Annotated in this window: 47 protein-coding genes (2 of these 47 only partly in view); 22 read left to right on the top strand and 25 right to left on the bottom strand. The window is 72.5% G+C overall.

What is annotated here, in order from left to right:
* A protein-coding gene (locus HHL10_RS16645) for a zinc-dependent alcohol dehydrogenase family protein (RefSeq protein WP_169161519.1) crosses the window boundary here: on the bottom strand, window positions 1–930 show its 5' portion. It extends 60 nt beyond the left edge of the window; the window shows 930 of its 990 coding nt (coding positions 1–930); its start codon is at window positions 928–930; its stop codon lies beyond the left edge, outside the window.
* Between the two features lie 299 nt (window positions 931–1,229).
* Here HHL10_RS16645 and HHL10_RS16640 point away from each other — a divergent pair, with 299 nt between their 5' ends.
* From HHL10_RS16640 to HHL10_RS16600, 9 genes are all read left to right on the top strand, one after another.
* Entirely contained in the window at window positions 1,230–1,535 is a 306-nt protein-coding gene (locus HHL10_RS16640; protein WP_169161518.1) for a hypothetical protein, read from the top strand.
* 98 nt (window positions 1,536–1,633) lie between these two features.
* Window positions 1,634–2,377 (top strand): ABC transporter ATP-binding protein, encoded by a 744-nt coding sequence (locus tag HHL10_RS16635; protein ID WP_375138958.1) that lies wholly within the window; start codon window positions 1,634–1,636, stop codon window positions 2,375–2,377.
* Entirely contained in the window at window positions 2,374–4,746 is a 2,373-nt protein-coding gene (locus HHL10_RS16630; RefSeq protein ID WP_169161516.1) for an ABC transporter permease, read from the top strand. The genes HHL10_RS16635 and HHL10_RS16630 overlap by 4 nt, the downstream gene beginning before the upstream one ends.
* A 3-nt stretch (window positions 4,747–4,749) precedes the next feature.
* The gene (locus tag HHL10_RS16625; protein ID WP_169161515.1) at window positions 4,750–5,958 is read left to right on the top strand and encodes an efflux RND transporter periplasmic adaptor subunit; all 1,209 of its coding nucleotides are present in this window, start codon (window positions 4,750–4,752) and stop codon (window positions 5,956–5,958) included.
* A 242-nt stretch (window positions 5,959–6,200) separates the two neighbouring features.
* On the top strand, window positions 6,201–6,662 hold the full coding sequence (locus HHL10_RS16620; protein ID WP_169161514.1) for a c-type cytochrome: 462 nt from the start codon (window positions 6,201–6,203) through the stop codon (window positions 6,660–6,662).
* A gap of 336 nt (window positions 6,663–6,998) precedes the next feature.
* Window positions 6,999–8,186, top strand: a complete 1,188-nt coding sequence (locus HHL10_RS16615; protein WP_169161513.1) for an acyltransferase family protein — start codon at window positions 6,999–7,001, stop codon at window positions 8,184–8,186.
* Window positions 8,187–8,381: 195 nt separating this feature from the next.
* Window positions 8,382–9,437 (top strand): 6-phosphofructokinase, encoded by a 1,056-nt coding sequence (locus HHL10_RS16610; RefSeq protein ID WP_169161567.1) that lies wholly within the window; start codon window positions 8,382–8,384, stop codon window positions 9,435–9,437.
* 104 nt (window positions 9,438–9,541) lie between these two features.
* Complete coding sequence (locus tag HHL10_RS16605; protein WP_169161512.1) at window positions 9,542–10,360, top strand: ABC transporter substrate-binding protein; 819 nt, start codon at window positions 9,542–9,544, stop codon at window positions 10,358–10,360.
* 20 nt (window positions 10,361–10,380) lie between these two features.
* Window positions 10,381–12,636, top strand: coding sequence for a diguanylate cyclase (locus HHL10_RS16600; RefSeq protein ID WP_169161511.1), 2,256 nt, complete (start codon window positions 10,381–10,383; stop codon window positions 12,634–12,636).
* A gap of 60 nt (window positions 12,637–12,696) precedes the next feature.
* Here the strand turns inward: HHL10_RS16600 and HHL10_RS16595 are convergent, their stop codons facing one another.
* The 5 genes from HHL10_RS16595 to HHL10_RS16575 form a co-directional block, all read right to left on the bottom strand.
* Window positions 12,697–14,895: a hybrid sensor histidine kinase/response regulator gene (locus tag HHL10_RS16595; RefSeq protein WP_169161510.1), complete on the bottom strand. Its 2,199-nt coding sequence runs from the start codon at window positions 14,893–14,895 to the stop codon at window positions 12,697–12,699.
* A gap of 116 nt (window positions 14,896–15,011) precedes the next feature.
* The gene (locus HHL10_RS16590; RefSeq protein WP_169161509.1) at window positions 15,012–15,710 is read right to left on the bottom strand and encodes a PEP-CTERM sorting domain-containing protein; all 699 of its coding nucleotides are present in this window, start codon (window positions 15,708–15,710) and stop codon (window positions 15,012–15,014) included.
* 234 nt (window positions 15,711–15,944) lie between these two features.
* On the bottom strand, window positions 15,945–16,868 hold the full coding sequence (locus HHL10_RS16585; RefSeq protein WP_169161508.1) for an SDR family NAD(P)-dependent oxidoreductase: 924 nt from the start codon (window positions 16,866–16,868) through the stop codon (window positions 15,945–15,947).
* Window positions 16,869–16,973: 105 nt separating this feature from the next.
* Window positions 16,974–18,239, bottom strand: a complete 1,266-nt coding sequence (locus tag HHL10_RS16580) for a zinc-binding metallopeptidase family protein (protein WP_169161507.1) — start codon at window positions 18,237–18,239, stop codon at window positions 16,974–16,976.
* A 117-nt stretch (window positions 18,240–18,356) separates the two neighbouring features.
* Complete coding sequence (locus HHL10_RS16575) at window positions 18,357–18,851, bottom strand: nucleoside deaminase (RefSeq protein ID WP_169161506.1); 495 nt, start codon at window positions 18,849–18,851, stop codon at window positions 18,357–18,359.
* Window positions 18,852–19,087: 236 nt separating this feature from the next.
* On the opposite strand from HHL10_RS16575, the gene HHL10_RS16570 reads away from it, so the two are divergent.
* Together HHL10_RS16570 and HHL10_RS16565 are read left to right on the top strand one after the other, a co-directional pair.
* Complete coding sequence (locus tag HHL10_RS16570) at window positions 19,088–20,215, top strand: PEP-CTERM sorting domain-containing protein (protein WP_169161505.1); 1,128 nt, start codon at window positions 19,088–19,090, stop codon at window positions 20,213–20,215.
* Between the two features lie 46 nt (window positions 20,216–20,261).
* Window positions 20,262–21,803, top strand: coding sequence for a bifunctional aminoglycoside phosphotransferase/ATP-binding protein (locus HHL10_RS16565; RefSeq protein WP_169161504.1), 1,542 nt, complete (start codon window positions 20,262–20,264; stop codon window positions 21,801–21,803).
* Window positions 21,804–21,822: 19 nt separating this feature from the next.
* Here the strand turns inward: HHL10_RS16565 and HHL10_RS16560 are convergent, their stop codons facing one another.
* From HHL10_RS16560 to HHL10_RS16535, 6 genes are all read right to left on the bottom strand, one after another.
* Window positions 21,823–22,086, bottom strand: coding sequence for a hypothetical protein (locus tag HHL10_RS16560; RefSeq protein WP_169161503.1), 264 nt, complete (start codon window positions 22,084–22,086; stop codon window positions 21,823–21,825).
* A gap of 181 nt (window positions 22,087–22,267) precedes the next feature.
* A complete protein-coding gene (locus HHL10_RS16555; RefSeq protein WP_169161502.1) occupies window positions 22,268–25,891 on the bottom strand; it encodes a hypothetical protein in 3,624 nt (1,207 codons plus the stop codon).
* Window positions 25,892–25,992: 101 nt separating this feature from the next.
* On the bottom strand, window positions 25,993–26,673 hold the full coding sequence (locus tag HHL10_RS16550) for a PEP-CTERM sorting domain-containing protein (RefSeq protein ID WP_169161501.1): 681 nt from the start codon (window positions 26,671–26,673) through the stop codon (window positions 25,993–25,995).
* A gap of 297 nt (window positions 26,674–26,970) precedes the next feature.
* Window positions 26,971–28,548, bottom strand: coding sequence for an ArnT family glycosyltransferase (locus HHL10_RS16545; protein WP_169161500.1), 1,578 nt, complete (start codon window positions 28,546–28,548; stop codon window positions 26,971–26,973).
* Window positions 28,545–28,877 carry a lipid-A-disaccharide synthase N-terminal domain-containing protein gene (locus tag HHL10_RS16540; RefSeq protein ID WP_169161499.1) on the bottom strand — a complete coding sequence of 111 codons (333 nt, stop codon included), beginning with the start codon at window positions 28,875–28,877 and terminating at the stop codon, window positions 28,545–28,547. The genes HHL10_RS16545 and HHL10_RS16540 overlap by 4 nt, the downstream gene beginning before the upstream one ends.
* Entirely contained in the window at window positions 28,874–29,641 is a 768-nt protein-coding gene (locus HHL10_RS16535) for a glycosyltransferase family 2 protein (protein ID WP_169161498.1), read from the bottom strand. Before HHL10_RS16535 ends, HHL10_RS16540 begins: the two co-directional genes overlap by 4 nt.
* Before the next feature lie 296 nt (window positions 29,642–29,937).
* Here HHL10_RS16535 and HHL10_RS16530 point away from each other — a divergent pair, with 296 nt between their 5' ends.
* Complete coding sequence (locus tag HHL10_RS16530; RefSeq protein ID WP_169161497.1) at window positions 29,938–30,333, top strand: ChaB family protein; 396 nt, start codon at window positions 29,938–29,940, stop codon at window positions 30,331–30,333.
* 224 nt (window positions 30,334–30,557) lie between these two features.
* Here the strand turns inward: HHL10_RS16530 and HHL10_RS16525 are convergent, their stop codons facing one another.
* The 3 genes from HHL10_RS16525 to HHL10_RS16515 form a co-directional block, all read right to left on the bottom strand.
* On the bottom strand, window positions 30,558–32,306 hold the full coding sequence (locus HHL10_RS16525; RefSeq protein WP_169161496.1) for a PEP-CTERM sorting domain-containing protein: 1,749 nt from the start codon (window positions 32,304–32,306) through the stop codon (window positions 30,558–30,560).
* Window positions 32,307–32,576: 270 nt separating this feature from the next.
* Window positions 32,577–33,674, bottom strand: coding sequence for a hypothetical protein (locus tag HHL10_RS16520; protein WP_169161495.1), 1,098 nt, complete (start codon window positions 33,672–33,674; stop codon window positions 32,577–32,579).
* A 167-nt stretch (window positions 33,675–33,841) separates the two neighbouring features.
* Entirely contained in the window at window positions 33,842–34,234 is a 393-nt protein-coding gene (locus tag HHL10_RS16515; RefSeq protein WP_235971548.1) for an FxDxF family PEP-CTERM protein, read from the bottom strand.
* Between HHL10_RS16515 and HHL10_RS30590 the strand changes: the two genes are divergently transcribed.
* Window positions 34,170–34,442 (top strand): hypothetical protein, encoded by a 273-nt coding sequence (locus HHL10_RS30590; protein ID WP_235971569.1) that lies wholly within the window; start codon window positions 34,170–34,172, stop codon window positions 34,440–34,442. The genes HHL10_RS16515 and HHL10_RS30590 overlap by 65 nt on opposite strands.
* Before the next feature lie 443 nt (window positions 34,443–34,885).
* Here HHL10_RS30590 and HHL10_RS16510 read toward each other — a convergent pair whose 3' ends face one another.
* Window positions 34,886–35,440: a dihydrofolate reductase family protein gene (locus HHL10_RS16510; RefSeq protein WP_169161493.1), complete on the bottom strand. Its 555-nt coding sequence runs from the start codon at window positions 35,438–35,440 to the stop codon at window positions 34,886–34,888.
* A 253-nt stretch (window positions 35,441–35,693) separates the two neighbouring features.
* On the opposite strand from HHL10_RS16510, the gene HHL10_RS16505 reads away from it, so the two are divergent.
* From HHL10_RS16505 to HHL10_RS16495, 3 genes are all read left to right on the top strand, one after another.
* Complete coding sequence (locus HHL10_RS16505) at window positions 35,694–36,170, top strand: (2Fe-2S)-binding protein (RefSeq protein ID WP_169161492.1); 477 nt, start codon at window positions 35,694–35,696, stop codon at window positions 36,168–36,170.
* A gap of 1 nt (window position 36,171) precedes the next feature.
* Window positions 36,172–38,451 (top strand): xanthine dehydrogenase family protein molybdopterin-binding subunit, encoded by a 2,280-nt coding sequence (locus HHL10_RS16500; RefSeq protein ID WP_169161491.1) that lies wholly within the window; start codon window positions 36,172–36,174, stop codon window positions 38,449–38,451.
* Window positions 38,452–39,095: 644 nt separating this feature from the next.
* Window positions 39,096–39,515, top strand: a complete 420-nt coding sequence (locus tag HHL10_RS16495) for a fucose-binding lectin (protein ID WP_169161490.1) — start codon at window positions 39,096–39,098, stop codon at window positions 39,513–39,515.
* Window positions 39,516–39,657: 142 nt separating this feature from the next.
* Here the strand turns inward: HHL10_RS16495 and HHL10_RS16490 are convergent, their stop codons facing one another.
* The 6 genes from HHL10_RS16490 to HHL10_RS16465 form a co-directional block, all read right to left on the bottom strand.
* Window positions 39,658–41,424, bottom strand: coding sequence for a PQQ-binding-like beta-propeller repeat protein (locus HHL10_RS16490; protein ID WP_169161489.1), 1,767 nt, complete (start codon window positions 41,422–41,424; stop codon window positions 39,658–39,660).
* 70 nt (window positions 41,425–41,494) lie between these two features.
* Window positions 41,495–41,824, bottom strand: a complete 330-nt coding sequence (locus HHL10_RS16485; RefSeq protein WP_169161488.1) for a hypothetical protein — start codon at window positions 41,822–41,824, stop codon at window positions 41,495–41,497.
* Window positions 41,825–42,190: 366 nt separating this feature from the next.
* On the bottom strand, window positions 42,191–42,550 hold the full coding sequence (locus tag HHL10_RS16480) for a hypothetical protein (RefSeq protein ID WP_169161487.1): 360 nt from the start codon (window positions 42,548–42,550) through the stop codon (window positions 42,191–42,193).
* Window positions 42,551–42,567: 17 nt separating this feature from the next.
* A complete protein-coding gene (locus tag HHL10_RS16475) occupies window positions 42,568–45,084 on the bottom strand; it encodes a cbb3-type cytochrome c oxidase subunit I (RefSeq protein ID WP_169161486.1) in 2,517 nt (838 codons plus the stop codon).
* 12 nt (window positions 45,085–45,096) lie between these two features.
* Window positions 45,097–46,044: a cytochrome c oxidase subunit II gene (locus HHL10_RS16470; RefSeq protein ID WP_310734613.1), complete on the bottom strand. Its 948-nt coding sequence runs from the start codon at window positions 46,042–46,044 to the stop codon at window positions 45,097–45,099.
* Window positions 46,041–46,442 (bottom strand): c-type cytochrome, encoded by a 402-nt coding sequence (locus HHL10_RS16465; RefSeq protein WP_310734612.1) that lies wholly within the window; start codon window positions 46,440–46,442, stop codon window positions 46,041–46,043. Before HHL10_RS16465 ends, HHL10_RS16470 begins: the two co-directional genes overlap by 4 nt.
* Before the next feature lie 217 nt (window positions 46,443–46,659).
* Between HHL10_RS16465 and HHL10_RS16460 the strand changes: the two genes are divergently transcribed.
* The 6 genes from HHL10_RS16460 (at window position 46,660) to HHL10_RS16435 (ending at window position 53,605) form a co-directional block, all read left to right on the top strand.
* Window positions 46,660–46,890, top strand: coding sequence for a DUF6429 family protein (locus tag HHL10_RS16460; protein WP_169161484.1), 231 nt, complete (start codon window positions 46,660–46,662; stop codon window positions 46,888–46,890).
* Between the two features lie 207 nt (window positions 46,891–47,097).
* A complete protein-coding gene (locus tag HHL10_RS16455; RefSeq protein ID WP_169161483.1) occupies window positions 47,098–47,724 on the top strand; it encodes a phosphatase PAP2 family protein in 627 nt (208 codons plus the stop codon).
* 60 nt (window positions 47,725–47,784) lie between these two features.
* Entirely contained in the window at window positions 47,785–48,783 is a 999-nt protein-coding gene (locus HHL10_RS16450; protein ID WP_169161482.1) for an SGNH/GDSL hydrolase family protein, read from the top strand.
* Between the two features lies 1 nt (window position 48,784).
* On the top strand, window positions 48,785–50,191 hold the full coding sequence (locus tag HHL10_RS16445) for an MBOAT family O-acyltransferase (RefSeq protein WP_169161481.1): 1,407 nt from the start codon (window positions 48,785–48,787) through the stop codon (window positions 50,189–50,191).
* Between the two features lie 59 nt (window positions 50,192–50,250).
* On the top strand, window positions 50,251–51,138 hold the full coding sequence (locus HHL10_RS16440; RefSeq protein ID WP_169161480.1) for a c-type cytochrome: 888 nt from the start codon (window positions 50,251–50,253) through the stop codon (window positions 51,136–51,138).
* Window positions 51,139–51,259: 121 nt separating this feature from the next.
* Window positions 51,260–53,605, top strand: coding sequence for a PAS domain-containing protein (locus HHL10_RS16435; RefSeq protein ID WP_169161479.1), 2,346 nt, complete (start codon window positions 51,260–51,262; stop codon window positions 53,603–53,605).
* A gap of 38 nt (window positions 53,606–53,643) precedes the next feature.
* Here the strand turns inward: HHL10_RS16435 and HHL10_RS16430 are convergent, their stop codons facing one another.
* The 3 genes from HHL10_RS16430 to HHL10_RS16420 all read right to left on the bottom strand — a co-directional run.
* Window positions 53,644–55,266 (bottom strand): alpha-amylase family protein, encoded by a 1,623-nt coding sequence (locus tag HHL10_RS16430; RefSeq protein ID WP_169161478.1) that lies wholly within the window; start codon window positions 55,264–55,266, stop codon window positions 53,644–53,646.
* 79 nt (window positions 55,267–55,345) lie between these two features.
* A complete protein-coding gene (locus HHL10_RS16425; RefSeq protein WP_205833074.1) occupies window positions 55,346–55,945 on the bottom strand; it encodes a histidine phosphatase family protein in 600 nt (199 codons plus the stop codon).
* 182 nt (window positions 55,946–56,127) lie between these two features.
* Window positions 56,128–56,621: the end of a DUF4082 domain-containing protein gene (locus tag HHL10_RS16420; protein ID WP_169161477.1), read on the bottom strand. It continues 4,798 nt past the right edge of the window; the window shows 494 of its 5,292 coding nt (coding positions 4,799–5,292); its start codon lies off the right edge, out of view; its stop codon occupies window positions 56,128–56,130.

Genomic DNA, 56,621 nt, shown 5'->3' with positions numbered 1-56,621 from the left:
GTTGGCCTGCTCCAGCGGGTAGGTGGTGGCTTGCACGTCCAGCGGCATGTCCGCCGCCAGGCGCAGGAACTCGTGCCCGTCCTGGCGCGTGAGGTTGGCCACCGACACCACCTGGCGCTCTTCCCACAGCAGCCGGTAGGGGAAGGCGGGGATGTCGCTCATGTGGATGCCGCCGCACACCACGCGGCCGCCCTTGCGCACCGCCTGCAGCGCGCGCGGCACCAGCTCGCCCACGGGCGCGAACAGGATCGCCGCGTCCAGCGCGCGCGGCGGCGCCTCGCCGGAGCCGCCGGCCCAGGCCGCGCCCAGCCGGCGCGCGAAGGCCTGCGCCTCGGTGTCGCCCGCGCGCGTGAAGGCGAAGACCTCGCGCCCCTGCCGCACCGCCACCTGCGTGATCAGGTGCGCCGCCGCGCCGAAGCCGTACAGCCCCAGCGTGCGCGCCGCGTCGCCGGCCGCGCGCAGCGAGCGCCAGCCGATGAGTCCCGCGCACAGCAGCGGCGCCACGTGCACCGGGTCCAGGCGCTGGCCCTGCAGCGGCAGGCAGAAGGCGGCCTCGGCGATCACGTGGCTGGCGAAGCCGCCGTCGCGGGTGTGGCCGGTGAACAGCGGCGCGTCACACAGGTTCTCGTGCCCCTCGACGCAGTAGGCGCAATGGCCGCACGTGTGGCCCAGCCACGGCACGCCCACCCGCTCGCCGGGCTGCAGCCCGTGCACGCCGGGCCCCAGCGCCTCCACCACGCCCACGATCTCGTGGCCCGGCACGATGGGAAAGCGCGTGCCGGGCAGCTCGCCGTCCACCACGTGCAGGTCGGTGCGGCACACCGCGCAGGCCAGCACCCGCAGCCGCACCTCGCCCGGGCCCGGCATGGGGTCGGCCCGCTCCTGCAGCACCAGCGGCAGGCCGGGCCGCTGCAACACCATCGCTCGCATCGGCAACTCCTTGAACCCAGCCCATTCTGGGCAGCGCAGCGCGGCATGGTCTTGAGCGGTGTCAAGCACTGCAAGCCCGGCGCGACCCATCCCGACCCGAAAGTTGCCGCTGCAACGGCAGCCGGCCGCTGCACGCGCCGGGCGGCCGTGTGGCCCGGGGTTGATCTGGATCACCGCGGAATGCGGGTGGCTCGTCAATCCTGGGGATGCGCAAGCCATCCCTCGGCCCCACAACGACAGCCTGCGCCGCAGCCCTGCGACGGCAAGGCCGCATGGCCATCAATTCCATGGAGGTGTGCATGAATGGAATCCGGTCCCGGTCGGCCCCGACGGCCCTGAAGTGGCTGGCCGCCGCGCTGCTGGCCGCGGCGGCCGTGTCGGCCCAGGCGGGCGGTGACGGCGTGGCGGCCACGCCCGCCGACAGCGCGCTGGCGGCGCCGCTGGACGCACCCGAGGCCACGCTCCAGGCCGCGCCGCCGCGCGATGGCGCCGCGCGCCGGGCCGGTGCGGCCGATACCGACCCCTTGCCCGAACCCAACGCGCTGCACCTGCTGGCGCTGCTGGCGGCCGGGCTGGTGGCCGCCTACCGGCGCAAGCTGCGCTGAGCACGGCGGCGCCGGACCGCAGTGGCCCGGCGCGCTTGATGCCCGTCAACCGATGCGCCGCTGCCGCGCGCCAAGATGGCCGCGTGCCTGCATCCCCCATCTCTTCCGAGCCGCGGGATCGCGGCCTTGAGGGCACCGAGCTGCCCGTGTTCCATGCCCGCGGCCTGAGCAAGACCTACGGCAGCGGCGCGGTCGAGGTGCGCGCGCTGCGCGAGGTCGATCTCGACATCCGCCGCGGCGAGTTCATCGTGCTGCTGGGCCCCTCGGGCAGCGGCAAGTCCACGCTGCTCAACATCCTGGGCGGCCTAGACGTGCCCAGCGCCGGCGAGCTGCGCTTCGGCGCACTGGACCTGGCCCATGCCGACGAAGGGCAGCTCACCGACTTCCGGCGCCGCCACGTCGGCTTCGTGTTCCAGTTCTACAACCTCATTCCCAGCCTGACGGTGCGCGAGAACGTGGCGCTGGTCACCGACATCGCCACCAACCCCATGCCCATCGACGAGGCGGTGGACCGCGTCGGCCTGACGCCGCGGCGCGACCACTTCCCGGCGCAGCTCTCCGGCGGCGAACAGCAGCGCGTGGCCATCGCGCGCGCCATCGCCAAGCGCCCCGACGTGCTGTTGTGCGACGAGCCCACCGGCGCGCTGGACGTGCACACCGGCAAGCTGGTGCTGGAGGTCATCGGCGGCGTGCACCGCGACACCGGCACCACCACCCTCGTCATCACGCACAACGCCGCCATCGCCGCCATGGCCGACCGCGTCTTCTACATGGGCGACGGGCGGCTGCAGCGCGTGGAGGTCAACACGCGCAAGACCCCGGCGTCGGAGCTGGTGTGGTGAAGGCCCTCAACGTCAAGCTGCTGCGCGACCTGCGCCGCATGTGGAGCCAGGCGCTGACCATCGCGCTGGTGGTGGCCAGCGGCGTGGGCGGCTTTCTCACCAGCCTCTCGGCCGTGGACTCGCTGGCCTGGGCGCGCGACAGCTACTACGCCGAGGGCCGCTTCGCCGACGTGTTCGCGGTGCTCAAGCGCGCGCCCGACGCGCTGGAGGAGAGCCTGCGCGCGCTGCCCGGCGTGGCCGAGGTGCAGACCGGCGTCGAGGCCATGGTGCGGGTGGAGATCCCGGGGCTGCCCGACCCGGTCATCGGCCAGCTCGTCGGGCTGGAGCTGCGCGCGCCGCAGCGCCTCAACCGCGTCAGCGTCAGCGCTGGCCAGCCGCTGCAGCCCGACGGCGGCGGCCAGCGCGACGGCGCCATCCCCGCGCTGGTGTCGGAGGGCTTCGCCAAGGCACGCCAGCTGAAATTCGGCGACACGCTGGGCGTGCTGGTCAACGGGCGCCAGCGCCAGCTGCGCATCGTCGGCACCGCGCTGTCGCCGGAGTTCATCTTCGCCGGGCTGTGGGGCATGCCGGACCAGCGCGGCTACGGCGTGTTCTGGATCGACCGCGAGGTGCTGGAAGCGGCCTACGACCTGCGCGGCGCCTTCAACCGCGTGACGGTGCGGCTGGCGCCGGGCGCATCCGAGCCCACCGTGATCGCCGCGCTGCAGCAGCGGCTGGCGCCCTATGGCGGGCGCGACGTGGTCGGCCGCGCCAACCAGAGCTCGCACGTGATGCTGGACGACGAGATCAAGTCCCAGCGCGTGTTCGGCACCGTGCTGCCGGCCATCTTCCTGGGCGTGGCGGCCTTCCTGCTCAACGTCGTGGTGTCGCGCCTGGTGAGCACGCAGCGCGAGCAGATCGCCGCGCTCAAGGCGCTGGGCTACCCCAACGTCGCCATCGCGCTGCACTACCTCAAGCTGGTGCTGCTGATCGTGGCGCTGGGGCTGCTGCTGGGCCTGCTGCTGGGCGAGCGGCTGGGGGCGATGTTCACCGCGCTGTACGCCGAGTTCTACCGCTTCCCGCGCTTCGAGCACCGCGTCGCGCCGGGGCTGATGGCCTTGAGCGCGGCCATCACCGCCGCCACCGCGGTGCTGGGCACGCTGGGGGCGATCCTGGCCACGGTGCGGCTGGCGCCGGCCGAGGCCATGCGCCCGCCTGCGCCCGGGCGCTACCGGCGCACGCTGCTGGAGCGGCTGGGCGTGCGGCGCCTGGCGCCGGCGCTGCGCATGGTGCTGCGCAACATGGAGCGGCGGCCGCTGCGCACGGCGCTGTCCGTGGGCGGCATCGCCGCGGCGGTGGCCATCACCATCCTGGGCAACTTCCTGCGCGACGCCATCGAGGAGGTGGTGGACACGCAGTTCACCCTGTCGCTGCGCGGTGACGTGTCGGTGTGGCTCAACGACCCGGTGGACGACGCCGCACGGCTGGAGCTGGCGCGGCTGCCGGGCGTGCTGGGCGTGGAGTCCACGCGCTTCGTGCCGGTGGACTTCAGCCACGGCCAGCGCCGCGAGCGCGGGCTGATCCGCGGCTACGCGCCGCGCGCCGAGCTCTACCGCGTCATCGACGTGCACCGGCGCCAGGTGCTGCTGGACCAGCGCGGCCTGGTGCTCACCGACCGCCTGGCCGACAAGCTGGGCGTGCGCCCCGGCGACACGGTGCGCGCCGAGGTGCTGGTGGGCCGGCCGCGCACGCTGGAGCTGACGGTGGCGGGCACGGTGTCCGAGATGATGGGCCTCAACGCCTACATCGACCGCCGCGAGCTCAACCGGCTGCTGGGCGAGGGCGACCTCAGCGGCGGCTTCGTGCTGTCGGTGCAGCGCGGCAGCGAGGCCGCGCTGCTGGAGGCCACCAAGCGCATCCCGCGCATCGCCGGCGCCTTCAGCAAGGCCACCATGCTGCGCAACATGGAGGAGATCAGCGCCCGCAACGTGCGCATCATGAGCACGTTGCTGACCACCTTCGCCGTGGTGATCGCGGTGGGCGTGGTCTACAACAACGCGCGCATCGCGCTGGCCGAGCGCGGCTGGGAGCTGGCCAGCCTGCGCGTGCTGGGCTTCACGCGCGCGGAGGTGTCGGCGCTGCTGCTGGGCGAGCTGGCCCTGGCCATCGCCGTGGCGATCCCGCTGGGGATGCTGCTGGGCTACGGGTTGACGCATGGCGTGGCCGAGGCGCTCAAGAGCGACCATTTCTACTTCCCGCCGGTGATCCGCGCGCGGACCTACGCCTGGGCGGCCCTCGCGGTGGTGGCCGCGGGCCTGGGCAGCGCACTGGTGGTGCGCCGGCGCATCGACCGGCTGGACATGGTGGCGGTGCTCAAGACAAGGGACTGACCGATGAAACGCAAGACATGGGCCTTCACCCTCGCCGGCGTGGCCGTGGCGCTGCTGGCGCTGGCCTGGGCCTTCGCGCCGCGGCCCACGCCGGTGGAGACGGCCCAGGTCACGCAGGGCCGCTTCGAGGCCAGCATCGAGGAGGAAGCCAAGACGCGGGTGCGCGACCGCTACGTCGTCAGCGCGCCGCTGGCCGGCGAGCTGCAGCGCATCGCCCTGCGCGAGGGCGACGCGGTGCGCCCCGGCGACGCGCTGGCGCTGCTCACGCCGGTGCTGCCCGTGCTGCAGGACGAGCGCACGCTGCGCGAGCAGCAGGCGCGGGTGGAGATGGCACAGGCGGCCCTGGAGCGCGCCGGCGCGCGCATCGCCCGGGCCCAGGTCGGCCTGCAGCAGGCGCGCAACGAGCTGGAGCGCAGCGAGGCGCTGGCGCGGCAGGGCTTTATTTCGCCGGCCAAGCTCGATGGCGACCGGCTGGCGCTGCGCGCGGCGCAGCAGGACCTGGAGACCGCGCAGCAGGACCGCCATGTCGCCGGGCACGAGGTGGAGCAGGCGCGCGCCGCGCTGACCGCGGTGCAGCGCGGGCCCGCGGCCGGCGGCGGGCGCACCTTCGTGCTGCGCGCCCCGGTGGCTGGGCGCGTGCTGCGCGTGGCGCAGCCCAGCGAGGCCACGGTCGCGGCCGGCACGCCGCTGCTGGAACTGGGCGACACCGCGCGGCTGGAAGTGGTGGCGGAACTGCTCACCACCGACGCTCTCAAGGCCGCGCCGGGCAGCCGGGTGCTGATCGAGCGCTGGGGCGGCGCCGGCATGCTCGAAGGCCGGGTGCGGCTGGTGGAGCCGGCCGCCTTCACCAAGGTGTCGGCCCTGGGCGTGGAGGAACAGCGCGTGCGCGTGCTCATCGACCTCACCAGCGACCCGGCGCAGTGGCAGGCCCTGGGCGACGGCTACCGGGTGGGCGTGCGCGTCATCACGCAGGCGGTGGACGGCGCGGTGCAGGTGCCCGTGGGCGCGGTGTTTCCGGTGGAGGACGAGGGCGTGATGGCGGTGTACCGCCTCGACGGCCGCCGGGCCCGGCTGCAGCCGGTGGAGATCGCGGCGCGCAACGGCGCGCAGGCCTGGGTCAGGAGCGGGCTCAAGCCGGGACAGGAGGTCGTCATCTACCCCTCCAGCGCGGTGAAGGACGGTGGCAAGGTGCAGCCGCGCAAGGTGTCCTGAGCAACGGCGGCCGGGGATTGGTCGGTAAGGCTGGATAAACGTCGTGCCGTGTGAGGAAATTGTCCAGCTCCGCTGAACAATCCCGCCCCGGCCCGGCCCGGCCCGGCCCGGCCCGGCCCGGGTTGGCCCGGGGCTCCCGTTGCTTGATCCTGCGCAAGCCGCGCGGCGCCGCCGGCGTTACGTTCCCATCGCCGCCTGCCAGCGGCCGGCGGCCGTTGCGGCTGCCAGTGAGAGGAGACGCCATGACCACGCTTTCTTCGACGCGCTGCCGCACCCTGGCCGCGCTGGTGCTGGTGAGCGGGGCGCTCGGCGGCTGCGCCCAGCGCGGTACCCCGGCCGCGGCGCCGCCCGAGGCCGCGACGGCCGACACCGCCTGGGGCCGCCAGCTGTTCCAGACGCATTGCGCGCGCTGCCATGGCGAGGATGCGCGCGGCACGGCGCGCGCGCCGGACCTGCTGCCGCGCGTGGCCGGCATGAGCGAGGCGCGCTTTACCGAGGCGGTGCTGCGCCGCTACTCCTGGACCATCGCCGCCACCGACGCCGCCAGCCCCGACGCCGCGCGCCAGGCGCTGCTGGGCGGGGTGCTGCAGCCGCGTCCCGACCCCAGCACGATGCCGGCCTGGGAGCATGACCTCACGGTGCGCTCGGGCGTCGGCCAGCTCTATCGCTACCTGGACGCCGAGGCCCGGCGCGCGCAGCGCTGAAGCTCGTGCAGCCTTGCACGCGCGCCCCGGCGGCCCCGCGAACCGGGACGCCCTCCGGCCGCGCCGTGCCCCGTTGCGGGCGTTGCGCCGCGAGCGAAACCCTGATCCCAGGGATGCGCGGCGCGCCGGCGCGATTTCCTTCTTCTCCTAGACTGGTCCGGCCTATTTCACCGTTCCGGTAATCAGGCCCGGGCGATGAATGCGGCTGCTGGCGGGCCGTGAAATCGAGACCGGATGCTCATGGCCACGAATCAACCGACTCGTGCGCCGCCCCTGAATTGCACTGGTGCAGCCGGGCGGGCCGGGCATAACTACCGCGGCACAGGAGGGGAATCCATGGGAGCGAACAAGAGCGGCGCGCTGCACCTCGACTTTCTGGACGGCATCCGCGGCTTGGCCGCGCTGTACGTGGTGCTGCACCACGTCTGGCTGGGGGCTTACGGCAGGTTCACCGCCTCGCCGCTGTGCAGCATCTGCCTGGACGCGCCCTGGTGGACGCAATGGCTGCGCTGGGGGCACCTGGCGGTGGTGGTCTTCATCGTGGTCAGTGGTTTTTCTCTCGGGCTGGCGCCACTGAAAAATGATTTTCGATTTCCCGGTGGATTCAAGGACTATATTCACCGGCGCGCCGTGAGAATCGTGCCGCCATATTGGGTGGCATTATTATTTTCCTGCTTGGTCGCCATTTATTTCACGGGTTCCTATACCGGCGTGGTGGTCGATGCCCGGGCGGTGCTGGCGCACCTGTTCCTGGTCAACAACGTCGTTGACAGCGCCAAGCCCAACGGCGTGTTCTGGTCCATTGCCGTCGAGTGGCAGATCTACTTCCTGTTCCCGCTGCTGCTGCTGGCCTGCCGCTGGCTGAGCCTGCGCGCCATGCTCATCGGCACGGTGGCGCTGGTGCTGCTGACCTTCACCGTGGCCATCCAGCACGAGCGCATCGCCGCGCTGCTGGGCCTGCCGGCGGGCTCGCTGGCGGTGCTGGCCAAGCTGTTGTACTTCCGCCCGCATTTCCTGGCGCTGTTCGCCTTCGGCGTGGCCGCGGCCCATGTGCACGTGGGCCGCGCCGAGGGGCCGCGGCTGCCTTGGGGCCCGCTGGGCACGCTGCTGACCACCGTGACGCTGGCGCTGCTGTGGCTGGTGCCCACGGCGTCCTTCGAGCGGGAGTTCATCTGGATCGACCTGCTCACCGGGATGTCCACCGCCGCCGTCCTGGCCGGCTTCGCCCAGCGCCGCAGCACCGTGGCGCGGCTGCTCGGCAGCCGGCTGCCCGGCTGGCTGGGCCAGTCCTCCTACAGCCTGTACCTGATCCACGCGCCCATCCTCGAAATCATCCTGCTCGGCGTGCTGCTGCCGCTGGGCCTGGGTGCCAACGCGCTGTTCCTGCTGGCGCTGCTGGTGATCGTGCCGGTGTGCGTGCTGGCCGCCCGCGGTTTCTGGCGGGTGTTCGAGCTGCCCTTCATGCGGCACCGTACCCTGCATGGCCTGCGCAGCGCCTTCCTGCGCTGGCGCGCCGCGGCCTGAGCGCCGACCTGCGCTTGCTCCTGTGTGTTCAGCCGCCGTTCACCGGCGGCTTTTTTTCGCCCGTACCTCTGGCGGCCCGCGCCGCCGCGCCGGGCTGAGCATCGTCAGCGTCCGGGCCATGCGCCGGTGATAGGCTCGTCGCGGTCAAGCCCGCGGCTGCGGGTTGGTACGGGATTCAACGAAAGGTCGATGGTCATGCGAGTGGGAGTGCTCACCGGCGGGGGCGACGGGCCCGGGCTCAATGCGGTGATCCGCGCGGTCACCAAGTCGCTCATCCGCCATTGCAATGCGCAGGTGGTGGGCATCGAGGAGGGCTTCGCCGGCCTGATGGACGGGCGTGTGCGGCAGCTGGACTGGCGCGCCGTGAGCGGTCTGATCCACCTGGGCGGCACGGTGCTGGGCACCAGCAACCGCCGCAACCCGCTGCTGGAGGGCGAGGAGGGCGCGCAGCGCGTGATCGAGAGCGCGCGGGCGCTGGGGCTGGATGCCGTGGTGGCCGTGGGCGGCGACGGCACCATGGCCATCGCCCAGGCGCTGTGGCAGCGCGGGCTGGCCATGGTGGGCGTGCCCAAGACCATCGACAACGACATCGTCGGCTGCGAGCGCAGCTTCGGCTTCGACACCGCCGTGGCCATCGCCACCGAGGCGCTGGAGCGGCTGCAGACCACCGGCCAGGCGCATGGCCGCGTGATGCTCCTGGAGACCATGGGCCGCGACGCGGGCTGGATCGCGCTGGAGTCGGGCATCGCCGCCGCGGCCGACGTGATCCTGCTGCCCGAGATCCCCTACGACATCGAGGCCGTCGCCGCGGTGTGCCGCGAGCGCGAGTCGCGCCAGCGCTTCACCGTGATCAGCGTGGCCGAGGGCGCCCGCGCGCGCGGCGGCGACGTGGTGGTGCAGGAGCGCATCGAGGGCCGCGACGAGCCGGTGCGGCTGGGCGGCGTCGCGCATGTGCTGGCCGCGCAGCTGCAGTCGCGCATCAGCTCCGAGGTGCGGGCCACGGTGCTGGGCCATGTGCAGCGCGGCGGCGCGCCCACCGCCTTCGACCGCGTGCTGGCCACGCGCTACGGCAACGAGGTAGCGCAGCTGGTGTGCCGCGGCGAGTTCGGCCGCATGGTGACGCTGCAGGGCGGCGAGCTCACCAGCGTGGCGCTGGACGCGGTGGCGCAGGGGCGGCGCAGCATCCCGCCGGAGCACCCGCTGCTCGATTGCGCGCGCCAGATCGGCGTGAGCCTGGGCGAGCCGGCTTGAGCAGCGCCAGCCCGGAGCCGGCAAAAAAGCCGGCCCGCACCCTCAATAACGCGCCGGGACTGCCGAAGGAAGGGATATCCCTGACTGAAAGTGCCCGAGGCCGGATGTCGCCCGCCATTTCCCGCATCTCCGCTGCCTGCCTGCTGGCGCTGGGTTCGCTGTTCCACGGCGTGGCCCCGGCTGCGCCGGCCACGGCGGCAGGCCACCTGGAGCGCGTGCGCCAGGCCGGCGAGGTGCGCGTGTGCATCTGGCCCGACTACTACGGCATCTCCTACCGCCATCCGGTGACGCAGCAGCTCAGCGGCATCGACGTGGACCTGGCACAGGAGCTGGGCAAGGACCTGGGCGTGAAGGTGCAGTTCGTGGACAGCAGCTTCGCGAGGCTGTTCGACGACGTGCTGGGCGAGCGCTGCGACGTGGCGATGTTCGCCATCGGCGTCACGCCCGCGCGCCAGGAGAAGCTGCGCTTCACCGCGCCGCACCTGGCCAGCGACATCTACGCCGTCACCACGCGCAGCAACCGGCGCATTCGCGCCTGGGACGACATCGACCGCCCCGGCGTGATCGTGGCCGTGGCCAAGGGCACGCTGCACGAGCCGGTGATGCGCGAGAAGCTGCGCCAGGCGCAGCTGGCGGTGCTGGACACGCCGCACGCGCGCGAGCAGGAAGTCGAATCCGGCCGCGCCGACGTGTTCATGACCGACTTTCCCTACAGCCGCCGCATGCTCGCCGGCACCGACTGGGCGCGGCTGGTGGCGCCGTCCGCCACCTACCACGTCACGCCCTATGCCTGGGCCGTGGCGCCGGGTGACGAGCGCTGGCTCCAGCAGCTCGACGCCTTCGTGGCGCGCATCAAGCGCGACGGCCGGCTGCTGGCCGCCGCGCGCCGCCACGGGCTGGACCCCATCGTCATCACCCGCTGAAGTTCGGCCGGGGCCTGGCCATGCGCGTGAAGTGGAGCCGGCTGGCGGACGTGTCGATCGTCGCGGCCATCGTGCTGGTGGCCCTGGCGGCGCTGGGCGCCCTGGTCTACCACCGCCAGCGCCTGGAGCAGGACCAGCTGGCGGCGCACCGGCAGATGGCGGTGCAGGAGGCGCGCCACAACGGCCACCTCTTCGGCCAGACGCTCAATACCGTGGAGCTCTCGCTGCGCGGGCTGCTGCAGGCGGAGGCCCAGGGCATGGCGGCCCCCGCGCGCGAGCAGCGCCTGCGGGAGCTGCTGCACAACGCGCCGCACCTGCGCTCGCTGTCGCTGGTGGACGCGGGCGGCACCGTGGTGGCGAGCTCCAACCCGGCCAACCTCGGCGCGCGAGTGGACTTGCACGCCTTCCTGCCCGAGGCGGAAGCCGTCGAGCCGGTGCTGCGCCTGGGGGCGGCGCGGGCCGGGCGCGACCTGGCGGACGGCCGGGCGCCGGCCGGTGACGGGGCGGCCGGCGACCCGGGCTTCGTGCCCGTGGCGCTGGGCGACGGCCGGGGGCGGTTGAGCGCGCTGGCCACGCTCAACATGGACTTCTTCCTCAACCGCCTGATGTCGCGCGATGCCGAGCCGCCCTGCGTGGTGGACCTGCTGCGCTACGACGGCGCGCCGCTGCTGAGCACGCGCGAGAGCGAGCCGCCGGCCTGGCGCGCGGCCAACCTGGAGCTGGTGCGGCGCTGGCATGAGGGCGCCGAGATCGGGACGCTGGTACAGCCCATGGAGGGCCTGGGCCCGTGGATCACGGCCTACCGCGGCGACCGCACACGCCCCTTTGCCGTGGTGGCGCGCGTGGAGCAGGCCCAGGCGCTGGCCGGCGCGCGCGACGAGGCGCGGCGCCAGGCCCTGGTGGTGCTGCCGCTGGTGCTGCTGGCCGCGGGCGGACTGCTGGCCGGCTACCGGCTGTTCCGGGGAGCGACGTTGCGGCGCATGCAGGACCATGCCGAGCAGGCCGAGCACCTGGGCCGGCTGCTCGATGCGCTGCCCGCCAGCGTGCTGCTGTTCGGCGCTGACGGCGGGCCGCGCGGCGTCAACCAGGCCTGGCGCGCCATGGCGCGCGGCAGCGCGCTGGCCGAGCCGCCGGAAGGGCTGCACCTGGACACCCTGGCCGGCCTGCTGCAGCCCGATGAGGACGAGGGGGCCGGGCTGCGCGAGGGCATCGAGGACGTCCTGGCCGGCCGCCACGAGGCCTTCGAGGGCATCTTCAGGACGGCGGTGCCTCACGGGCCGCGCTGGTTCCGCATCCTGGTGCGCCCGCTGTACTGCGCGGGCGAGCGCTGCGCGCTGGTGCTGCAGCTGGACGTGACCGACCAGCGCCGCAACGCCGAGGAGCTGCGCCTGGCCAGCCGCGTCTTCGCCATCAATGCCGAGGCCATCGTCATCACCGACGCGGCCAACCGCATCGTGTCGGTGAACCCCGCCTTCACCCGCATCACCGGCTACACGGCGGAGGAGGTGCTGGGCCACACGCCCTCGCTGCTCGGTTCGGGCGAGCACGACGCGGCCTTCTTCCAGGCGCTGTGGCACGAGCTGCTGACGGCGGGGACCTGGGCGGGCGAGATCGTGAACCGCCGCAAGGACGGCGAGGCCTACACCGCGTGGCAGGTCATCACCGTGGACCGCGACGCGGAAGGGCGGCCGCGCCACTACGTGGGCGTGTTCCAGGACATCAGCGCCCGCAAGCGGCAGGAGCGGGAGCTGCAGCGCCTGGCCACCACCGACGCGCTCACCGGCGTGCTCAACCGGCGCGCTTTCCTGGACGAGCTGGGGCAGGAGCTGGCGCGCTTCCGGCGCCACGGGCGTGCCGGCGCACTGCTGATGCTGGACCTGGACCATTTCAAGCAGGTCAACGACCGCCATGGCCATGCCGTGGGCGACGCGGTGCTGGTGCGGCTGTGCATGGTGCTGCGCGAGCGGCTGCGGCGCACCGACCATGTCGGCCGCCTCGGCGGCGAGGAGTTCGCCGTGCTGCTGCCCGAAACCGGGGTGGAAGAGGCCTGGGCGCTGGCGCAGGCGCTGCGCCAGGCGGTGGCGGCGCAGCGCGTTCCCACCGCGGACGCCGCGGTGGCGGTGGGCGTGACGGTAAGCATCGGCCTGGCCCCGTTCCGTCCGGGCGAGACTGACCCCGCGCCGCTGCTGGTCCGGGCCGACGAGGCGCTCTACCAGGCCAAGGCGCAGGGGCGTGATCGGGTGGTGCGGGTGGCGGAGGCGGCGGCCGGGGCGTGAGGCGCCGTCACTGGGTGTGGTTGGCCGGGCCGATGGCGGGGCTTGTCCTGGCTGCGCGCCTCAGCCCGGCCGTCCCGCGTCCTGCACCGCCGCCGGGCTGCCGCGGCTGCCGCCGTGGCTCCAGGCGTCGAGCACCGCCTCCTCGAAGCTGCGCAGGTCGAACGGCTTCTGCAGGAAGGCGTCGAAGCCGGCCGCCGCGGCCGCCTCGCGCGTGCGCGTGTCGCCGTAGCCGGTGAGCGCGATCAGCACCACCGCCGCCGGGCTGCGCAGCGCGCGGATGCGCCGCGCCACTTCCAGCCCGTCGATGCCCGGCAGCCCGATGTCCAGCAGCGCCACCTCGGTCTGCTGGCCCTGCACCAGCGCCACGGCGCTTTCGCCGTCCACCGCGCACACCACCTGGTGGCCGGCCAGGCGCAGCAGCGAGCTGGTCATCTCCTCCACGTCGCGGTTGTCCTCCACCAGCGCGATGCGCAGCGGCTTGAGCCGCATCACGCCCTCGGCCGCCGGCGCGCCTTCGGTCTCGGCCGCCACGGCGGGCAGCCGCACGATGAAGGTGGCGCCGCGGTCCACGCCCTCGCTGTGCGCCTGCACCGTGCCGCCGTGCAGCTCCACCAGGCGCCGCACCACGTGCAGGCCCAGGCCCAGGCCGCCCTGCGCGCGGTCCATGCTGCGCTCGCCCTGCGAGAAGGGCTCGAAGATGCGCGGCAGCAGCTCCGGCGCCAGGCCGCTGCCGTTGTCGCTGAAGGCCAGCTCGGCCTGGCCCTCGTGCTCGCGCAGGCTGATGCGCAGCTGCCCGTCCTTGCGCGCGTACTTGGCGGCGTTGTCCACCAGGTTGGAAATGATCTGCTCGATGCGCGTCTCGTCGGCACGCACCAGCACCGGCTGCAGCTCGGTGCCGATGCGCAGTTGCGCCGTGCGCCCGGCCTGCTCGAACAGCTGCAGCACGCGGCGCACGGCCTGCGCCAGGTCCAGCGCCTTCGGCTCCAGCCGCACGTTGCCGCTGGACAGCCGCGCGGCGTCGAGCAGCTCGTCCACCATGCGCACCATGTGGCCCACCTGCCGCTCCAGCACCTCGCGCGCGCGCTTCTCGCCCTCGGGCGTGACGCGCGGCATGCCCAGCACCGCGGTGGCGGAGCGGATGGCCGCCAGCGGGTTGCGCAGCTCGTGCGCGAGCATGGCCAGGAATTCGTCCTTGGCCTTGGCCAGGCGCTCGGCCTGCACCAGCGCGCTGGCCAGGTCCGCCAGCGCCTGGCGCAGCGCCTGGCGCGCGGCCTCGGCCTCGCGGATGGGCAGCCGCTGCGGCGCCGGCAGGGCATGGCCGCCGGACTGCGCCAGCGCCGCCAGCGGCTCCAGCGAGTCGATGATGCGTCGCCCCAGCATCAGCGCGATGCCCAGCGCCACCAGCATCGCCACGGCCAGCCCGCCGGCCGTCAGCAGTGCGGGCAGCTGCAGCGCCGCCTCGATCCTCTCGGCCGGCACGCCCGTGCCCAGCACCCACGACGAGGTGCGCAGTCGGCTGAAGGCGATGTGGAAGCGCTGGCCTTCCAGGCCGGGGCTGTCGAAGCTGCCCTCCTGGCGCCCGAGCGTGCTCTCCCAATACTCGGTGCGCGAGGTCTTGCCGACCCACTGCGCGTGGTTGAGGGTGCGGGCGATGATGCGCCCCTGGCGGTCGTTGAGCGTCAGCGTCGCGCCGTCGGCGATCGGGTAGGCGCGCAGGAAGTCGAGCCAGGCGCGGTCGTCCATGGCCACGTACACGGCGCGCACCACGCGGCCCTCGCGCACCACGGGCGTGACGATGAAGGTGTGGAAGCCGGCACCGTCCAGCCCGGGCACGAGGTCGGAGACGACGGTGCCGCGCTGCGCCAGCACCCGCTGCAGCGTGGTGCCGTCCACTTCCAGCCGCTCCAGCCGGCCGGCGCGGTGCACGTCCACCACGGGCTGGCCCTCGGCGTCGATCACGCCCGCCGCCGTCCACAACGGGAAGCTCTGCAGCAGCCACTGCAGCGTGGCCCGGGCCTGCGGCGCCGGCACCGCGCCGTCGGCCACGCCGCCGGTGAAGGCCAGGCCTTCGAGCATGCGCGTGGTGCCCTGGATCTCGTTGTCCAGCGCCAGCCGCAGCGCGCTCACGCGCTCCAGGTAGCGCTGCGCATGCACCTCGCGCTGCGCCTGGCCCAGCGCGTAGATGGAGGAGCCGGCCAGCAGCGCCAGCGGTGCCACCACCGCCGACATCATCAACACGAGCTGCGCACGGATTCGCATGGAGGCTGCCTCGTGGGCCCAAACCGGCTGGCAGCCTATCACCGCGCCGCACGAAAAAAGGCGGATGCGGCCGTTGTGGCCGCATCCGCCTCGTAGCGGGTGATGCGCGACGCTGCTTACGCGGCGCGGGCCGCGTCCGGGCGGCGCCGCCGTCCGCCCAGCCAGGCGCTCATGCCCAGGCCCAGCCCGGCCAGCGCCAGCGAGCCGGGCTCGGGCACCGGCGCCACCGGCCCGGCGATCACCTGGCCCTCGTCGTTGAGGCGGTACCAGGCCGGCGAGGCGTTGCTGAGCGAGTTGGCGGGCACGAAGGTCTGGAACTGGTCATTGATGAGAAAACCGACCTCGGCGACGGACGGGTCGCTGATGTCGCCGTAGAAGAAGCCGAACTGCCCTTCGCCCGGCGCCAGGGCGTACTGGTCGGAGCGCAGCACGAGCTGGAAGGTGCTGCGCACCGAGTAGTTCTCGCTGAAGTGCCCCATGCCCTGCCAGGTGACGATCATCTGGCCCGCCGTGGTGGTGTTGATGTAGACGTTGGACAGCGGGTCGTTGCGGGAGTCCAGGTCGGTGTGGAGCACGCTGAACTGGTCGAATTCGAAGAAGGAGGCAAAGCCGTTGCTGTGGACGAAGATGTCCGAGACGGCCAGGCCGGCGATCGTCTGCCCGGCGCCCGGGAAGCCGACGTCGATGCCGCAGTCGTCACAGTTGCTCAGCGTGGCATTGGCCGTGCCGAAGTCCGAGGTGTAGAGCGCGGCCTGGGCGGCATGGGTGCCGAGCAGCGCGGTGGCCAATACCAAAGGCTTGATCAAGTTCTTCATGGCTTTCCCCTCAATGGCTGAAACGGATCGCCCGTGGTGAAGCGTCCGGGCGGGCGCTTTTAGCAACTCGTGTGCCCCGGAAAAGAAAGCCAAAAAATCTATCGAAATCAACGACTTGTCTTTGGTGCCGTGAATTCTGCGCGACGGCGCCCCACTGGTGTAAGGGAACCCGACACCGGGTTATCCCGGGCCGGGCGCCCCGGCGGCGCCAAGGGCCGCTGCCGGGGCGATGCTTCAGACCATCACCTGCCCGCGCCGCGCCGCGGGCCCGCGCAGCAGCCACCACGCCCCCAGCAGCGCGATGCCGCCCACGGCGCCGGCGACGGCCGTGACCTTCTTGGCCTTCCGATGCGCCTGCGCCGTGCCCGGCGCCGCCTGCATCGTGTGCATGTGCGCCAGCGTCGTGTCCGGCGTGACCCGCGACAGCGCCACCTGCGCCTTGTTGCGCAGCCCCGTGACCACGCCGGGCTTGCCGGCGAACAGGGCCTCGATGCCCTGGCGCGCCACCATGGCCGGATCGTCCTTCTTCTGCACGCCGATCTTGGTGTCGAGCAGGTCGGCGCGCTCGAAGAACCTGGTGTCGGTCACGCCCGGCATCAGGCAGGTCACGCTCACGCCGCTGTCCTTGAGCTCCTCGCGCAGCGCGTAGGCGAAGGAGTCCAGGAAGGCCTTGCTGGCGTTGTAGACCGCCTGGTAGGCGCCGGGCATGTAGCCGGCGATGGAGCCGGTGATCAGGATGCGCCCGCTGCGGCGCTCGCGCATCTGGCGAGCGACCTTGTGCAGCAGCAGCAGCGTGCCGGTGACGTTGGTGTCGAGCACATGGCGCGCGGCGGCGACGTCCTGGTCCAGGAAGGCCTTGCCCAAGCCATGCCCGGCGTTGGCCAGCAGTACATCGACCGCACGGCCCCCGGCAGCGGCGAACAGCTTGTCCACGCCCTCGGCGTTGGCGAGGTCCGTTTCCACGGCCTGCACGTCGGTGCCGTACGCGCGCAGCTTCTGTGCGGCCTCATGGATCTGCGGCTCGTTGGCGGCGATGAGCAGGTCGTGGCCGCGCTCGGCGCAGCCGCGCGCCAGCTCGTAGCCGATGCCCGAGGAGGCGCCGGTGACGATGGCGAAGGGGCGGGACGTGGCGGTGGAGGGCGACAGGGGAGGCGTCATGGCAGGGGCTCCTTGTGTGGGTGATCGGGATGGAGCCGCTTGTCGGCAAGCGCCGCGCCCGGCGCCCGCCCCCCGTTCACCCCTGCCGCACCGTCGCGTCCGGCCTCAGACCACCGGCTCCAGCGGCTCCGGCTCCTCGGGCTTGCGCTCCGACGGCTCCGGCACTTCCGCGGCCGTCGGCGCCGCCACCGGGGCCGCCGGGGCGGGCACCGGCGCCCCGGCGCCGCGCACGATGGCGTGGATGAGCTGCAGCTTGGCCACCGCCGGCCTGGGCAGCACGAAGGGATAGAAGTCCGGCTGCCCCATGCTGCGCGCCATCTCGTTGAGCACGGCGGTGAGCTCGGTCCAGGCGTTGAGGAAGCCCAGGAAGGCCTCGGCGTCGCGGTCCTCGGGGCGCCACAGCGCCTCCCTGGTCCAGGGCTCGGCCTCGATCTCCACGTCGTCGGCGTCGATGCCGAAGGACAGCGCCGTGTCCACCGTGTCCACCATGTGCAGGTAGTGGGCCCAGGTCTCGGCCCAGTCCTCCCACGGATGGCAGCTGGCGTAGGTGCTGACGAAGCGGTCCTTCCAGTCCGCGGGCGGGCCTTCGTCGTAGTTCTTCTTCAGCGCCGCGGCGTAGTCGATCTGGTCGTCGCCGAAGAGCTCGCGCACGGGCTTGATCCAGTCGGTGTCGCGCACCAGCCGGTCCCAGTAGTAGTGGCCCACCTCGTGCCGGAAGTGCCCCAGCAGCGTGCGGTAGGGCTCGCGCAGCTGCGCGCGCAGCTTCTCGCGCTTGGCGTCGTCGGCCTCCTCGACGTTGATGGTGATGAGGCCGTCGGCATGCCCCGTCATCACCGGCGGGCCGCCCTCGGGCGCGCGCAGGAAGTCGAAGGCCAGGCCGCGCTCCGGGTCCTCGCTCTTGGGCACCACCGGCAGGCCCAGCCCGATGAGCTGCGACACCAGCCGGCGCTTGGCCTGCTCGACGCGGTTCCAGTAGAGCGCGTTCTCCTCCACCGACAGGTCCGGGATGGTGTGGTTGAGCCGGCAGGCCATGCACAGCGGCTTCAGCTGCCCCTGGGCGTCCTTCTCGTCGGCAGGAATGAGCCAGTTGCACGCCGCCGCCGCGTCGAAGTTCTGGCAGCGCCGGTACGCCGGGGCGTTGGGGCCGGCGCCGTACTCGCGCCACAGGTGCTCGCCCACGGGCTCCAGCGGCAGCACGCGCGCGCGCAGCGGCTCGTAGCCCAGCGGCGTGTCGCACGCCAGGCACTGGCTGTTGCGGAAGAACACCGGCCGGCCGCACTGGCAGCGGAAGGCGCGCGGCGTCGTGGCCTGCTTGTGGGTCTTCCACGCCGCGCGCAGGCGCGCGGAGAGGTTTTCGAAGGCGGAGGACATGGGCAGCTCCTGAGGCGATGCGGGCGCCGCGGGCAGCCCCGGCGCGTGACCCCGGCTGGCATGGCAGGCGGCGTGCCGGCCCGGGGCCACCCGGGCGAAACCCGGCCTCCGCCCGCCTCAGCGGCCGGACCACATCCCCTGGTACGGCCGCGCCGCCTCCTGCGCCAGGCAGGGGCCGACCACCTCGATGCGCCGCGGCGCGGCGCCCAGGATCTGCCGGCACGACAGCGCGATCTCCGGCGGCTTGCCGGTGCGCTGCTGACCTTCGATGTCCAGCGCGAACACCACGCGGCCGATGCCGGACCAGAAGATCGCCCCCGCGCACATCGCGCAGGGCTCGCCCGAGGCGTAGACCGTCGCGCCGGCCAGCAGCTCGCGCGGATGGCGCCCGCCCAGCAGGCGCAGCGCGTTCATCTCGGCATGCGCCGTGAAGTCGTCGGTTTCGGCGCCGGTGTTGCGGGCCTCGGCCAGCACGATGCCGTCCGCGCCCACGACCACGGCGCCATAGGGCGCGTTGCCGCGTTGCCGCGCCTCGGCCGACAGCCGGATGGCGTGGCGCAGGTGCTTGGCGTCGCGTTCGTCCAGAGGGGTGTCGTTGGTGTGCTCGCCCATGCCGTGCTCCTGTCAAGGTTCACGGCATGGTGCGGCGCCGTCGGCGCCCGCGTCCAGTCTTCGCCGGGCGTGCCCGCGGGCGGGCTCGCACCGCCCAGGCGCCCATTCGCCGCCCGGACGGACACTGGTTGTGCGGCATACCAACTGTTGCAGACATGGGGCATGGCCGTGCTGAGATGGCGGCGCGGCGCTTTGACCGAGCCCTGCGCCCCGATGACGCTCATGGAGGTCTGTGCATGCCATTCACATCCCATGTCGCGCTGCGCGCTGGCGCCGTGGCCAAGCTGGTTTCGTTGTGTGTGCTGCTTGCCGCCGAGTCGGCTGTTGCCGCGGGAGCGCTGCGCTACCGCATCGAGGATCTGAGCCTGCCCGATGCGCCGTACACCGACGCCGTCGGCCTGAACAACCGCGGCGAGGTCGCCCTCAATGCCTGGGATGCCTTGGCGGGCCGGACCACGCCGTCCATCTACCACGCGGGCCATATCACCCGCGTGGACGAGCGCTTCAGCACGCTCTCCGGCCTCAACGACCGCGGGGATCTCCTGGGCACCGGGCGGGACGGCGACTCGGTGCTGCTGTGGCGCCGAGGCCGGCTCACCGACCTGCGCGATACCTTCGAGGGCGGTGCCTGGACCGGCTGGGCCCGGGCCCTCAACAACCGCGGCCAAGTGACGGGCAGCATGCAGGCCAGCGCCGACGCCTTGCCGCTGGCCTTCCTGTTCGACGGCCGGCGCAGCCGCTACCTGCCGCTGGCCGACAGCTACGGTGAAAGCTACGGTTCGGACATCAACCGCCACGGCACCGTGGTGGGCACGGCCCACGTGGACCCCGGCCTCAACTACGGCTTCCTGGGCTTCGTCCACGACGGCGCGCAGGGCAACTGGCTGCCGACGCTGGGGCCCTGGGGCGGAGGCGCCAGCGCCATCAACGACGCCGGGCAGATCGTGGGCTATTCCACCCCGGAGCTTGGCGGCCGCGGCGGCTACCTCTACGCCGACGGCAATCTCACGGTCCTGGACGTGTACTCCGCCCATGACATCAACAACCGCGGCTGGATCGTGGGCGCTGCCAGCGGGTACGGCAACGATCCCTACCTGTACCGTGACGGCCAGGTGCTGGACCTCAATGCGCTGCTCACTCCGGCGGCTGCCAGGCAGTGGCACCTGTCCTCGGTCAGCGCCATCAACGACCGCGGGCAGATCATCGGCCGCGGTTTCCTCGACGGTCAGGACCAGTTGCGCCCCTTCCTTCTCACGCCCGTGCCCGAGCCCTCGGCGACGCTGATGCTGCTGGCAGGCGGGGGTGTGATCGTCGCCGTGGCGCGGCGCCGGCGGCGGGTGCAGGAGGCCGCCGCCGCGATGTAGCGCCTGGGCCGCGGGCGCCCAGGAGGCCGCCCCGCATACTGCGGCGATGACCTTGCCTGCCGCCGTCAACAGCCCGCTGGACCCTCAAGCGCTGAGCGCGCAACTGGAGCGCCGCACCGGCCAGCCGGTGGCGCTGGTGGAGACGCACATCTCCTGGGTGCTGCTCACGCAGCGCCTGGCCTTCAAGCTCAAGAAGCCGGTGCGGCTGCCTTTCGTGGACTTCAGCGACGCGGCCCGGCGCGAGCAGGCCTGCCGCGAAGAGCTGCGCGTCAACCGCCGCCTCGCGCCCGCGCTGTACCTGGGCATGGTGCCCGTGCGCGGCACGCCCGCGGCACCGCGGTGGGGCGGCAGCGCTGCGGTGCTCGACCACGCCGTGGTCATGCGCCGCTTTGCCGACGATGCGCTGATGAGCGTGCGTCTGCGCCAGGGCACGCTGGGCATGCGGCACATCGAGCGGCTGGCGCAGCGCATCGCGGACTTCCACCAGGCCGCCGCCGTGGCCGCGCCGGACGCCCCCTTCGGAAACCCGGCACAGGTGCACCGCGACCTGCTCAACGTGCTGGACCAGCTCGACGCCGCGCTCGGCCCCGGCGCGCGCCTGGCCGCGCTGCGCGGCTGGGTCGAGCTGAGGGCGCGGACGCTGGCGCCGGTGCTGCAGCAGCGGCGCGAGGCCGGCGCGGTGCGCGAGGGCCATGGCGACCTGCACCTGGCCAACCTGATCGTGCTGGGCGAGGACGAGGCCACCGCCTTCGACGCCATCGAGTTCGAGCCGGCGCTGCGCTGGATCGACGTCATGAGCGACATCGCCTTCGCCACCATGGACCTGCAGGCGCATGGCCGGCCCGACCTGGCCTTCCGCTTCCTGGACGTGTATTTGCAGCAGCGCGGCGACTACGCCGGCACCCGCGTGCTGCGCCTGTTCCAGGTCTACCGCGCCCTGGTACGGGCGCTGGTGCAGGCGCTGTCGCCGGCCCGCGCCGCCGATGCACCGGACTACCTGGCCTGCGCCGAAGCGCTGGTCGCCGCCGGCAGCGCGCCGCGCTTGTTGATCACCTACGGGCCCTCGGGCAGCGGCAAGTCCACGCTGGCGCAGGCGCTGGCCCTGCGGGCCGGCGCGGTGCGCATCCGCTCGGACGTGGAGCGCAAGCGCCTCCACGGCCTGCAGGCGCTGCAGCGCTCGGCGGCGCAGGGGCTGGACCTCTACACCCCCGAGGCCGGACGGCGCACCTTCGAGCACCTGGCGGCCTGCGCGCGCGAGGCGCTGCTGGGCGGCTTTGCGGTGATCGTCGATGCCGCCTTCCTCAGCCGCGCCCAGCGCCGCGACTTCGAGGAGCTGGCCTGGCGCGCGGGCGTGCCCTTCACCATCCTGGCCTGCGGCGCCGAGCCCGAAACCCTGCGCGCCCGCGTGGCCGCGCGCGACGCCGCGGGCACCGACCCGTCCGAAGCCAGTGTGGAGGTGCTGCGCAAGCAGCTGGAAACCGGCGAGCCGCTGGACGCCGCCGAGCGCGCCTGCGCCATCGAGGTGGCGACGGACGTGCCGGTGGATATCGAGGCGGTGGCGGCGCGCTGGCTGGGAGTCAGCGGCTGAGCTCTTGAGGCCGCGCGGCTCAATGCGCCGGCCCCTTGCGCGGCGCCGGCCAGGCGTCGTCGCGGGGCGCCTGCGCCACCACCGCGGCCAGGTCCCACTCGCCGCTGATCTCGTTGCGCACGAGCACGTACTCGCCCTCGGCCGTCGCCACCTTCCACCAGGTCTTGTCCCGGCCGTGCCAGCGGTCCAGCACCTCCTGCACCTCCACGCGCCGCGCCCCGAAGCTCACGGCCCGGGGCCGGGCCTCGCCGCCGGCGCTGTCCACCTCCACCGACACGCCCATGCCGCACCTCCGTCGCGAATGCCTGAGCCGATGCCGCGGGCAACGGGCGCACCCGGGGCACGACTGTGGGCGTGGCCGGCGCCGTGCCTCGATCCTGGATCGCCTGGGCGCGCCGCCGGGGTGGTGCCACCGACGACACGGCGCACAGGCCGCGTCCGCGAGCGCCGACGCCCCGCTCCTCTCACTGCGCCTGTCCCGCCGTCCACGCCCCCTGCGTGCAGCCGCGCGCCTGCTGCCACATCCGTTCCACCGCCAGTGCCGGCAGGTGCCAGCCCGCGGCGTAGCGGATGCCTTCGGGCGCGAGGTCCAGCGTGCGCACGGGCGGCTCGGCGCTGGCGCGGGCCAGGCCGCCCAGCGCGTCGCGCAGGGCGCTCACGGCCTGCACCTGGCGCGCCTGGGCCAGCGCGGCTTCCGCCGATTCCGCCTCGGCGTGGTGCCAGGTGCGTGCCGGCATGCCGCTGTTCGGGCCCGGGCACAGCGGGCGCCCGGGCAGGGGCTGGGTGGCGTCGGTGCCGCAGGCGGCGCGGGGCTGCAGCGCCACCAGCTCGGCGGCCGTGGGCGGACGCTGGTCCAGCGGCGCGCAGGCCGCGTCGATCAGCACCGGCGGTGGCGGGTGGTCGCGGAGCACCAGCAGCTGCGGCAGCAGGCGCTCGCGCAGCCAGGCGCGCTGCGCGCCGTCCAGCGCCGCGCAGCGCGGGTAGAGCGCCTGGCCCGCCGCGCCGGACTGCGTGGCCAGGCACTGGCCCAGCGCCTGCAGCAGGTCGATGCTGGTCTGCGTCGCGCCCGGGTCGGCCACGCTGCCGTCGGCCAGCAGGCCGCAGGGCTGCGGCCGGCCCGAGGCCGGGCGCGGCGCGGCGCCGTCCGCGGAGGCGCGGTCCAGGCAGCGCTCGTGCGGCGCGCGCAGCAGGCCCGGCGCCAGCAGCGGCCCCGAGCGTGCCGCGTTGTGCGCGACGCTGCCCAGCGGCAGGTCCCGGCCCGTCAGGCCGAGCTGATCGCGGGCGCCGGGGAACTGGCGCCAGTCGATGCGCAGGTCGCTGGCGATGGCGCGCTCGCCGGTGCGCAGCCAGGTCGCGCCCAGCAGCAGGTAGGGCACGTGCGCGCCCGGCGCGGCGGCCAAGCCGCGCGAGGCCATCAGCCCCTGGCGCAGCCCCGGGCTGCCGGCCTCCAGCGCCTGCTCGAACCAAGCTGTGCCGGACAGGAAGCCGCAACCCGGCAGCGCGCAGCCGGCCGAGGGCAGCAGCCCCTGCAGCGGGGCCTCGAACAGCCCGGCCGCCAGCAGCGGCGACATCAGGTCCGCGTGCGCCAGGCGCTCCAGGCAGCCCTCCTCCAGCCGCCCGCCCGCCAGGCAGCCGCGCAGCGCCGCCGCCCCCACCGCGCCGCCGGACACGCCGGTGATGGCGAAGGTGCGGTGCAGCAGCTGTTCGTCCTGCTGCGCCAGGTGCTGCAGCACGAAGCCCGTCCACGCCGCCGCCCGCAGCCCGGTGCCTTCGCTGGCGACCAGGTACACCCGCAGCGCGCCCTGCGCGTCCAGCGGCAGCGCGGGCTGGCAGGGCACGAGGGGCGCGGGCGCTGGCGATGCGTCTTCTCCTTCCGCGGCCGGCGGATCGCCGCGCTCGGCGGCCCGGCCCGGCCCTGGGCCGCACAGCGACTGCAGCCACTCCGCCAGGGCGGTGTCCAGCGTCGGGCGCCGGTCCGCCGCCAGCACCTCGCGGCGCGCGGGCGTGCGCGTGCTGGCCAGGAAGTCCGCCGCGCCCAGCACCAGCAGCGCCAGCACCATCAGCCCCAGCAGGCCCAGTCCTGCGTACACGGTGCGCAACGAGCGCGCCTCGTGACGGCGCGCCAGCCACAACCCGCCGGCCTGGGCCAGCAGCAGCAGGCTGCCCAGCAGCGCCGTGAAGCCCAGCATGCGCAGCCCGCCGGCCGCGGCGGTGCGGGTCTGGGTGATGGCGGGCCAGACCCCGTCCTGGCCGGTCCAGCCCAGCACGCCCAGGCCCAGCAGGGCCAGCAGCGGCAGCCCGATCCAGGGCCGCGAGCCGTGGATCTCCAGCAGCGACAGCCAGCCGAAGACCGACAGCCACAGCGCCACCGCCAGCAGCGTCGCGGCCAGGCCGAGGCTGGGCATGCGATCGCGCTCCCACAGCAGCTCCGCGGCCGGCAGCAGGTCGATGGCCCGGCACAGCAGCAGCCCCACCAGCAGCAGCGGCAGCAGCGCCTGCGGCGCCACGCGCCGGGGCAGCCGCCAGCGCCGCGGCGCCGTGCGCGACTCCGGCGAGGACAGCAGCCCGGCCTGCGCCGCCCACTCGGGCCAGGTCAGCGTGTCGTAGTAGGCCAGCCCGGCATCGGGCGGGCGCCGCGCCAGGAAGATCACGCCCAGCACCAGCGCGCCCAGGCCGCAGACCAGCAGCAGCGGCGCCGGCGAGGCCCAGATGGAGCCGCTGGCGCCGGACTGCGCCATGGCCGTCTCGCGCAGCACCTGCGTGCACAGCAGCGCCAGCAGCACGGCCGGCATGAAGGCCAGCACCCCGGTCCACAGCCGCACGAAATACTGGCCCGGCGCGATGGGCAGCGAGGTCAGGGCGCCGCGCGCGCGTTGCAGCTCGCTGGCGCCGCGCGTCCATATCCAGCAGCTCAGCAGCAGCGCCCACAACGCCGCGGCCGTGAGCGTGAACGCGCCCAGCGTGCCCAGCGCCCGCAGCGCCTGCTCCGCCGGCGCGGCCTCGCCGCCGCGCAGCGGCGAAGCCGCCAGCGCGTAGAGCGCATCGCGCGGCGCCTCCAGCTTCAGCAGCAGCCCGCCCAGCAGCGCCAGCGCCAGCAGCACGTAGCGGCTGCGCAGCACGATGTCGCGTACCGCGGCGCGCAGCAGCACGCGCTCGTCGTGGCGGGACGGCGGCGTGTCGCTGCGACGCCGGCTGAAGGCCGGCAGGCGGCGGTCGGACACCACCTCGGCCTGGATGGCCAGGCCGGACAGCCACACCAGCCCCACCACGGCCGGCAACGCCACGGCCAGCGCCGAGAGCCAGGGTTTGAGCCCATGCGCGCCGCAGCCCAGCGCGGAGATCCAGCTCACGCCGCGCTGCCCGAAGGGCGTGCAGGCCGGAGCGGCCCAGCCGTTGCCCAGGACCAGCAGCAGCGCCGCGGCGCCGGTGATGGGCAGGGCACGGCGGCCCAGGCGCGCCAGCAGCAGGCGCAGCCGGCCGCGCAGCGGCACGGCGGCCAGGGCGATCACGGCCGTGGCCACGGCCACCCCCGGCCCGGCCTTGCCCAGCCGTGCCAGGCCCAGGCTGTTCTCCGCCAGGTCCACCAGCATCAGCAGCAGCACCGGCGGCACCAGCAGCGTCAGCACCAGCCGCTCGCGCGCCTCGCGCTGCGCCGGGATCGCGTCGCCGCCCAGGGCGCGGGCCAGCTCGATGGCCACGGCCAGGCCCAGGCTCGCGTACAGCGGCACGAACAGCGCGCTGTCCAGGCCCAGGACCAGCCAGGCCACCAGGCTGCGGTCCGTCTGCGACCACAGCCCGATCAGCCCCTGCGCGCCACCGGAGCCGCGCGCGTCGGGCCAGCCCAGCAGGTCCTCGATGCCCCAGCCCCCCGGCACCTGCAGCAGCGCGCCCAGCAGCTGCAGCAGCAGCGCCGCCACTGCCGTGGCCACCGCCAGGACGACCGCGCTGTACGACGCGTCCGGCAGGGCCTTCGCGGCCGGCGCGGCATGTCCGTGCTCGTGCCCGGGGTCGTGCCCCTGAACCGTGTCCTGCCGCGTTGCCGGCCTGTCGCGCTCCTGTCGCGTCGTCGGCCTGTCGCCTTCCGCCATGCTTCATTCCCCCTGTCCCGCCTGTTCTTGAAGGTGTGGCGAGTTGTTTCCAATTGTGATGGCGGCGCGGGGTGGGCAGTCGGTGCCAGATCAACCGGATTTCACGGTTCCGGCAACCGGGTACGGTCGGGGCGTCGCCACAGCAGCAGCCCCGCCAGTCCCGCGGCGGCCAGCGCCAGGGCATGGGGCTCGGGCACCATGCCCACGGTGAAGCCGTGCCAGTACTCGAAATCGGGCGCCGTCCAGCTCAGTTGCGTGAAGGTGCCGAGGAACTGGACCACGCCATGGCCCTCGCGGCCGACGATGGTGTTGCCGTTGACCCGCAGGCAGTCGGCGCAGCCGCCCCAATAACCGACCCCGGAGCTGACCAGGGTGGGCGTCTGCCCGAATTCATAGCGCACCACCGCCCCGGGCTGGCCCAGGCTGACGATGGCCAGGTAGGGGTCGCGCACCGGCCTGGAAAAGCTCAACGTCAGCCGCGCGTCGCTGCCGCCGCTGATGGCGATCAGGTCGCTGCCCGTGGGGCGCCCGGTCACGCCGTAGGGACGCGGCGAGAACTCCGTCCAGTAATCCGTGCTGACCCGGCCTTCGAGCTGCACGAAGCTGGTCGGCCCCCGGTACAGCACCTCCACGGCCCGTGACCCCGAGCCCAGCCGCCCGGCCACGCGGTTGCCGTCGCTGGCGCCCAGCGTGTCGGCCTGGAGCCAGTCGGTCCACGGGACGGCTTGCGCCGCGCTTGAAAAAGCCAGCGCCAGCAGGGCCAGGAATTTCACGGACGACATGGCGCGCTCCTTTCACGAGAGTGCTCGCTGAACGAGGGGCGGATATTTCACATTCAAATGACCTTGGCATCAGTTGATCGGGAGTGACTTGAGTATTCCCCGTGCTGCGTGGGTAAGTGCTTGTTGAAGGCTGGCGCTTCAGGCCGCCATCCCTTTTGAAAGGGACATGCTGCTGATATTCAAGGGCGCAATCTGAATCTGGCCTCTCAAACGGGCATGGTCTGGCCCGCTTGTTTCGGGCTTTCGAATCAGGCGGACCTGGGAAAACCGGAACGCATCGGCGCCCCGGACGGCGCCTCAGGGCTGCGCCAGGATCGCCAGCTTCGCGCCGCGGTACGGGCGCGTGTATTCCACCTGCAGCCCCGGCGGCAGCTGCTCCTCGCGGCGGTAGACGAACAGCGCCCGCCCTTGCGGATGCGCCGCCAGCCACGCCGGGATCTGCTCGGTGGGCAGCTCCTGCAGCGGGCGGCGCAGCCGGCCGGCCAGGGCCCACTGGCCGTGGTTGTCCACGTTCAGCGCCACGGGCCGGCCCTCGCGCTCGAACTGCGCCAGCCGGGCCGCCACCTCGTGCATGTCGTAGGGCTCGCGCATGGCCAGCACCACGCCGGCCAGCAGGGCGCTCGTCGCCACCACCGTGGCGGCGGCGATGCGGCGCACCTCGTCGCGCACGTCCGCCGGGCGGCGCAGCAGCAGCGCCGCGCCGCAGGCCAGGGCCAGCAGCCCGCCCAGGGCCAGGGCCGGGCCGGCATGCGGCAGCTCCAGCCGCGCCACCAGCAGCGGCGCGGCACCCAGGGCCGCCGCGCCCAGCAGCGCCAGCGTCAGCGCCGGCACGGCCAGCGACCAGCGCCGCGGCGCCGGCGCGTCCGCCAGCGCGCGCGCCATCAGCAGGGCGATGAACAGGTATTCCGGCAGCAAGTACTGCCAGCGCTTGCCGCTGATGGCGGAGAAGACCACGAAGGCCACCAGCAGGCCCGCCAGCGCCAGGCGCTGGCCGCTGTCGCCGACCTCCGCGCCGCGCATGCCGCGCCACCAGCGCGGCCACAGCAGCCAGGGCGCGAGCATCAGCGGCAGCGAGGCGGCGTAGAACCACCATGGCGCCTTGTGCGCGAAGCTCTCCACCATGCGCCCGGCGCTCTGGCCCCAGAAGATGGCGTTGCGGTATTCGGCGCCGCCGGCCAGGCCCGCCGGGATGGCCCAGGCCAGGATCAGCGCCGCCCCGCCCAGCAGCGCCAGCGCCGTCCCGCCGTACCAGCGGCCCCAGCGCGCCGGGCGTTGCTCGCGCATCCACCACGGCGCCAGCAGCGCCGGCGGCAGCAGGTGCACCAGCGCCACCGGGCCCTTGGCGTAGAAGGCGCCGCCCAGCCCCAGCGCCAGCAGCGCAAAGCCGCGCGCGCCGCCGTCCTGCCAGGCGCGCACCAGCCCGTAGACGCCCAGCGCCACGAAGAAGCTCAGCATCACGTCGAACATCAGCGCGCTGGCGAAGTAGGCGAACAGCCCGTTGGCCAGCAGGATCAGCGGCGCCATGCCCGCCACGGCCGGGCGATCGGGCCACAGCCGGCGCGCCAGCAGCGCGCACAGCGCCAGCGTGCCGGCGGCGAACAGCGGCGGGATCAGCCGCAGCCACCACTCCTGCACCCCGAACAGCAGCCAGCCGGCATGGATGAGCCAGAACAGCAGCGGCGGCTTGTGGTGGTAGGGCTCGCCGTTGAGGTGCGGCACCAGGAAGTCGCCGCGCGCCCACATCTCCCAGGCCACGGCGGCGTAGCGCGTCTCGTCGATGGGCAGCAGCGGCCGCGCCAGGCCGCTGGCCACGATCAGCAGCAGCAGGAAAGCGCAGAGCGCGGCATCACGGCGGGCGGGGGCGGGGGCCTTCATGGCCGGGCGTCGATGCCGCTGTCCGAGCCGCCGGCGGCCCGGGCATGCCGCTCGCGCTCGCGCCGGATCAGCCACAGGTTGCGCAGGTAGATGGCCAGCCCCAGGCCCTGGCCGAGGATGAACACCGGGTCCTGGCGGTAGAGCGCGTAGAGGAGGAGCGTGGCGCCGCCGGCGATGGAGAAGTGCCAGAACAGCACCGGCATGACCGAGCGCCCGGCGCGCTCGCTGGCCAGCCACTGGATGATGAAGCGCGCCGAGAACAGCGCCTGGCCGCCGAAGCCGAAGGCCAGCACCAGCCATTCGGGCAGTGGGTGTTGAAACAGGCTCATGACAGCGTCTCCGGCAGCTTCATGCGCCGCTGCAGCCACAGCACGCCCAGCAGGTCCACCAGCCCGACCCACAGCCGGTTGGCGATGCCGTACTTGGAGCGCCCGGCCACGCGCGGGCGGTGCCGCACCGGCACCGAGGCGATCTCCAGCCCCTCGCGCAGGAACAGCGCCGGCAGGAAGCGGTGCATGTGGTCGAAGAAGGGCAGGCGCAGGAACACCTCGCGCGGGAAGACCTTCAAACCGCAGCCGGTGTCGGGGGTGCGGTCGCCCAGCAGGCCGCCGCGCACGGCGTTGGCGATGCGCGAGGACAGCTTGCGCACCGCGCTGTCGTGGCGCGTGGTGCGCCAGCCGGCGATCAGCGCCAGCCGCGGCGCGCGTTGCCCCGGCGCCAGCCGCGCCAGCAGGGCAAGAATGTCGGCAGGGTCGTTCTGGCGGTCGCCGTCGAGCGTGGCGATCCAGGGGTGGCGCGCGGCGCGGATGCCGGTGGCCAGCGCCGTGCTCTGGCCGCAGGCCCGGCGATGGCGCAGCACGCGCAGGCGCGCAAAGCGCCGCTGCGCCTCGGCCAGCCGCGCCGGCGTGGCGTCGGTGCTGCCGTCGTCCACGTAGACCACCTCGAACTCCGCCACGCCGTCGAGCGCGGCGTGGATCTCCTCGATCAGCGGCGCGATGTTGTCGGCCTCGTCCTTGACGGCCACCACCACGCTGACGCGGCTGTCGAAGTCGGGCACGGCGGTGGCGGCATCCGGTGTCGCAGCGGGGGCCATGCCGGGCTCAGGCGATGCCGCCCACCAGGCCGCCATGCAAGCGCGCCGGCATGCGGTCGTCGCAGACCTTCTGCGCGCCTTCCATTGCGAGAGTGCGCTTGCCCTGCAATCCCAGATCCATGGAAGTCCTCCTTGTGTGGCGGTCAGGTGGCGGAGCCGCCGGCGCCGCGGCGTTTCCCGGCGCGGGGGCCGTCGAAGCAGTGTCACTGAGCAAGAAGTTCGCCATGTGACAGCGCGGGAACGGGGGTTGCCGAACGATGGCGAAGGCCTTGCGGCCGCACATCAGGAGGACCCCGATGAGCAAGCAGAAGTACGGCGTGGAGCTGCCCGGCACGCTGGAACGTTCCCCGGAGCAGGCGCAGCGCACCTACGCCAAGACGCTGCGCAACGCCGAGCGCGAATACGGCCGCGGCGAGCGCGCGCGGCGCACGGCCATGGCCTCGCTCAAGCACTCGTTCGAGAAGGTGGGCGACCACTGGGAGCCCAAGGAGCACAAGGGCCCGTCCGATCCGCAGGCCGCCGCCGGCGGCGACGAGGCGCGCAACCACCCGCGCGAGACCTTCGGCGGCGTGGACGTGATGGGCCACACCCGACAGGAGCTCTATGCCCGCGCCAAGGCGCTGGGCATCGCCGGGCGCTCGACCATGAGCAAGGAAGAGCTGGCCCGCGCCATCGCGCGCAAGCAGCGCTGAGCCGCCGCCGTGGAGCCCGCGATGCCCCAGCGCCTGCACGACATCCCGCCCGATCCGCCCGTGCCGCAGCCGCCGGCCCCGCCGCCGCCGGACGCCGAGCCCCAGGTCGAGGACCCGCCGGCGCCCAGCCAGACGCCGCCGGTGAAGGACCCGCCGAAATTCACGTGGGCACAGGACAGGGGCCGCGGCGGGCGCGGGCGCCGGCCATTCGCTGCCCCTTCGGATCAGGCCGGCACGCCGGGCGGCATGGCACGCCGTCGCGCCCGCGCCGCAGCGCCGACCACGCCCAGCCCGCACAGCCACAGGGCCCAGGTGCCGGCCTCGGGCACGGGCGGCGCGCTGCCCAGCTCGAAGCTCTCCTGCAGCTGGCCCGCGACGCGCATCCACAGGCTGAAGGAGCCGACGAAGGGCCTGGCGGCGTCGTTGACGATGGACACGTCGATCGCGCCGTTGTCTTCGCGGCTGCCGGTCTCATGGAACAGCCTCAGGTTGCGGGACAGACCGCCCACGCCCCGGTTCTGTCGATCCGCCAGCCCCAGCCCGAAGGAGGCTCCCACCCATTCGTCGGTGCCGTGGGCGCGGCCAACGGTGGCGTCCACGCCCAGCGCATAGTCGCCCTGCCACACCATCTGCGTGAAGGGCGTGAGCCGAAACCGGGCCACGCTGGTCTCGGCCCACGTGATGAAGCCCGAGCCGCGCCGGTGGGCGGCGTCGGCCACCGGGTAGTCGAAGCTGCCCTGCGTGCGCACGCTCAGGCTGCGCGCCGTCACCGAGCCGCCCTGGGAGGCCGAAGCCTGCACCTGCGGCCCGCTGATCGCGGTGGCCAGCGGCACGAACGGGCCCGAGCTGTCGAGCTTCATGTCCCGGCCGTCGAGGCTGGCGCCGAACGGGGCGATGCGGTCGTCGCGCAGGTAGTACTCCGAAATGCTGTTCGAAACCCCTCCGCCCCGGCCCGGGCGCGACACCAGCCGCAGGCCCGGCGCGATGCCGTCGCCCGGGTTCAGGTCGATCAGCGTGTAGCCGAGATTCGTGACGCCGACCCGCGCCGAAATGGCGGCCTGGGCCGGCCCGGCCAGCGCGCCCGCGAGCGCGGCCAGCAGCGGCAGGGCCGGGCGCAGCGGCTGGCGCCGCCGCAGCGCCCAGGCCAGCAGCCCCAGCCCGCCCAGCAGCAGCCCCGGCGTGCCGGGTTCGGGAATGGGCAGGTACGTGACGCCGGACACGCTCAGGTTGGAGGCGAGATGGCCGTGGGCGACCGCGTCGGTGGCATTGGCGAAACTCAACCGGATGTCCAGTTGCCTCGTGTCCGGCCCCGAGCCGCTGGAGGACTGCGTCTGCGCCTCGAAGCCGTCGATCAGCCGGCCCGCCGCGTCGAACAGGCCCAGCTCGGCCCGGGCCCCGGACGCTTCGTAGCGCATGCCGGGCAGGCGGCGGGCGCTCTGGCTGTCCAGGTCGAGCTGGCCGGTCCAGACCAGCTCGGTGAAGGGCGTCAGGCTCAATGCCTGGATGCCGATCAGGCGGAAGCTGCCGTTGGCGGGCTCGGCCTCGGCGCGGAATTCGGTGCGGAAGAGGCCGTCGCCGCGGCCGTTGCGGGCGCGGCCCTCCAGTACCGCGCCGTAGCTGTGCTCGGCCACCGAGCCCGACAGCACCGAGGAGCTGCTGGCGCCGGGCAGGCTGGCGCTGCGGCCGATCTCGGGAAAGAGCGTGAAATGGGCATTCCAGCTGTCGGTGCGCGAGACGCTGTCCGGCTGGCCGTTGGCGTCCCGGAACTGCTCCACGGCCGAGGCGGACACGCTGGCGCGGAAGCTGCGCGCGTCGAAGCTCACGGCCGGCGTAATGCCGTCATCGGAATCCAGGTCGATGAGCGAATAACCGAAATCGCTCAGGCGCAAGCTGGCAGTGGCATCGGCCCGGGCCCCGAACGGCATGGCGGCCAGCACCGCGGCCAGCGCCAGGGGTGAAACACGGCAACGCATGGCGGACCTCCGAACCGGAACCGGCTCATGAATCCGCGGCATCGTAGGCACGCCCACCCGGCTTTCAGAATCCCCGTCCCATGCTGGCGCGAGCCGGGGAACATATTCATGTCCTGATACAGGCGGCCAACAGCTGCCCACCCTTCATGACGGACGGCAATGAAAAATACTGGCTGGCCAGGTCGTGGCGCCGCGCCAGGCCTCTGGAATATCCCGGAGGTCAAGGTGGATTATGCCCGCCCGCGACAACGGTAAATCGTCCACGGCTTCTCAGCCCATCCGGCAGCCGCCCCTGAACGCCGACGGGCAGGCCGTGGCCAGCCCGCCGGTCAGGGTCGAGGCCTGGGGGTGGGTTTTGAGGAAATTCAGCACCTCCGGCCACACGTTCTTGAGACCCTGCTGCGGCCGGGTCCAGAACAAGTAATTGGCCCGCAATTCATTGCGGGCGAAGTTGTAGAGATCCTCCAGCGGCACCGAGGTGCGCTCGCCCTGGTGGCGCAGGGCGACGTAATTCTCGTACTGCACCGAGGGCGCCAGCGGCACCACGCCGGCCAGGCGCGGATACTGGGTATAGACGTTGTTGCGCAGCGAGCGGTCGTCCAGGAATATGTCCGGCCCGCCCAGCCCGATGCCATATTCGGCCATCTGGCCCACCAGGATCGGAATCGCCTCCTTCGGGAAATTCACGAACTGCAGAGTGACGGTGCTCGGAAATGCCTTGCGCAGCGTGCGGTCGGCCGAGGCCAGGTTGCGGAAGAACTGGGTTTTGTCCTCGGCGCCGATGTCGCGGTCGGCCTTGCCCAGGGACGTTTCGTTGAAGGCCACGCCCTCCAGCGCCGGGTGGGCGTCGAGCTCCCTGCCCATGGCGAGCAGGAAGTTTTCCAGGCTCTCCAGCACCCGCGGCTCCCAGAGCGCGATGTTCTGGCCGGCGCGGTTGCGCGGCCCGCCGGGCGCCTGCTTTTCCTGGATGCCGATGTTGAAGGTGGCGCGCCCGCGCTCGGCCTTCTGCTCCAGGTATTCGGGCACCGGCCGCGCGCCGCCGCCGAAGGACTTGAGCATCAGCAGCACGTGCAGCCGTTTTTTCGCGCCGCCGACGCGTTCCAGGTCCTGGCGGATGCGGCTGAAGTCGTAGCGGCCCTCCGAGGGCTCCAGCTCGGCCCAGGTGTAGCGCAGCTGCAGGCCGCGGGCCGCCTCGATGTTGCGGATCTGGGCCAGCGTGTCCTCGATGGCGGCCACGCCGCCGCGGCTGGGAATGTGGATGTACTGGCCGGGGTGCCATTTCATGCCGCCGGACTCGGCGTGCGGCAGGCCGGGCGCGCAGGCGGCGGCCGCGGCGGTGAGAAGCTGGCGGCGGGTGAGAGCGGGCATCGCGGCGGGTCCTTTGCGGTGTGAGGCGAGCACGGGGCGTGCGGGGCGGCGGGGCCGGAAAGACGGGGCGCACCAGGCAGCAAGCATCGATCCTGCGCCCGGCGGCCCCGCCCGGGACGCCGTCGGGCCCATCGACCCTTCAGGCGGCCGTCACCCGGGGGCGGGCCTTACGGCTGTTGGCGGCGACGGCGTACCGCCACGCCCACCGCCACCAGGCCTCCGAGCATGAGCGCATAGGTCTCCGGCTCGGGCACGGCCGCGACGCTGACCAGCCCGTGGTACGAGGCCGCGCCGTTGCCGCTGCCGGTGAGCTTGAGCGTCCAGTCACCGCCATGCTGGCCGCTGTAGAAGGCCGTGGACAGTCCGCCGCCGCTCATCACGTTGAAGGGCTTGCCGCCCAGCATCACCTTGTCGAAGGACAGGCCGACGCTGGAGAACAGGGCCGCGTTGACCGCGTACATGCCCTTGCCCAGCCCCGTGAACGAGATCTCATCCATGAAGCCCGTTTCGGTGATGTTCGAGCGCCCGAAACTCAGCGGCGTGCCCGGCGTGAGCGACATCGAGAATGACGCCGCATGGCCGGCCGTCGCGGCACAGGCCAGCAAACCGGCCATATACAGGCTTTTCAATTTCATAGACTGCTCCTGTCACAAAATCGAGCAATATTGCTCGGGATGGACCGCGCCGCGCTCGGTTTTGAATCGCGGCGGCGGCTGGCCCACGGCAGGAAAATGGCAAAGTGAAGTCGCCAGCCTGCCGAGCCAGTGATTGATTCTTGACCTCATGGCCCGGTCGCCCACCCCGCAGGCCAAGGGACAAAAGCCGCGTCGTTTTGCAGTGTGGAATTTGAAATGGGCATGCCGGATTTCGTGGCCGGCTTTTGAAGCCTGGTTACTTATTTCCCGAAACCAGGGTGTGCGGTTGGACGCCTCAATATCCCCGGCTCATGGGGTTTGGCTGTGGCTGAATTGCCGGGGCGGTGCGCCACAAATGATGTGAGATCGGCTCCCCAGGGATTCCGACACAAATAAGCGAACGGATGGCCTGAGCGGGCCGGCCGGAAAGACCCGTCTCCAATCTGCGAGAAACAATCCGGAAATATGGCGGCCGGCAAGCGCGAGGCGCCTGCCGTGCGGGGCCTGGGGCGGCTCGGGCCGTCTGCGGGGCCTGCCGGGGCAACCCGCAGCATCGCGGCCCGGATGAAGCCGCCCTCAGCGGCGCGGCACGGCGTAGCGCAGCTCGGCGAAGGCCTCGCCGTGGGGCCGCACCGACTTGAGCTCCAGCGGCGGCGAGGTGATGGCGCGCGGGAACAGCGGCCGGCCCTGGCCCAGCGTGACGGCGACGATGGTGACGATGATCTCGTCGAGCAGCCCCTGGTCGTGGAACTGCGCAGCCAGCTCGCCGCCGCCCACGATCCACAGGTTCTTGCCCGCGGCGGCGCGCGCCATGGCGGCATGCACCGGCGCCACGTCGCCGCGCACGAAGCGGATGTCGGCGCCGTCCACGGCGGGCACTTCGCGGTGGCTGAACACCCAGGCGGGTTGCGCGTACATCCACGGCTGCGCCGGGCCGTTGGCGGGCCGCACATGGTTGCGCAGGATCCACTCGTAGGTGTGCGAGCCCATGGCGATGGCGCCGACCTGGGCGATGAACTCCTCATAACTGCTGCCGCCGTCGGTGCCGAACTGCAGCAGCCAGTCCAGCGAGTGGTCCGGGGTGGCGATGAAGCCGTCGAGGCTCGACGCGGTGTAGTACTGGGTTTTCATGGCCAGGGAGTATGGGCACGCGGGCCGCGTACCTTGCGCCAAGAAGCGGGCTGTTGGGCGCACTGTTCGGGCTTGCATCGCGGCCCCGGCGTCCGGGCTGTTGGCGCTGGCGCTGTGCCGCCCCGCTATCCTCGCGTTTCCGGCCGGGCCAGTGCCCGGCTCCACAGGCGCGGCCTCCCGCACTCGGACGCCGCGGTAGTTCCACGGCATGCCGCTTGCCATCGCGCGGGGCCTGCCATTTCAGGGGTGCTCCATGCCGACCTTCACGCTCAACGGCCAGCCCACCACGCTGGACCTCCCACCGGACATGCCCCTGCTGTGGGCGCTGCGCGACGTCGCCGGGCTCACCGGCACCAAGTTCGGCTGCGGCATCGGCGCCTGCGGCGCCTGCACCGTGCACGTGGACGGACAGATGGCGCGCTCGTGCATCACGCCGCTGTCGGCCGTGGAGGGCAAGCGCGTGGTCACCATCGAGCGCATCGACCAGGACCCGGTGGGCCGCCGCGTGCAGGCCGCCTGGCGCGAGCTCGACGTGGTGCAGTGCGGCTACTGCCAGAGCGGCCAGGTGATGGCCGCCACCGCGCTGCTCAAGAGCACGCCCAACCCCGACGACGCCGCCATCGACAACGCCATGTCGGGCAACCTGTGCCGCTGCGGCACTTACCAGCGCATCCGCGCCGCCGTCAAGGTTGCGGCCTCGTCGATCGCGCGTCCGACCAAGGGAGCCTGACATGAGCATCCTCGAAAGGCTCCAGCAGGGTGCCGAGGCCGACGCCGGTCCCGACGCCGCCGTGTCGCGCCGCGCCTTCCTGCGCGCCGGCGCCGCCGCCGGCGGCGGGTTGCTCATCGGCATCGCGCTGCCGGGCTGCTCGGCCGTGCCGCTCGGTGGTGGCCCGCGCAACGAGAAGCCGCCCGAGGCCGCCGTGGGCCAGGCCACCACCGCGCTGTCGCAGGACTCGCCGGGGCTGGCCTACAGCGGTTTCATCCGCATCGACCGCCAGGGCGCCGTCACCTTCATCGTCCACAAGGTCGAGATGGGGCAGGGCACCTTCACCTCCATCCCGATGCTGCTGGCCGAGGAGCTGGAGGTGGACGTGACCCGCGTCAGGCTGGAGCAGGCGCCGGCGGACAACAAGCTCTACGCCGATCCGCTGCTGGGCGGCCAGGTCACCGGCGGCTCCACCTCCATCCGCGGCGCCTGGGAGCCGCTGCGCCGCGCCGGCGCCACCGCGCGCGCCATGCTGGTGCAGGCCGCGGCCCAGAGCCTGAAGGTGGACGCCGGCGAGCTCACGGTGGCCAACGGCGTGGTCGCGCACCGCGCCAGCGGCCGCTCGCTGCACTACGGCCAGCTCGTGGACGCTGCCGCCCAGCTCGACGTGCCCAAGGACGTGCCGCTGAAGAAGCCGGCCGACTTCAAGCTCATCGGCAAGCCGGTGAAGCGGCTGGACTCGCCGGACAAGGTCAACGGCCGCGCGCTGTTCGGCATCGACGCCAAGGTGCCGGGCATGCGCATCGCCAGCGTGGCCGCCTGCCCGGTGGTGGGCGGCAAGCTCGCCGGCATGGACGAGGCCCGCGCCCTGGCCGTGCCCGGCGTGCGCCAGGTGCTCAGGCTCGACAACGCCGTGGCCGTGGTGGGCGACCACATGTGGGCCGCCAAGCAGGGGCTTGCGGCGCTGGCGCCGACCTGGAGCGGCGGCCCGCACAGCGTGCTCACCACGGACGCCATCGTGGCCGACATGGAGGCCGCCTCGCGCCGCGACGGCGCGCTGGCGCGCAGCGACGGCGACGCGCTGGGCATCCTGGCCGGCACCCGGGCCAGCCAGGGCGTGAACGCCATCTACCAGATGCCCTTCCTGGCCCACGCCACCATGGAGCCCATGAACTGCACGGTGGCGGTGAGCGCCGAGGGCTGCCAGCTCTGGGTGGGCACGCAGGTGCCGGTGCTGGCGCAGACCGCGGCGGCCAAGGTGCTGGGCCTGCCCGACGAGAAGGTGCAGGTGCACAACCACTACCTGGGCGGCGGCTTCGGGCGGCGGCTGGAGGTGGACTTCATCGTCCAGGCCGTGAGCTTCGCGCGGCAGGTCAACTACCCGGTCAAGTTCGTGTGGAGCCGCGAGGAGGACATCCAGCACGACATGTACCGCCCCTACTACCTGGACCGCATCGCCGCCGCGCTGGACGAGCAGGGCCGGCCCACGGCCTGGATGCACCGCATCACCGGCTCGTCGATCATGTCGCGCTTCGCGCCGCCGCTGGTCAAGAACGGCGTGGACCCCGACGCGGTCGAGGGCGCGCGCGACATCCCCTACGACATCCCGGCGCAGCGCGTGGAGTACGTGCGCCACGAGCCGCCGCTGCCCACCGCCTTCTGGCGCGGCGTGGGCGCCACGCACAACGTCTGGGTGGTGGAGAGCTTCATGGACGAGCTCGCCGCCAAGGCCGGGCAGGACCCGGTGCAGTACCGCCTGGCGCTGCTGGGCAAGCAGCCGCGGCTGCAGGCCTGCCTGAAGCTGGCCGCCGAGAAGGCCGGCTGGGGCCAGCCGCTGCAGGCCGGTGCGGGCGAGCGCGTGGGGCGCGGCGTGTCGGTGCAGTTCGCCTTCGGCAGCTACATGGCGATGGTGGCCGAGGCCGCGGTGAATGCCCAGGGCGAGGTGCGCGTGCGCCGCGTGGTGGCGGCGGTGGACTGCGGCCAGGTCGTCAATCCCGACACGGTGCGGGCGCAGCTGGAAAGCGGCGTGGTGTTCGGGCTGTCGGCGGCGCTGTGGAACGAGGTCACCGTGGACCAGGGCCGCGTGCAGCAGACCAACTTCGGCGACTACCGCGTGATGCGCATGAACGAGGTGCCGCGCATCGAGGTGCACCTGGTGCCCAGCAGCGACAAGCCCGGCGGCATCGGCGAGCCCGGCACCTCGGGCGTCACGCCGGCGCTGACCAACGCGCTCTTCGCCGCCACCGGCGTGCGGCTGCGCAAGCTGCCGGTGGGTGATCAGCTCAAGGCCGCCGCGGGCTGAGCGCTGCTGCCCTGACCCCGGGCCCGAGCCCCGCGTCGCCACTGGCGGCGCGGGGTTTTGTTTTGGGCGTGGCTGGGGCGCGATTCCGGTATTTCGGTGTGCGCAGGGTCGCGGGAAAGGCGTGCCAGTAAATCGATGTCGGCTTCTGAAACTCAGACAAGGCGCTGCGCGGATATTTTGCTGCTCGGTTGCATTCAATTCGGTTGATGGTATTTCATGCCGGGTGCGGATATGAACAAATACACGGGGCGACTCGCGGCCATGGGATAGAGGGCTTGGCCGCGGCATGAGCATGCCGGGCGCGGGCACGGCACCGCCGGTGGCATCACGATGCAAGCGGTCTGCGCCTTCTGCATGCGCATGCCGCACGCCGGCGCGGCGGGCCGGCTGGTGTTGCGGCTGTGCTCCCGCTGGCGCGGCTCCTGGGCGCCCGGGTGCTTGCTTCCACAGCCCTGGAAAATGGATTTGATATTTGATCAGGCGCCCCGGATTGATATGGGGCAAAACTCAGCATAAACCCATGACCGCAGTAACAACGTGTAATGTAGAAACTTTATGGACGGGAATAGCATGATTTTCGGTCGCTGCGGTGTTGCTGGATGGCAAAGGCCGGCGACCGTTTTAAAATCCTACTGGGAAATCAAATGTCTCAATTCGCATTCTCGACTTCGGCAGTGTCCTGGAATCAGAACGGCACCCACCTGCGCATTTACACGAGCGACGGCGCGAAGGTGACCGAGAAGTGCTGGGACGGTGGCTGGTCCGCCGGCGGTTTCGTCCAGGAAGGGCAGGCCGTGGGCGCCACTTCGTGGCAGGACGGCAGCGGCCAGATCCACATCCGCGCCTACGTCGCCAACCAGGGCAAGGTGACGGAGTACTGCTGGGACCGCGACCACTGGTATGTGGGCGCTTTCCCCGCCACACCGGGCAGCGCGGTCAGCGCCACCGCCTGGCAGGACGGCGCGCTGCACCTGCGCGTCTACGTGACGCAGCCCAACGGCCGCGTCGCCGAGCTGTGCTGGGACGGCAACGGCCCCTGGTATCCGGGCGCCTACCAAGGCTGAGGCGGCCGGGCGGCGGTCCTGGGCCGCTGCCCTCAAATGAGCCAAGTACCGGGGCCGCGAGGCCCCTTTCACCTTGGCGCGCGCCCGGGCCGAAGCGCCGGCCCGGGCCCGAGGCGGGAACCACCCCGAGCCGCTGTGACGTTCAGGGCTTCAGCCCGTAGACGATCAGCTTGCCGGAGAAGGTCGGCACGTAGACCTTGCCGTTGGCCACCGTCACCGGCGTGAACTTGGCGAAGTTGAATTCCGGCCCGTCGGACTGCTTGCTGTTCCACAGCTCGCGCGACAGGTCGTCGGCGTCGAAGGCGCGCACCACGCCGCGGATCTGCTCGATCCACGGGTCTTCCGGCGAGTCCACCTTGCGGTCGCCCTGCACCGCCCAGAGGATGCCGCTGCCCTGCTGGCTGCCGTTGGCCGACAGGCTCAGGATCGCGCCGGGATGGCGCAGCACCGGCGCGGCGCTGCGCATCACCGGGTCGGGCGCGAGCTGGCTGCGCGCCTTGTCGAAGCGGAAGGCTTGGATGTATTCCGACTCCGGCGACAGGTACAGCAGCGGCCCGTGCACCGGGCTCTCCCAATACACCGGCCCGCCCATGATGTGGTGCGCGCCCTGCGCCTCGGGCTGGCCGCGGCGCGCGCAGCGCTTGACACCCTGGTCGTCCACGCGGATGCCGAAGTACTCGGGCGGCCCGGCGTAGGCCTGCACCGTCTGCGTGAGCTCGTGCCGGCCATCGGCGCTGCGGCTGAACACGTGCAGCAGCCCCTGCTTGCCGCCGCCCACCATCGTGCCGGTGCCCGGCACCAGCAGCGGGCCGGAGCCGCCGAGGTCCACGTCGCACACGTCCAGCGCTTCCTGGTTCGGGGCCAGCGCCTGGTGCAGCAGCGGCTGCGGGCGCCGGAAGTCCAGCTGCAGCAGCGCGTTGGAGAGGTACACGCCCAGCGGCGGCGCGGCCGGGAAGCTGCCGTCAGCCGTGCACAGGTTCACCGGGTCGGCGGCGCGCGGCCCGCCGTTGCCGCTGAACAGGTAGACCCGGCCCGCCCCGTCCACCACCGGCGCGCGCCCGGCCTGCCAGAAGCCGATGCCGCCGCCCAGCCGCGTGCCGGTGGCGAAGCAGCCGCTGCGGCCCAGGGTGTCGAGGTTGAAGGCCATCACGTAGCCGCTGTAGCGGTTGACGTCCTCGCCCGTGCCCGGCGAGCCCCAGGCGACGATGAGGCGGTCGTTGGCGATGGCCAGGCCCGTGCGCTGGTTCATGAAGGCGGCGAAGCTGGTGCGCGAGGTGTCGCGCGCCAGCACCACCGGGCTGCCGGGCTTCTGGTTGCCGGTGGACAGGTCCAGCGCGTGCAGCGTCTGCACGTACTGCGCGCCGGCCTTGGTGCGCGACACCAGGTAGATGGCGTTGCGGCCGCGGTCGATCACCGGCGTGCCGATGACGCCGACGTTGCCCATGAAGGTGGTGGCGTTGTTGCGGAAATGGGCCGGGTCGTTCCAGGGCACCGGCCCCACCCGCGGCGCCCGGTTCGGGATGGAGGGCAGCAGCAGGCCACCCAGCGGCACCGTCACCTTGGCCGCCGGATTGGCGCCGGGCGGGTCGCCCAGGCGGCGCGCCCAGATGAAGCCGCGGCTGCGCCCGGTGCCGTCGGCATCGAAGGCGTAGACCAGGTTGTCGGTGGTGGCGACGTAGACGATGTTGCGCAGCCCGCCGCCGGTCTTCACGTCCGTGGCCACCAGCGGCTGGGCGTAGATGTTGCCCTCGACCTCCTGGGAAAACAGGTGGCCGAACTGGCGCGGGTTCACATTGGCCGCGGACAGCCGCTGCTCGTAGAGATTGGCGCCGGTGCGGGCGTTGTTGTTGCGGCTGGCCAGCACCTGCGCGGCCATGGCCGGAAATACCGCCAGCCCCGTCAGCAACACCAGCCAGCGGCCTGTTGTGCCGGCCGCCGAGCCCGCGCGCGAAAATGGCCTGAAAAGCCGCTTCATGGCCTCAGCGCACGATCACGGAAATGATGCGCGGCTTGTTGAAGGCGCAGCCGTCGGCAACGATCTGCACCTCCCGGTTATTCAGGAACGCGGCCATCAATACCGAGTGGTGCAGGGCCCGGCCGGGGTCGCCGGCATCGGTGGAATAGCCGGCATTGAGCGTGGGGCAGCCGGGATTGACGGTGGGCGCCGTGCTGGTCACGCCCAGCGCATCGGCGGCCGAGCTGGTGCCGATGAAGGTGATCTTGCCCCAGTCCGACACCACCCGGGCGGCCGAGGCCAGCAGGGGCGCCGACAGCAGTCCGGCCACCAGCAGGACATGGAAACGCTTCATGCCAAACTCCATCAGCTTAAAATCAATGACAAATTCAGGCGCAACAAAACCAACCGTCCGCCCGGGACGGATGGAAAATCGGAAGCGAGCGCTTATTCCAGGCGCAGGCAAATACCGCCGGCCCTGGAAATTGAGCCCCGTGCCTCCATGAATAGGTGCGGTCTGTCCGAGGAAAATACTGCAGCGCGCCGGGTTCGCCGAGTAAGTTGAAACGACAGCGGTAACCTTTTCGTAAGTTCATTGGGGTTGGTGTAGAGGAAACTCCTGCAGGCGCGGGGTTTTTGAAACCGGGTGTGCCGAAAATAAAAGATTTACCTGCGCCTCTTGAGCGTCCCTGGCCGCGCCGGCGTGGACGGGCGGGTCGGCTCAGCGCCCGCACACCGGCAGCAGCGCCAGCGGCAAGCCGGTCCAGGCCATGCCCACCAGCGCCAGCAGCGCGCCGGTGCGGCGCAGCACCGGCAACAGGTCGCCGCCGCGGCGGGCCGCGGGCCGGCAGGCGCGCCACAGCAGCCCCGCGCCGCCGGCCAGCGCCACCGTGGTGCCCAGCGCCAGCACCGCGCGCAGCGTCTGCGGCGTGATGCCGCCGCCCTGGAGCAGCGCCGTGCAGCCCACGGCCGTGGCGACATAGCAGAACGCGAAATGCGCCGCCCACAGCGCCAGCGGCGCCAGGCCGGTGCGCAGCCCGGCAAAGAAGCCGGGCGCGGGCGGGGGGTGGCGGGCGGTCATCGCGGCGCCTGCGGTATTCAGGGCAGCCAGGCCGCCGCCGCATGCGGCAGCAGCGCCACCACCACGCCCTGCGCGCAGCCGCCCCACCACAGCAGCGCGACGTTGTCCCAGGTGGCGCGCTGGCGCGGCGTCACCAGCCGCCGCCACAGCCGCGCCGCCAGGTAGGCGGCGCACAGCGCCATCAGCGCCATGTGAAAGCCCTGGTAGCCCAGCAGCCCTGCCACGCTGGCGCCCCAGCCGCTGGCCGTGGGCGCCAGCCCGGCGTCAGCGTGGCCCCGCAGCAGCAGCGCGAAGCCGCCCAGGGCCAGTGCCAGCGCGCCGCCCAGCGGCAGCAGCCGCCAGCGTTTCAAGCGTCCGGCCGACAGCCCGCGCCCCGCCGCGGCCCACAGCAGCGCGCTGGCGGCGAAGGCGCCCGCCGCGCCGGCCACGGTGGACAGCGGCGGCAGCGCCGCGCCCGGCGGTGGACACACCTCCAGCCGCATCGCCAGGTGCAGGTGCGCGAAGGCGATGGAGGCCAGCACCGTGGCGTCCACCACCTGCAGGATCACGGTCGCCCACCAGGAGTGCGAGGCCGTCAGCGCCGCGCCCACCGGCAGCCGCACGCCCTCGGCGACCAGCGCGTCGGTGGTGGCGGGCAGGCGGTCGGTCCGCCACAGCCAGGCCCAGACGCAGGCCACGGCCAGCAGCCCGCAGGCCCAGGCCGTCAGCACCCATTTCACCGTCAGCAGCAGGAAGAAGCCGGCCGTGCCCAGGGCGGCGATGAAGGGCAGCCAGCTCGGCCCGGGCAGCAGGATCAGGTGCCGCGGCTGCGCCCCGCGCGCGCTGGTGACGATGGTTTCGCGCGCGCCCGTGGCCGTGCCCGGCAGCCAGTGCCGCCCGGCCTGCACCTCCTCGGCCAGCGCGGGCCGGCGCCACAGCGGGTCGCGGCCGTCCACCTGCGGGATGCTGCGCGTGCCGTAGTTGGCCGAGGGCAGCCACTCCAGCGTCGGCGCGCGCCAGGGGTTGCCGTGCTCGCGCGCCGGACGGCGCAGGGTGCGGACCAAGTCAACGCTCAGCAGCCCCACGCCCAGCCCCAGCAGCGCCGCGCCCAGCGAGGACAGCAGGTTCGGCAGCTCCCAGCCCAGCCCGGCGTCGTAGGTGTAGACGCGCCGCGGCATGCCGCGCAGCCCGGCGATGTGCAGCGGGAAGAAGGCCAGGTGAAAGCCGCCGAACACCAGGCCGAACACCCAGCGCCCGCAGCGCTCGCTCAGGGTGTGGCCGTTGAGCAGCGGCAGCCAGTAGTACAGCGCCGCGAACACCGGGAACAGCACGCCGCCGATGAGCACGTAGTGCAGGTGCGCGACGATGAAGTAGCTGTCGTGCGCCTGCCAGTCGAAGGGCAGCACCGCCACCATCACGCCGGTGAGCCCGCCCAGGGTGAAGGTGAGCAGGAAGCCGATCACGAACAGCGTGGGCGTGTCGGCGCGCACGCGTCCGCGCGCCAGCGTCGCCAGCCAGCCGAACACCTGCAGCCCCGCCGGCACGGCCACCGCCATGCTGGCGGCGGAGACGAGCGTGAGCGACAGCGTGCCCAGCCCGGCGCTGAACATGTGGTGCGCCCACAGCGCGAAGCTGAACACGCCCACCGCCAGCAGCGCCGCGACGATGGCGCGCCGCCCTGCCAGCGGCGCCTGCACCAGCGCGGGCAGGAAGGTGGAGACCATGCCCGCGGCGGGCAGGAAGATGATGTAGACCTCCGGGTGCCCGAAGAACCAGAACAGGTGCTGCCACAGCAGCGGGTCGCCGCCGCGCGCGGCGTCGAAGTAGGGCCAGTCGAAGGCGCGCTCCAGCTCCAGCAGCGCCGTGCCGGCGATGACGGCCGGGAAGGCGAACACGATCATCACGCCCACCACCAGCATGGCCCAGGCATAGACCGGCATGCGCGCCAGGCTCAGCCCCGGCGCCCGCGTCATCAGGATGCCGATGATCAGTTCCACCGCCCCGGCGATGGCCGAGATCTCGATGAAGCCGATGCCCAGCAGCCAGAAGTCGGCATTGAGCCCCGGCGACTCGACGCGGCTGGTCAGCGGCGGGTACATGAACCAGCCGCCGTCCGGCGCCAGCCCCACGAACAGCGTGCAGAAGAAGGCCAGGCCGCCGAAGGCATAGGCCCAGTAGGCATAGGCCGACAGCCGCGGGAAGGGCAGGTCGCGCGCACCCAGCATGTTGGGCAGCAGGTACACCGCGATGGCCTCGACGATGGGCACGGCGAAGAGAAACATCATCACCGTGCCGTGCATGGTGAAGACCTGGTTGTAGGTGCCGGCATCGAGCAGCGTGTTGCCGGGCACGGCCAGTTGCGCGCGCATGAGCAGGCCCAGCACCCCGGCCAGCAGCAGGAACAGCAGCGCGGTGGCGATGTAGAGCTGGCCGATGAAGGTGTTGTTGACGTCGGTGAGGCGGCGCCAGCCGCGCGGGCTGGCCCACGCCCGCTCCAGCGCGGGCAGCTCGCCCTCGGGGCGGGGCAGCGTGTTCGGCAGCGGGGCGGTGTCCATGGCGATGACGGCTCAGCGCAGCTGTTCCAGCCAGGCGCCCAGCGCGTCCAGCGTGGTGGCGTCCAGGTGCGCGTAGCCGGGCATGCGCGCGCCGGGTTTCAGGGCCTGCACCTCCACCAGCCAGCGGCGCAGCGCGCCGGGGCCGTTGGGCAGCACGCCGGCGCCCAGGGCGTGGCGGCTGGCGACATGGGTGAGGTCCGGGCCGAGCCGGGCGCCGTCGGCCACGCCGCGCACGCTGTGGCAGCTGGCGCAGCCCTGGCGCAGGAAGGCCTGCCGGCCGCGTGCCAGCAGCTCGGCCGAGGCCGCGCGCGAAGCCGCCGGCTGCGCCTGCTGCCGCAGCCAGCTTTTGAAATCCCCGGCCGGCATGGCCTGCACATGCAGCGCCATCTTCGCGTGCTGCAGGCCGCAGAACTCGGCACACTGGCCGCGGTGCAGCCCCGGCTGCGTGGGCGTGATGCGCAGGTGGTTCACGCGGCCCGGGATCAGGTCCACCTTGCCGCCCAGCGCCGGCACCCACAGGCTGTGGATCACCTCGTCGGCCTGCAGCGCGATCTGCGCCGGCCGCCCCAGCGGCAGCCGCAGCTCGTTGGCCAGCCGCACCTCCTGCCCGTCGTCGGTGCGGTAGCGCACCTCCCACCACCACATCCGCCCGGTGACGGACACCACCAGCGGCGCCTGCGTGCCCGGCTGCTGCAGCTCGGCGGTGCGCAGCGCGGTGTAGGCCAGCAGGGCGCTGAGCGTCAGCACCGGGAAGGCCAGACCGCCGCCCAGCACCCACCAGGCCGTGTGCGGCGGAGGCTTTCCGCCCCGGCGCACGGCCCAGGCCAGCAGCCCGGCCATGAGCGCGAAGATGGCCGCGGCGCCGGAGATCAGCACCCAACCCAGCTCGCCCAGCAGCCCCGCCTCCACGCCGGCTGGGGCCAGTACGGACGGAGCCGCGCCGGAGATTGAAGCGTTCACCGCAGCGCCATCAGGTAGGCCGCCATGTCGCGTGCCGCCTCGGGGCTCACGCCCATGGCCGGCATGGCGGTGCCCGGCACCAGGGCCGGCGGGTCCTGCAGCCAGCGCTGCAGCAGTTCCGGCGTGTTGGGTACCGCGCCGGCGATGTAGCTGCGCCGGCCGAAATGCTCCAGCGTCGGCCCGCTGCGCCCGGCCGCGCCGGGCACTTCGGGGATGACGTGGCAGGCGCCGCATTGGTGCCGGGCCAGCAGCGCCTGGCCGCGGCGGGCGTCGGCCTGCGGCACGGTCTGGAAGCGGGCGTCGGGCGGGACGGAGCGGTCGCAGCCGGCCAGCGCCAGCAGCAGCAGGCCGGCCGGGCCGAGGGCGGTCAGGCGAGCGCGGCGTTGGTGTTCACCCACGCGGCGGGCGCGGCGATGGAGGCACATTGGGGCCGGTGGAACAAACGGCGTGCCCAAAATCCGGACGGTGGGACATCGATCCTCGTGGCGGCGTCCGTGCTCACCCAATGCCGCGGTCCGTCGCCATGAGCCAGCCTGCTTGACCGGCGTCCCGTCCGCCGGCTACCGGCCCGGCTGCCGTTGCCGCCATGCTTGGCGATTCCACGAAAGGAAATCTATGGAATTCGATGAGGAAAAGATCGACCAGGCGGCGCTGGCCCTCCTGTATCTCACGCTCCACGACGGCAACCGGGCCTGGAAATCGCTGGATTGGGAAGTGATGAACCGCCTGCATCGCAAGGGGCTGATTCTCGACCCCGTGAACAAGGCCAAATCACTCGTGTTGACCGAGGAGGGATTGAGCGAGTCGGAGCGGCTTTTCGAAGCGCTTTTTACAAAGCATGGCTGATATTCCTTGAAACCATCGTTTGCACGAATTCGGCAGCGGCTGCGGGTTGCGCTGGGGTAAATCCGCGCCCAGCCCACGCCCTGTGCGCACTGTCCGAAGGGCAGGGCGCGCATCGGACCGTGCACGCCCGCCGGCGACTGAAAACGACAGTGGAAGTCGCGCCTATTTCACGGCTTCGCGCCGGGCGCCCCGGCTAGACTCCGGCGTTTGCTTGCGCATCCGCCCGCGAAACGCCGGAAATTCGTGAATCAGGCCCTTTTTTTCGCTCTCAATGATCTGCGCTCCCCGTTCATCGATGCCGCGATGAACCTGGGCACGCGCCTGGGCGATTTCTGGAACATGCCGTGGATCGCGGCGCTGCTGCTGGTGCTGCTGGGGGCGTCTAGGCGGCAGGCCTGGAGCGCGCGGCCCGCGCTGCCGCCGCGGGAGCGGCTGCTGCAGCTGCTGTGGACCCTGCTGGCCAGCTACGTGGTCGCCGGCCTGGTGGTGTCGGCGCTGAAATTCGGCCTGCAATGGCCCCGGCCGGCGGCGCTGTTCGGGCCCGGGGTGGTGCACGCGGTGCATGCCCAGGATTCACCGTTCAGTTTTCCCAGCGGCCATTCCGCTTTTGCCATGCTGGTGGCGGCACTATTCTGGCCCTGCGCCGGGTGGTATGCCCGGGTATTGCTGGTTTTCTATGTGCTCTGGGTCGGTATTTCCCGTGTCAACCTGGGCATGCATTTCCCCGGTGACGTGATTTGCGGCTGGGCCGTCGGCGCGGCGGCAGTGTGGGCCGCGCGCCGGCTGCCGGGAATCCGGCGCCGGGCATTCGTCACCACCAAAACAAAGTCGTAAACAGTCATGCCGGAAATGAGTCGGTGGCGCGCCTTGCGCCCCCTGGGCTGGGCCTTGGTGATGCTCCTCGTCGTGGAAATTGCGCTGCAGGTGCGTGCGCAAATCAAGACGGGGCAGAGCGTCTATACCCTGATGACCGGCCAGGGCGCCCGTGCCATCGATCCGGTGACGGGATTGCGGCTGCTGCGGCCCCAGGCCGTCATCAAGGGCTCGGGCATGGAACTCGCCACCAACTCCTGGGGCCTGCGCAACCGGGAGGTGGCGCCCACGCCCAAGCCCGGCGACACCCGGCTGGCGCTGATGGGCGCCTCCTCGATCCAGGGCACCCACGCGCCCACCAATGACGACACCGCCGCCTCGGTGCTGGAGAGGCAGCTGCAGGCGCAGCAGCGGCGCATCGAGGTGGTGAATGCCGGCGTGGCCGACCTGACCGTGCCCGAGCAGCTCACGATGCTCACCAAGCGGCTGATTCCCGCGGGCGTGCACCTGGTGTACTGGTATCCCGGCGCCAACGACATCACCTGCCGCCGCCCGCAGAAAAATGCCGCCCAGTGGCGGATCGCGGTGCCGGGGCTGCCCCAGTGGCTGCTCACCCAGAGCCTGATCGTCAAGAACGCCTCGTTCCTGAAAAGCAAGACGGCCGCCTCCGACGCCTCCAACGGCACGCCCACGCTCAATGCCGAGCTGCTGGAACGCATCCTCGGCGACGGTATCCGCGCGGCACAGGCCGCGGGCGTGGACATGCGGCTGGTCACCATCGCCACGCGCTACGCCCCCAGCCAGACGCCGCAGGAGCGCGAAAGCTATGCCGCCTCGGCGCTGCATTTCCGGCCCTGTTTCAACGCCGATCAAATGATCGCCCACGTCCAGAAAATGAATTCGATCATCAGGGAGCAGGCCAGGCTTCACGGTGTGCCCGTCGTGGAGGCGGCACCGGCCATGACCGGGGAAGCCGGGTTGTTCGGCGATGCCTCGCATTTCTCGGTGCCGGGCGAAAAGCGCTTTGCCGAATTGCTGCTCGCCGATTTCCAGGCGCATCCGATGGTGGCGGAGCACTGACATGCAATTCGCGTCCTTCGCTTACCTGGTTTTCCTGAGCGCCGTGGTGCTCGCCGCCCTGGCGCTGCCGCCCAGGGGCCTGTCCAAGCGCCTGCTGCTGCTGCTGGCGAGCTACGGTTTCTATGGGCTGCTGGACCTGCGCTTCCTGCCGGTGCTGTGGGGCGTCACGGCCGTGGCCTATGCGGGCGGGCTGATGATCCACCGCGCCGCCGAGGCACAGCGCAAGCCGATCCTGGTGGGCACGCTGACGCTGCTGCTGGCCTCGCTGTGCGTGTTCCGCTACGTGCCCACGCTGGGGCAGAGCCACCAGGCGCTGCTGCAGGGGCTGGGGCTGCAGCCCGACACGCTGCTGGGCCAGTGGTTCGTGCCGGTGGGCCTGTCCTTCTATACCTTCGTGGCCATCGGCTACCTGGTGGACATCTACCGCCGCAAGATCGAGCCCACGCGCGACCCGCTGACGCTGGCGCTGTTCACCGCCTTCTTCCCGCAGGTGCTGTCCGGCCCGATCGGGCGCGCGGCGCACCTGATGCCGCAGCTGCAGGCGCTGCCGCGCGCCTCGGCGCAGCAGATCCAGGACGGCATCGCGCTGATGCTGCGCGGCTTCGCCAAGAAGCTGCTGCTGGCCGACGTGCTGGGCGTGCACATCATCGCGCCGGCCTTCGACCACACCGCCAGCGCCAGCGGCCTGCTGCTGCTGGTCGGGCTGTATGCCTACACGCTGCAGATCTATTTCGATCTCTCGGGCTATACCGACCTGGCCCGCGGCGCCGGCAAATTGCTGGGCATCGAACTGGCGCGCAATTTCAACTTGCCCTACCAGGCGCGCAGCATTTCGGAGTTCTGGACGCGCTGGCACATGTCGATGTCCTCGTTTTTCCGGGACTACCTGTATTTCGGCCTGGGCGGTTCCAAGGACGGCAACGTCTACCTGAACCTGCTGGTCACCTTCGTGGCGATCGGCATCTGGCACGGCGCGGGCTGGAATTTCGCGATCTACGGCACGCTGCACGGCGGCCTGGTGGCGTTCGAACGCTATTGCCGCGGCAACGAGGCGGCGCTGCCGGCGCGGGCCTATGCCCGCATCCAGGGCGTGCTGTTCACCTTCCATTTCGTGGTGCTGACCCGGGTGCTGTTCCGCGAGGCCGATTTCCCGCAGGCCGTGGAATACCTGCAGCGGCTCGTTTCCCCGTCGGCGTGGAGCGAGTCGGCCGCGCTCGGCCCGGTGGCCTGGGCCGCCATGGCGGTGGGCATGGTGCTGGTGTTCCTGCCGCAGCGCTTCTTCGGGCAGGTTGCGCAGCGCTACCTGCACGCGCCGGAGCTGGCCAAGGCGCTGGCCATCGTGCTGCTGACCTACGGCGCCACGGCGCTGTCGCCCAATCCGGCGGCCTTCGTGTACTTCCGGTTCTGAGCGCCCGGCCCGAACAGGGCCCGGCGCTTGCCCTCACCGCGCGTCCGACCGCGACGCGCATGAAGACCGTCCTGCTGACCCTGCTCACCGCCGCCGTGCTGGCGCTGGCCGGCACGGGGCTGTTCGTGTGGGGCGGCTGGTACGACACCTCGGCCACCACCGGCCACACCGCGCCGGTGTACCGGCTGCTGGAAGTGACCATGCGCCGCGCCGTGCAGGCGCGCGCCGCCGACGTGGCCGAGCCGGCCTCGCGCTTCGAGCCCGCCGTGCAGCGCCGCGGCGCGGCCTGCTACCGCGACCACTGCGTGCAATGCCACGGCGGCCCGGGCGTGGCGCAGCTCGACATCGGCAAGAGCCTGCAGCCGCTGCCCGGCCCGCTGGTGGACGCGGCGCGGCGCTGGCGCGGGCGCGAGATCTACTGGATCACGCGCCACGGCATCAAGATGAGCGGCATGCCGGCCTGGGAGCTGCGCCTGTCGGACGCGGATCTCTGGGCCGTCTCCGGCTTCGTCGAGCGCCTGGCCGAGCTGTCGCCGCCCGCCTACCGCGCCGCAATGGAAGACGCCCAGCCGCTGCCGTGCCTCACCGCCTCCGCCACGCAGGCCGGCTGCGCCGGCGCGCATTGCGCCCCGCCCACCGCCGACCTGCAACCCTTGCAGCCGCGCGACCTCGATGCGCAGGCGCGGCTGGCGCTGCACCAGTACGCCTGCTCGGCCTGCCACCGCATCCCCGGGCTGGTCGGACCGGAAACCGACGTGGGCCCGCCGCTGCACGGGCTGGGCCGGCGCGAGCGCATCGCCGGCGGCCGGCTGCCCGCCGGCGAGGAGGCGCTGGTGCGCTGGATTCGCGATCCGCAGGGCGTCGATCCCAGCAGCGCCATGCCCGACATGGGGGTCACCGAGGCCCATGCGCAGCTGATGGCGCGCTACCTGCTGCAGCAGCGCTGAGCCCGGGCGGCCTCGGGCCTCGCGAAGCTCCGGCGGCGCGTGACGGCTCGTCCCGGGTGGGCAGCCCGGCACCGCGGCGCTAGCGTCCGAGCCGGCACGCCGCCGCCCGCAATGGACTGCCATGAACGACCGAGCCCTGCTGGACGCCGATCTGGACCTGCCCTGGGGCGGTGGCGCCGCCTTCGTGGTGGACCATGAGCTGCGTTACCTCATGGCCGATGGCGAGGCGCTGCACGCCGCGGGCCTGCGCCCCGAGGACCTGGTGGGCAAGACCATCTTCGAGGCGCTGGAGCCGGCCCTGGTCCGCGAAGTCGAGCCCCGCTACCGCCAGGCGCTCGCCGGCGAGCCCTTCAGCGTCGAGCACGAGTCCCACGGCCGGCACTACCGCACGCGCGGCGTGCCGCTGCGCGACGGCGCCGGGCGCATCTGCGCGGCGCTGGCGGTGTCGCAGGACATCACCGCGCAGCGCGAGGCGCAGGCCCTGCACGCCCGGCTCCAGGACTGGGCCCGGGGCCGGGCCTACCTGCTGCGTCTCAATGCCGCGCTGCGTCCGCTGGGCGACGCCGCCGCCATCCAGCGCGAGGCCAGCCGGGTGCTGCGCGAGCACCTGGGCGCGGACCGGGTGGCCTGCAGCGAGTGGGTGAGCACCGACGAGGTGCTGGTGGTGGCGGCCGACCAGGCGCCGGGCCGGCCCGTGCTGGAGGGCCGGCGCCTGCGCCTGTCCGACTATGGCCAGGGATTGGAGGCGGAATTCGGCCTGGGCCGCACCACCTGGCGCGAGAACGTCGGCGCCGATCCGCGCCACTCGGCCGCCGAGCAGGCCGGCCATGCCGCGCTGCAGATCGCCGCCTGGGCCAACGCGCCACTGGTCAAGGGCGGCCGGCTGGTGGCGATGCTGACGGTGCAGTTCGCTGCGGCCCATGCCTGGACGGCCGACGAGCTCACGCTGATCGAGGAAACCGCCGAGCGCACCTGGGCCGCGGCCGAGCGCGAGCGTGCCGAGAGCGCGCTGGCGGCGGAGCATGCGCGGCTGAGGGCCACGGTGGCGGCGCTGCACCAGAGCGAGCAGCGCTTCCGGCTGCTGGTGGAGGCCATCAGCCAGGCGGTGTGGGAAGCCGACGCCGAGGGCCGCATCGTCACCGACTCGCCGTCCTGGCGTGCCTACACCGGCCAGAGCCTGGAGCAGTGGCTGGGCGAGGGCTGGGCCGAGGCCGTGCATCCGCAAGACCGCGCCTTTGCCCTGCGCCAGTGGCGCGAGGCGGTGGCGGCGCGGCGCCGCGTCGATGCCGAGTTCCGGCTGTGCCGCGCCGGCGGGGGCTGGTCCTGGACCCACGTGCAGGCCGCACCGCTGCTCGACGCTGAGGGCCGGGTGCTCAAGTGGGTCGGCATGAACATCGACGTCAGCGGGCGCCGCCGCGCCGAGGAGACGCTGAGCACCGTCGCCAACCTCGTGCCGGACCTGCTGTGGCGCAACGACCCGGCCGGCCGGGTCGAGTGGTTCAACGAGCGCTGGTACGAGTACACCGGCCAGGCCCGCGACGAGGGCTTGGGCGAGCGCTGGGTCGAATTGCTGCATCCGGAAGACCGCCAGGAAACGCAGCGGCTGTGGCGCGAGGCACTGGCGCGGGAGCAGACGCTCATGCGCGAGCACCGGCTGCGCGGCCGTGACGGCGCTTACCGCTGGTTCCTGGTGCGGGCCGAGCCCTTTCGCGACCATGGCGGGCGCGTGTGCGCCTGGTTCGGCTCGGCCACCGACGTGCACGAGCAGCGCCTGTCGCGCGAGCTGCTGGAGCAGCGCGTGGCCGAGCGCACGCAGGCGCTGCGGCAGTTGCTGGCGCACCTGGAGGGCGTGCAGGACGAGGAACGCCGGCGCATCGCGCGCGAGCTGCACGACGGGCTGGGGCAGGTGCTGTCCTCGGTGGCGCTGGGGCTGAGCGCGCTGCGCCAGGCGCCGCAGGAACCCGCGGCGCGCGAGAAGCTGGAGCGGCTGCACGAGCTGATGCAGCGGCTGGACCGCGAGCTCGACCGCATCGTCTTCATCCTGCGGCCCACGGCACTGGAGGACTGCGGGCTGGGCGAGGGCGTGATGGCCTACGTGCAGACCTGGTCCGAGCTCACCGGCGTGGCGGTGGACCTGGAGCTGCACGGCCTGGAGCGGGCGCGGCTGAGCGCGCCGGTGGAGGCCGCCACCTTCCGCGTGGTGCAGGAGGCGCTGACCAACGTGGCCAAGCACGCGCGGGCCACGCGCGTGGGCCTGAGCCTGGAGCGCCGCCGCGGGCTGCTGGTGGGCAGCATCGAGGACGACGGCATGGGCTTCGACAGCGGCGAGGGCGCAGGGGCGGCCGGCCGCGCGCACTGGGGCCTGCTGGGCATGCAGGAGCGCATCGAGACCCTGGGCGGCAGTTTCAGCATCGAGTCGCGCCCGGGGCAGGGGACGGCGGTGCTGTGGCGGGTGCCGCTGGGGTGAGGCCCCTCACCCGGCTCGCACCCGCTTTCACCCTGCTCTCACCCCGCCCTCAGCCACCGGTACCCGTACGGCTCCAGCGCCAGCCAGCAGCTGCCGTCGCAATGCGTCTCCAGCGGCTGGCCCGCGAGCAGGTCGTACAGGCCGGCGCAGCTGGCCTCGGGCGGCAGCGCCAGCTCCAGCGGATGCTCGCCCAGGTTGTGCAGGGCGAAGTAGGTCTTGCCCTCGTACTCGCAGCGCATGGCCAGCAGCGGCGGAGTGCCCAGGTCCAGGAAGCAGCAACTGCCCAGGCCGAAGGCCGGGCACTGGCGGCGCAGGCGCAGCATGCGCTCCAGCCGGTTGAGCAGCGACTCCGGGTCGGCACGCTGGGCATCGACGTTCACTTCCTCGTAGCCGAACTCGCCGCCGCTGATCACCGGCAGGCGCAGCCGCTCGGCCGGGGCGCTGGAGAAGCCGCCGTTGGGCGCCCGGCTCCACTGCATGGGCGTGCGCACGCTGGCGCGCTCCTTGAGCGACAGGTCCTCACCCATGCCGATCTCGTCGCCGTAGCGCAGCACCGGCGTGCCCGGCAGCGTCAGCAGCAGGCTGTGCGCCAGCGCCAGGCGGCGCGCGTCGTTGCCCAGCATCGGCGCCAGGCGCCGGCGCAGGCCGCGGCCGTAGAGCTGCATCTCGGGCTCCGGGCCGAAGGCGCGGAACACCTCCTGGCGCTCGGCCTCGCTGAGCCGGCCCAGGTCCAGCTCGTCGTGGCTGCGCAGGAAATGCGCCCAGCGGCACCAGGAGGGCAGCGCCGGCAGCTCCTCCCAGGCCTGGCGCAGCGGCCGCGCGTCGCCGCGCGCCAGCGCCAGAAACAGGTGCTGGTTGAGCCAGAAGCTGAAGCTCATGTGGATCTGGTCGCCGTCGCCGAAGTAGCTGGGCACCTCCTCGGGCGTGATGTTGGCCTCGGCCATCAGGCACACGTCGCCGCGCAGCGTCTGCACATGCTGGCGCAGCTCGCGCAGGTAGCCGAAGGCGATGCGCTGGCCTTCCCGCGGCAGGCCCTGCAGCTCCAGCAGGAAGGGCAGCGCGTCCACGCGGAAGCCGCTCACGCCCAGCTCCAGCCAGAAGCCGGTGATCTTCTCGATCTCGCGCCGCACCGCGGGATGCGCGATGTTGAGCTCGGCCTGGTGGTCGTAGAAGCGGTGGAAATAGTAGGCCTGCGCCTTTTCGTCCCAGGTCCAGGTCGTCTGCTGGCTGCCCGGGAAGACCGTGCCCTCCTCGGCGTCCTCGGGTTTTGCGTCGGACCAGACGTACCAGTCGCGCAGCGGGGAGTTGCGGTCGGCGCGCGCGGCCTGGAACCAGGCATGGTCGGTGGAGGTGTGATTCACCACCAGGTCGATGACGACGCGGATGCCGCGCTCGCGCGCGCGGCGCATGAACTCCACGAAGTCGCCCAGCGTGCCCAGGGCCGGATCGACGGCGTAGTAGTCGGTGATGTCGTAGCCGTTGTCGCGCAGCGGCGAGGGAAAGAAGGGCTGCAGCCAGACGCAGCTGATGTTGAGCCCGGCCAGGTGCTCCAGGTGCTGCGCCAGCCCGGCGAAGTCGCCGATGCCGTCGCCGTTGCCGTCGGCGAAGGTGCGTACGTCCAGGCAGTAGACGATGGCGCTCTGGTACCAGGGCTCGGCCATGGCAGTCCCCTTTGTGCTCGTTGCGCGGCGCAGGCAAGAAAGACTCCCAAGGCCGACGCCAGGTTCCGCAGCCGGTGCTTCAGCGCGGCGGCGCGATGCGCCCCACCAGCGCCAGATCGTCGCCCCGGGGCCGCAGCACGATGCCCTCGGCCGAGGACACGCCCAGGCCGGTGAGGGCGGTGATGTTGACCTGGTGCGTCACCACCACCAGCGCGCCGGGGCCGCGCCAGGCCAGCAGCTTCCGGCGCGCGGCGGCGGTCTGCTCGTCCTTGTCGCCGCGAGCGGCGAAGAAGGAGTTGAACAGCGGCTCCTCGCGCACCGGCGCGAGCGCCATGAGCGTGGCGCTGTCGCGGGCCCGGCACCACTGCGAGGTCCAGAGCGCGCCGACGGCCACCTGCTGCCGGCGCAGCAGCTCGCCGATGCGCCGCGCCTGCTTGCGGCCCAGTTCGCTGAGGTTGCGCTGCGTGGCGCAGTCCTCCAGCCGGAAATCGGGCGGATCGCCGATGCCTGGCGCGTCGGCATGGCGCAACAGCACGATGGCGCCGCCGCGCAGCGCGGCCCAGACGTCCTGGTCCTCGGCGCCCGGCTGCGCCGCCGCGGCCCCCATGACGCTGCCTGCGGCCCATGCCGCCGCTGCCGCCGCGAGCAGCCGGCGCCTCGTCCATGCCTGTGGGTCCATGCCGGGTCCTTCCGTGGGGTGCGGCCATCTTGCCGCCAGGGCAGCGGGCATGGCGCGGAGGGGGATCAGGGCCGGCCCAAGGCGCCGTCGCAGCGGACCGCGTCGAGGCCGAGGCTCAAGAAGCAACGGGCGCCGCGGCAGGGACGGGCGCCCGCGCAGGCCGGCCTGGGCCGTGGTGGCGGCTACGGCGCGGTGGTGGAGAAGATCACGTCCACCCAGTAGTTGCCGCTGCGGTAGGAGGCCGTCGGGAAGCGGCTGGTGCTGGCGTACACGTAGACGCCGTTGCCGCCGCTCTCGCCGTTGCGCAGCGCGTACAGCGGCCCGCTGCCGAGGCCCGCCGTGGCGAAGTAGTCGCCGTTGAAGGCATAGCCGCCGCGTGGCGCAAGGTAGGAGGCGACGTACACGGTGTTGGCGGCAACGGGCACCGGCGTGGCGAACCTCGCTTCCTGCCAGCCGCTGGTGGTCTCGTTGATGAAGGTCGCGCTGGCCAGCGCCGTGCCGGCGCTGCTCCACAGCGTGCCCACATGCGTGCCGGTGTTGGCGCTGCCCTTGTAGAAGCGGATGCCCAGCACGTAACCGGCCTGGCTGGCGCGGAACTTCACGCCCAGGTTGACCGCGCCGGTGTCGTTGTGGCTGGCCTCCGCCGGCGTGGCCGACGCGGGCCACAGGCTCGTCG

The organism is Azohydromonas caseinilytica (assembly GCF_012927045.1).
Lineage (GTDB): Bacteria > Pseudomonadota > Gammaproteobacteria > Burkholderiales > Burkholderiaceae_C > Azohydromonas > Azohydromonas caseinilytica.
This window is presented reverse-complemented; position numbering and strand designations above follow the sequence as displayed.

Coding starts and splice junctions, on each gene's coding strand:
- HHL10_RS16600 (WP_169161511.1), top strand. CDS start 10,381: ATGCGCGTGAAGTGGAGCCGGCTGGCGGACGTGTCGATCGTCGCGGCC.
- HHL10_RS16620 (WP_169161514.1), top strand. CDS start 6,201: ATGACCACGCTTTCTTCGACGCGCTGCCGCACCCTGGCCGCGCTGGTG.
- HHL10_RS16625 (WP_169161515.1), top strand. CDS start 4,750: ATGAAACGCAAGACATGGGCCTTCACCCTCGCCGGCGTGGCCGTGGCG.
- HHL10_RS16575 (WP_169161506.1), bottom strand. CDS start 18,851: ATGGGCGAGCACACCAACGACACCCCTCTGGACGAACGCGACGCCAAG.
- HHL10_RS16430 (WP_169161478.1), bottom strand. CDS start 55,266: ATGGCCGAGCCCTGGTACCAGAGCGCCATCGTCTACTGCCTGGACGTA.
- HHL10_RS16435 (WP_169161479.1), top strand. CDS start 51,260: ATGAACGACCGAGCCCTGCTGGACGCCGATCTGGACCTGCCCTGGGGC.
- HHL10_RS16615 (WP_169161513.1), top strand. CDS start 6,999: ATGGGAGCGAACAAGAGCGGCGCGCTGCACCTCGACTTTCTGGACGGC.
- HHL10_RS16540 (WP_169161499.1), bottom strand. CDS start 28,877: ATGAGCCTGTTTCAACACCCACTGCCCGAATGGCTGGTGCTGGCCTTC.
- HHL10_RS16460 (WP_169161484.1), top strand. CDS start 46,660: ATGGAATTCGATGAGGAAAAGATCGACCAGGCGGCGCTGGCCCTCCTG.
- HHL10_RS16510 (WP_169161493.1), bottom strand. CDS start 35,440: ATGAAAACCCAGTACTACACCGCGTCGAGCCTCGACGGCTTCATCGCC.
- HHL10_RS16590 (WP_169161509.1), bottom strand. CDS start 15,710: ATGAAGAACTTGATCAAGCCTTTGGTATTGGCCACCGCGCTGCTCGGC.
- HHL10_RS16425 (WP_205833074.1), bottom strand. CDS start 55,945: ATGGACCCACAGGCATGGACGAGGCGCCGGCTGCTCGCGGCGGCAGCG.
- HHL10_RS16440 (WP_169161480.1), top strand. CDS start 50,251: ATGAAGACCGTCCTGCTGACCCTGCTCACCGCCGCCGTGCTGGCGCTG.
- HHL10_RS16610 (WP_169161567.1), top strand. CDS start 8,382: ATGCGAGTGGGAGTGCTCACCGGCGGGGGCGACGGGCCCGGGCTCAAT.
- HHL10_RS16535 (WP_169161498.1), bottom strand. CDS start 29,641: ATGGCCCCCGCTGCGACACCGGATGCCGCCACCGCCGTGCCCGACTTC.
- HHL10_RS16605 (WP_169161512.1), top strand. CDS start 9,542: ATGTCGCCCGCCATTTCCCGCATCTCCGCTGCCTGCCTGCTGGCGCTG.
- HHL10_RS16450 (WP_169161482.1), top strand. CDS start 47,785: ATGCTCCTCGTCGTGGAAATTGCGCTGCAGGTGCGTGCGCAAATCAAG.
- HHL10_RS16570 (WP_169161505.1), top strand. CDS start 19,088: ATGCCATTCACATCCCATGTCGCGCTGCGCGCTGGCGCCGTGGCCAAG.
- HHL10_RS16580 (WP_169161507.1), bottom strand. CDS start 18,239: ATGTCCTCCGCCTTCGAAAACCTCTCCGCGCGCCTGCGCGCGGCGTGG.
- HHL10_RS16545 (WP_169161500.1), bottom strand. CDS start 28,548: ATGAAGGCCCCCGCCCCCGCCCGCCGTGATGCCGCGCTCTGCGCTTTC.
- HHL10_RS30590 (WP_235971569.1), top strand. CDS start 34,170: ATGAAGCCCGTTTCGGTGATGTTCGAGCGCCCGAAACTCAGCGGCGTG.
- HHL10_RS16500 (WP_169161491.1), top strand. CDS start 36,172: ATGAGCATCCTCGAAAGGCTCCAGCAGGGTGCCGAGGCCGACGCCGGT.
- HHL10_RS16445 (WP_169161481.1), top strand. CDS start 48,785: ATGCAATTCGCGTCCTTCGCTTACCTGGTTTTCCTGAGCGCCGTGGTG.
- HHL10_RS16515 (WP_235971548.1), bottom strand. CDS start 34,234: ATGTCGCTCACGCCGGGCACGCCGCTGAGTTTCGGGCGCTCGAACATC.
- HHL10_RS16520 (WP_169161495.1), bottom strand. CDS start 33,674: ATGCCCGCTCTCACCCGCCGCCAGCTTCTCACCGCCGCGGCCGCCGCC.
- HHL10_RS16560 (WP_169161503.1), bottom strand. CDS start 22,086: ATGGGCGTGTCGGTGGAGGTGGACAGCGCCGGCGGCGAGGCCCGGCCC.
- HHL10_RS16480 (WP_169161487.1), bottom strand. CDS start 42,550: ATGACCGCCCGCCACCCCCCGCCCGCGCCCGGCTTCTTTGCCGGGCTG.
- HHL10_RS16530 (WP_169161497.1), top strand. CDS start 29,938: ATGAGCAAGCAGAAGTACGGCGTGGAGCTGCCCGGCACGCTGGAACGT.
- HHL10_RS16495 (WP_169161490.1), top strand. CDS start 39,096: ATGTCTCAATTCGCATTCTCGACTTCGGCAGTGTCCTGGAATCAGAAC.
- HHL10_RS16565 (WP_169161504.1), top strand. CDS start 20,262: ATGACCTTGCCTGCCGCCGTCAACAGCCCGCTGGACCCTCAAGCGCTG.
- HHL10_RS16505 (WP_169161492.1), top strand. CDS start 35,694: ATGCCGACCTTCACGCTCAACGGCCAGCCCACCACGCTGGACCTCCCA.
- HHL10_RS16475 (WP_169161486.1), bottom strand. CDS start 45,084: ATGGACACCGCCCCGCTGCCGAACACGCTGCCCCGCCCCGAGGGCGAG.
- HHL10_RS16550 (WP_169161501.1), bottom strand. CDS start 26,673: ATGTCGTCCGTGAAATTCCTGGCCCTGCTGGCGCTGGCTTTTTCAAGC.
- HHL10_RS16485 (WP_169161488.1), bottom strand. CDS start 41,824: ATGAAGCGTTTCCATGTCCTGCTGGTGGCCGGACTGCTGTCGGCGCCC.
- HHL10_RS16555 (WP_169161502.1), bottom strand. CDS start 25,891: ATGGCGGAAGGCGACAGGCCGACGACGCGACAGGAGCGCGACAGGCCG.
- HHL10_RS16525 (WP_169161496.1), bottom strand. CDS start 32,306: ATGCGTTGCCGTGTTTCACCCCTGGCGCTGGCCGCGGTGCTGGCCGCC.
- HHL10_RS16640 (WP_169161518.1), top strand. CDS start 1,230: ATGAATGGAATCCGGTCCCGGTCGGCCCCGACGGCCCTGAAGTGGCTG.
- HHL10_RS16595 (WP_169161510.1), bottom strand. CDS start 14,895: ATGCGAATCCGTGCGCAGCTCGTGTTGATGATGTCGGCGGTGGTGGCA.
- HHL10_RS16585 (WP_169161508.1), bottom strand. CDS start 16,868: ATGACGCCTCCCCTGTCGCCCTCCACCGCCACGTCCCGCCCCTTCGCC.